This window comes from Treponema sp. OMZ 857 (genome assembly GCF_024181085.1).
Lineage (GTDB): Bacteria > Spirochaetota > Spirochaetia > Treponematales > Treponemataceae > Treponema.
Genome location: NZ_CP051147.1, coordinates 2595220 through 2652890 on the forward strand (window position 1 = coordinate 2595220; position 57671 = coordinate 2652890).

At 41.3% G+C, this 57671-nt stretch carries 67 protein-coding genes (2 of these 67 only partly in view); 11 read left to right on the forward strand and 56 right to left on the reverse strand.

What is annotated here, in order from left to right; all coding sequences use genetic code 11:
• The 5 genes in view from E4N66_RS11645 to E4N66_RS11665 are tightly spaced (at most 57 nt apart) and all read left to right on the forward strand, a layout consistent with a single transcriptional unit that may run on beyond the window.
• A protein-coding gene (locus tag E4N66_RS11645) for a type IV secretion system protein (protein ID WP_253728144.1) crosses the window boundary here: on the forward strand, window positions 1-954 show its final stretch. It extends 990 nt beyond the left edge of the window; 954 of the gene's 1944 nt are visible here — the last part of the coding sequence; its start codon lies beyond the left edge, outside the window; the stop codon is at window positions 952-954.
• 57 nt (window positions 955-1011) lie between these two features.
• Window positions 1012-1740 carry a VirB8 family type IV secretion system protein gene (locus E4N66_RS11650; protein ID WP_253728145.1) on the forward strand — a complete coding sequence of 243 codons (729 nt, stop codon included), beginning with the start codon at window positions 1012-1014 and terminating at the stop codon, window positions 1738-1740.
• A gap of 23 nt (window positions 1741-1763) precedes the next feature.
• The gene (locus tag E4N66_RS11655; protein ID WP_253728146.1) at window positions 1764-2786 is read left to right on the forward strand and encodes a TrbG/VirB9 family P-type conjugative transfer protein; all 1023 of its coding nucleotides are present in this window, start codon (window positions 1764-1766) and stop codon (window positions 2784-2786) included.
• A 20-nt stretch (window positions 2787-2806) separates the two neighbouring features.
• Window positions 2807-4450: a TraB/TrbI/VirB10 family type IV secretion system protein gene (locus tag E4N66_RS11660; RefSeq protein WP_253728147.1), complete on the forward strand. Its 1644-nt coding sequence runs from the start codon at window positions 2807-2809 to the stop codon at window positions 4448-4450.
• A 43-nt stretch (window positions 4451-4493) separates the two neighbouring features.
• Window positions 4494-10349, forward strand: coding sequence for an Ig-like domain-containing protein (locus tag E4N66_RS11665; protein ID WP_253728148.1), 5856 nt, complete (start codon window positions 4494-4496; stop codon window positions 10347-10349).
• 48 nt (window positions 10350-10397) lie between these two features.
• Here the strand turns inward: E4N66_RS11665 and E4N66_RS11670 are convergent, their stop codons facing one another.
• The 12 genes from E4N66_RS11670 to E4N66_RS11725 form a co-directional block, all read right to left on the reverse strand.
• Window positions 10398-10973, reverse strand: a complete 576-nt coding sequence (locus E4N66_RS11670) for a lipocalin-like domain-containing protein (RefSeq protein WP_253728149.1) — start codon at window positions 10971-10973, stop codon at window positions 10398-10400.
• A 205-nt stretch (window positions 10974-11178) separates the two neighbouring features.
• Window positions 11179-11682, reverse strand: coding sequence for a hypothetical protein (locus E4N66_RS11675; protein ID WP_253728150.1), 504 nt, complete (start codon window positions 11680-11682; stop codon window positions 11179-11181).
• Between the two features lie 206 nt (window positions 11683-11888).
• The gene (locus E4N66_RS11680; RefSeq protein ID WP_253728151.1) at window positions 11889-12431 is read right to left on the reverse strand and encodes a hypothetical protein; all 543 of its coding nucleotides are present in this window, start codon (window positions 12429-12431) and stop codon (window positions 11889-11891) included.
• A gap of 206 nt (window positions 12432-12637) precedes the next feature.
• Entirely contained in the window at window positions 12638-13168 is a 531-nt protein-coding gene (locus tag E4N66_RS11685) for a hypothetical protein (protein WP_253728152.1), read from the reverse strand.
• Window positions 13169-13336: 168 nt separating this feature from the next.
• On the reverse strand, window positions 13337-13762 hold the full coding sequence (locus tag E4N66_RS11690; protein WP_253728153.1) for a DUF2335 domain-containing protein: 426 nt from the start codon (window positions 13760-13762) through the stop codon (window positions 13337-13339).
• Window positions 13738-13950: a hypothetical protein gene (locus E4N66_RS11695; RefSeq protein WP_253728154.1), complete on the reverse strand. Its 213-nt coding sequence runs from the start codon at window positions 13948-13950 to the stop codon at window positions 13738-13740. The genes E4N66_RS11690 and E4N66_RS11695 overlap by 25 nt, the downstream gene beginning before the upstream one ends.
• Before the next feature lie 156 nt (window positions 13951-14106).
• Window positions 14107-14706, reverse strand: coding sequence for a ribbon-helix-helix domain-containing protein (locus E4N66_RS11700; RefSeq protein WP_253728155.1), 600 nt, complete (start codon window positions 14704-14706; stop codon window positions 14107-14109).
• Between the two features lie 21 nt (window positions 14707-14727).
• On the reverse strand, window positions 14728-14988 hold the full coding sequence (locus tag E4N66_RS11705) for a type II toxin-antitoxin system RelE family toxin (protein ID WP_044013453.1): 261 nt from the start codon (window positions 14986-14988) through the stop codon (window positions 14728-14730).
• Complete coding sequence (locus E4N66_RS11710; protein ID WP_044016929.1) at window positions 14985-15239, reverse strand: hypothetical protein; 255 nt, start codon at window positions 15237-15239, stop codon at window positions 14985-14987. The genes E4N66_RS11705 and E4N66_RS11710 overlap by 4 nt, the downstream gene beginning before the upstream one ends.
• 156 nt (window positions 15240-15395) lie before the next feature.
• A complete protein-coding gene (locus E4N66_RS11715) occupies window positions 15396-15596 on the reverse strand; it encodes a hypothetical protein (RefSeq protein ID WP_253728156.1) in 201 nt (66 codons plus the stop codon).
• 8 nt (window positions 15597-15604) lie between these two features.
• Window positions 15605-16312, reverse strand: a complete 708-nt coding sequence (locus E4N66_RS11720; protein ID WP_253728157.1) for a hypothetical protein — start codon at window positions 16310-16312, stop codon at window positions 15605-15607.
• Window positions 16296-16790: a hypothetical protein gene (locus E4N66_RS11725; RefSeq protein WP_253728159.1), complete on the reverse strand. Its 495-nt coding sequence runs from the start codon at window positions 16788-16790 to the stop codon at window positions 16296-16298. The genes E4N66_RS11720 and E4N66_RS11725 overlap by 17 nt, the downstream gene beginning before the upstream one ends.
• Window positions 16791-16832: 42 nt before the next feature.
• Between E4N66_RS11725 and E4N66_RS11730 the strand changes: the two genes are divergently transcribed.
• The 4 genes from E4N66_RS11730 (at window position 16833) to E4N66_RS11745 (ending at window position 28403) form a co-directional block, all read left to right on the forward strand.
• The gene (locus tag E4N66_RS11730; RefSeq protein ID WP_253728161.1) at window positions 16833-25343 is read left to right on the forward strand and encodes an LPD1 domain-containing protein; all 8511 of its coding nucleotides are present in this window, start codon (window positions 16833-16835) and stop codon (window positions 25341-25343) included.
• A 164-nt stretch (window positions 25344-25507) separates the two neighbouring features.
• Window positions 25508-26233, forward strand: a complete 726-nt coding sequence (locus E4N66_RS11735) for an ArdC family protein (protein ID WP_253672417.1) — start codon at window positions 25508-25510, stop codon at window positions 26231-26233.
• Window positions 26234-26317: 84 nt separating this feature from the next.
• Entirely contained in the window at window positions 26318-27328 is a 1011-nt protein-coding gene (locus tag E4N66_RS11740) for a hypothetical protein (RefSeq protein ID WP_253728163.1), read from the forward strand.
• 7 nt (window positions 27329-27335) lie between these two features.
• Complete coding sequence (locus E4N66_RS11745; RefSeq protein ID WP_253728165.1) at window positions 27336-28403, forward strand: JAB domain-containing protein; 1068 nt, start codon at window positions 27336-27338, stop codon at window positions 28401-28403.
• Between the two features lie 114 nt (window positions 28404-28517).
• Here the strand turns inward: E4N66_RS11745 and E4N66_RS11750 are convergent, their stop codons facing one another.
• From E4N66_RS11750 to E4N66_RS11865, 24 genes are all read right to left on the reverse strand, one after another.
• Window positions 28518-28820, reverse strand: a complete 303-nt coding sequence (locus E4N66_RS11750; protein WP_044013438.1) for a hypothetical protein — start codon at window positions 28818-28820, stop codon at window positions 28518-28520.
• Between the two features lie 192 nt (window positions 28821-29012).
• Window positions 29013-29330, reverse strand: coding sequence for a hypothetical protein (locus E4N66_RS11755; RefSeq protein ID WP_253728167.1), 318 nt, complete (start codon window positions 29328-29330; stop codon window positions 29013-29015).
• Window positions 29320-29523 (reverse strand): hypothetical protein, encoded by a 204-nt coding sequence (locus tag E4N66_RS11760; protein ID WP_253728168.1) that lies wholly within the window; start codon window positions 29521-29523, stop codon window positions 29320-29322. The genes E4N66_RS11755 and E4N66_RS11760 overlap by 11 nt, the downstream gene beginning before the upstream one ends.
• A 74-nt stretch (window positions 29524-29597) precedes the next feature.
• Entirely contained in the window at window positions 29598-30920 is a 1323-nt protein-coding gene (locus E4N66_RS11765; RefSeq protein ID WP_253728170.1) for a hypothetical protein, read from the reverse strand.
• 7 nt (window positions 30921-30927) lie between these two features.
• Entirely contained in the window at window positions 30928-31092 is a 165-nt protein-coding gene (locus tag E4N66_RS11770; RefSeq protein WP_253672404.1) for a hypothetical protein, read from the reverse strand.
• Window positions 31092-31292 (reverse strand): hypothetical protein, encoded by a 201-nt coding sequence (locus E4N66_RS11775; protein WP_253728171.1) that lies wholly within the window; start codon window positions 31290-31292, stop codon window positions 31092-31094. The genes E4N66_RS11770 and E4N66_RS11775 overlap by 1 nt, the downstream gene beginning before the upstream one ends.
• Window positions 31293-31310: 18 nt before the next feature.
• Window positions 31311-31652 (reverse strand): hypothetical protein, encoded by a 342-nt coding sequence (locus tag E4N66_RS11780; RefSeq protein ID WP_253728172.1) that lies wholly within the window; start codon window positions 31650-31652, stop codon window positions 31311-31313.
• A 196-nt stretch (window positions 31653-31848) separates the two neighbouring features.
• Window positions 31849-32103, reverse strand: coding sequence for a hypothetical protein (locus tag E4N66_RS11785; RefSeq protein ID WP_253672399.1), 255 nt, complete (start codon window positions 32101-32103; stop codon window positions 31849-31851).
• Window positions 32094-33017, reverse strand: a complete 924-nt coding sequence (locus E4N66_RS11790; protein ID WP_253728173.1) for an ATP-binding protein — start codon at window positions 33015-33017, stop codon at window positions 32094-32096. Before E4N66_RS11790 ends, E4N66_RS11785 begins: the two co-directional genes overlap by 10 nt.
• 21 nt (window positions 33018-33038) lie before the next feature.
• Window positions 33039-33350 carry a hypothetical protein gene (locus E4N66_RS11795; protein ID WP_253728174.1) on the reverse strand — a complete coding sequence of 104 codons (312 nt, stop codon included), beginning with the start codon at window positions 33348-33350 and terminating at the stop codon, window positions 33039-33041.
• Window positions 33351-34043, reverse strand: coding sequence for a hypothetical protein (locus E4N66_RS11800; protein WP_253728175.1), 693 nt, complete (start codon window positions 34041-34043; stop codon window positions 33351-33353).
• A 15-nt stretch (window positions 34044-34058) separates the two neighbouring features.
• Window positions 34059-34841, reverse strand: a complete 783-nt coding sequence (locus E4N66_RS11805; protein ID WP_253728176.1) for an ATP-binding protein — start codon at window positions 34839-34841, stop codon at window positions 34059-34061.
• A 9-nt stretch (window positions 34842-34850) separates the two neighbouring features.
• On the reverse strand, window positions 34851-35273 hold the full coding sequence (locus E4N66_RS11810; RefSeq protein ID WP_253728177.1) for a hypothetical protein: 423 nt from the start codon (window positions 35271-35273) through the stop codon (window positions 34851-34853).
• 14 nt (window positions 35274-35287) lie between these two features.
• On the reverse strand, window positions 35288-35599 hold the full coding sequence (locus E4N66_RS11815; RefSeq protein ID WP_253728179.1) for a hypothetical protein: 312 nt from the start codon (window positions 35597-35599) through the stop codon (window positions 35288-35290).
• On the reverse strand, window positions 35592-36470 hold the full coding sequence (locus E4N66_RS11820) for a ParB/RepB/Spo0J family partition protein (protein ID WP_253728180.1): 879 nt from the start codon (window positions 36468-36470) through the stop codon (window positions 35592-35594). The genes E4N66_RS11815 and E4N66_RS11820 overlap by 8 nt, the downstream gene beginning before the upstream one ends.
• A complete protein-coding gene (locus E4N66_RS11825; protein ID WP_253728182.1) occupies window positions 36458-36682 on the reverse strand; it encodes a hypothetical protein in 225 nt (74 codons plus the stop codon). The genes E4N66_RS11820 and E4N66_RS11825 overlap by 13 nt, the downstream gene beginning before the upstream one ends.
• Window positions 36679-37113, reverse strand: coding sequence for a hypothetical protein (locus E4N66_RS11830; RefSeq protein WP_253728184.1), 435 nt, complete (start codon window positions 37111-37113; stop codon window positions 36679-36681). The genes E4N66_RS11825 and E4N66_RS11830 overlap by 4 nt, the downstream gene beginning before the upstream one ends.
• A gap of 3 nt (window positions 37114-37116) precedes the next feature.
• Window positions 37117-37512: a hypothetical protein gene (locus E4N66_RS11835; protein WP_253728185.1), complete on the reverse strand. Its 396-nt coding sequence runs from the start codon at window positions 37510-37512 to the stop codon at window positions 37117-37119.
• Between the two features lie 45 nt (window positions 37513-37557).
• Window positions 37558-37770, reverse strand: a complete 213-nt coding sequence (locus E4N66_RS11840) for a hypothetical protein (protein WP_044013400.1) — start codon at window positions 37768-37770, stop codon at window positions 37558-37560.
• 230 nt (window positions 37771-38000) lie between these two features.
• Window positions 38001-38447: a hypothetical protein gene (locus tag E4N66_RS11845; protein WP_253672374.1), complete on the reverse strand. Its 447-nt coding sequence runs from the start codon at window positions 38445-38447 to the stop codon at window positions 38001-38003.
• An 11-nt stretch (window positions 38448-38458) separates the two neighbouring features.
• Window positions 38459-39226 (reverse strand): ParA family protein, encoded by a 768-nt coding sequence (locus E4N66_RS11850; protein WP_044013395.1) that lies wholly within the window; start codon window positions 39224-39226, stop codon window positions 38459-38461.
• A 598-nt stretch (window positions 39227-39824) separates the two neighbouring features.
• Window positions 39825-40565, reverse strand: coding sequence for an RluA family pseudouridine synthase (locus tag E4N66_RS11855; protein WP_253728186.1), 741 nt, complete (start codon window positions 40563-40565; stop codon window positions 39825-39827).
• Window positions 40565-41443 (reverse strand): hypothetical protein, encoded by an 879-nt coding sequence (locus E4N66_RS11860; protein ID WP_253728187.1) that lies wholly within the window; start codon window positions 41441-41443, stop codon window positions 40565-40567. Before E4N66_RS11860 ends, E4N66_RS11855 begins: the two co-directional genes overlap by 1 nt.
• Window positions 41444-41525: 82 nt before the next feature.
• Window positions 41526-41936, reverse strand: a complete 411-nt coding sequence (locus E4N66_RS11865; protein WP_044014112.1) for an EamA family transporter — start codon at window positions 41934-41936, stop codon at window positions 41526-41528.
• A 191-nt stretch (window positions 41937-42127) separates the two neighbouring features.
• Between E4N66_RS11865 and E4N66_RS11870 the strand changes: the two genes are divergently transcribed.
• On the forward strand, window positions 42128-42775 hold the full coding sequence (locus E4N66_RS11870) for a peroxiredoxin (protein ID WP_044014114.1): 648 nt from the start codon (window positions 42128-42130) through the stop codon (window positions 42773-42775).
• Between the two features lie 467 nt (window positions 42776-43242).
• On the opposite strand, the gene E4N66_RS11875 is transcribed toward E4N66_RS11870, so the two are convergent.
• The 20 genes from E4N66_RS11875 to E4N66_RS11970 form a co-directional block, all read right to left on the reverse strand.
• Complete coding sequence (locus tag E4N66_RS11875) at window positions 43243-44406, reverse strand: M20 family metallopeptidase (RefSeq protein ID WP_253728188.1); 1164 nt, start codon at window positions 44404-44406, stop codon at window positions 43243-43245.
• A gap of 89 nt (window positions 44407-44495) precedes the next feature.
• Window positions 44496-44915 (reverse strand): hypothetical protein, encoded by a 420-nt coding sequence (locus tag E4N66_RS11880; protein WP_253728189.1) that lies wholly within the window; start codon window positions 44913-44915, stop codon window positions 44496-44498.
• A 109-nt stretch (window positions 44916-45024) separates the two neighbouring features.
• A complete protein-coding gene (locus E4N66_RS11885; RefSeq protein ID WP_253728190.1) occupies window positions 45025-45321 on the reverse strand; it encodes a HigA family addiction module antitoxin in 297 nt (98 codons plus the stop codon).
• 9 nt (window positions 45322-45330) lie between these two features.
• A complete protein-coding gene (locus E4N66_RS11890; protein WP_044014123.1) occupies window positions 45331-45612 on the reverse strand; it encodes a type II toxin-antitoxin system RelE/ParE family toxin in 282 nt (93 codons plus the stop codon).
• 183 nt (window positions 45613-45795) lie between these two features.
• Window positions 45796-46272 carry a hypothetical protein gene (locus E4N66_RS11895; protein ID WP_253728192.1) on the reverse strand — a complete coding sequence of 159 codons (477 nt, stop codon included), beginning with the start codon at window positions 46270-46272 and terminating at the stop codon, window positions 45796-45798.
• A gap of 3 nt (window positions 46273-46275) precedes the next feature.
• Window positions 46276-46632, reverse strand: coding sequence for a hypothetical protein (locus E4N66_RS11900; RefSeq protein ID WP_253728193.1), 357 nt, complete (start codon window positions 46630-46632; stop codon window positions 46276-46278).
• 51 nt (window positions 46633-46683) lie between these two features.
• Window positions 46684-47433 (reverse strand): TraX family protein, encoded by a 750-nt coding sequence (locus E4N66_RS11905; RefSeq protein ID WP_253728195.1) that lies wholly within the window; start codon window positions 47431-47433, stop codon window positions 46684-46686.
• A gap of 58 nt (window positions 47434-47491) precedes the next feature.
• Window positions 47492-48193 (reverse strand): hypothetical protein, encoded by a 702-nt coding sequence (locus tag E4N66_RS11910; RefSeq protein WP_253728197.1) that lies wholly within the window; start codon window positions 48191-48193, stop codon window positions 47492-47494.
• Window positions 48194-48509: 316 nt separating this feature from the next.
• A complete protein-coding gene (locus E4N66_RS11915; RefSeq protein WP_253673556.1) occupies window positions 48510-49010 on the reverse strand; it encodes a hypothetical protein in 501 nt (166 codons plus the stop codon).
• Window positions 49011-49164: 154 nt separating this feature from the next.
• Window positions 49165-49623, reverse strand: a complete 459-nt coding sequence (locus tag E4N66_RS11920) for a hypothetical protein (RefSeq protein WP_253673555.1) — start codon at window positions 49621-49623, stop codon at window positions 49165-49167.
• 158 nt (window positions 49624-49781) lie between these two features.
• Window positions 49782-49931 carry a hypothetical protein gene (locus E4N66_RS11925; protein ID WP_253728198.1) on the reverse strand — a complete coding sequence of 50 codons (150 nt, stop codon included), beginning with the start codon at window positions 49929-49931 and terminating at the stop codon, window positions 49782-49784.
• Between the two features lie 240 nt (window positions 49932-50171).
• A complete protein-coding gene (locus tag E4N66_RS11930) occupies window positions 50172-50483 on the reverse strand; it encodes a hypothetical protein (protein ID WP_253728199.1) in 312 nt (103 codons plus the stop codon).
• 128 nt (window positions 50484-50611) lie between these two features.
• Entirely contained in the window at window positions 50612-51271 is a 660-nt protein-coding gene (locus E4N66_RS11935; RefSeq protein WP_253673549.1) for a hypothetical protein, read from the reverse strand.
• A complete protein-coding gene (locus E4N66_RS11940) occupies window positions 51261-51617 on the reverse strand; it encodes a HepT-like ribonuclease domain-containing protein (RefSeq protein ID WP_253673547.1) in 357 nt (118 codons plus the stop codon). The genes E4N66_RS11935 and E4N66_RS11940 overlap by 11 nt, the downstream gene beginning before the upstream one ends.
• Window positions 51601-51909 carry a nucleotidyltransferase family protein gene (locus tag E4N66_RS11945; protein WP_010697523.1) on the reverse strand — a complete coding sequence of 103 codons (309 nt, stop codon included), beginning with the start codon at window positions 51907-51909 and terminating at the stop codon, window positions 51601-51603. The genes E4N66_RS11940 and E4N66_RS11945 overlap by 17 nt, the downstream gene beginning before the upstream one ends.
• Window positions 51910-52053: 144 nt before the next feature.
• Complete coding sequence (locus E4N66_RS11950; RefSeq protein ID WP_253728201.1) at window positions 52054-52350, reverse strand: Txe/YoeB family addiction module toxin; 297 nt, start codon at window positions 52348-52350, stop codon at window positions 52054-52056.
• The gene (locus E4N66_RS11955) at window positions 52351-52602 is read right to left on the reverse strand and encodes a type II toxin-antitoxin system Phd/YefM family antitoxin (protein ID WP_253728203.1); all 252 of its coding nucleotides are present in this window, start codon (window positions 52600-52602) and stop codon (window positions 52351-52353) included.
• A gap of 89 nt (window positions 52603-52691) precedes the next feature.
• Entirely contained in the window at window positions 52692-53057 is a 366-nt protein-coding gene (locus E4N66_RS11960) for a hypothetical protein (RefSeq protein WP_253728204.1), read from the reverse strand.
• Between the two features lie 313 nt (window positions 53058-53370).
• Window positions 53371-55428 (reverse strand): polyphosphate kinase 1, encoded by a 2058-nt coding sequence (ppk1, locus tag E4N66_RS11965; RefSeq protein WP_253728205.1) that lies wholly within the window; start codon window positions 55426-55428, stop codon window positions 53371-53373.
• A 36-nt stretch (window positions 55429-55464) separates the two neighbouring features.
• On the reverse strand, window positions 55465-56895 hold the full coding sequence (locus tag E4N66_RS11970) for an MGH1-like glycoside hydrolase domain-containing protein (protein WP_253728206.1): 1431 nt from the start codon (window positions 56893-56895) through the stop codon (window positions 55465-55467).
• Window positions 56896-57157: 262 nt separating this feature from the next.
• Here E4N66_RS11970 and E4N66_RS11975 point away from each other — a divergent pair, with 262 nt between their 5' ends.
• On the forward strand, window positions 57158-57671 hold the 5' portion of the coding sequence (locus tag E4N66_RS11975) for an asparaginase domain-containing protein (RefSeq protein WP_253728207.1). Its footprint extends 1871 nt past the window's final position; the window shows 514 of its 2385 coding nt (coding positions 1-514); its start codon is at window positions 57158-57160; the stop codon falls past the right edge of the window.

Genomic DNA, 57671 nt, shown 5'->3' on the forward strand with positions numbered 1-57671 from the left:
AAGAGTTTTGCTCAAAAAATTATTCCCGCTCTCACCGGTTTTGCCATTAAGCTTTTAGTGATGACGTTGTGTATTTTCTTTGTCTTTTATCAGTACCTCTACCTTGCAGGAACGCAGATGGGAGAGACAAGCCCGCTTGATTGGACGGTTTTTGCCTACATCGCCTTTATGATCATTATCAGCTGGGTGTTAACGCAAAATGCGCCGCAGATTGCAATGACACTTCTAACGGGAAACCCGCAGCTTTCGATGGGAGAGTTTATGCAGGCCCTTGGAACAGGCGCGGCGCTCGGAGGAGCTGCGGTAACAGCTGCTGCCGTTACCGGTAAGGGAGCGCAGATTATGAAGCAAGGAGGCGCAGCTCTTATCGGGGGGACAGCGAATACAGTTGTCTCAGGAGCGGGAATACTGACAGAAGCGAAAGCGGCAAAACAGGCGGCCGTACAAGATTTACGCGCGAAAGGGTATAGCGCCGATGAAGCGGCAGCTGTTGGTAATAGGGCTTATAGGGCATCAGTTGGAAACCATATTAAAACCGGCTTTAAGAGTATGGCTCATCGGCTCTCTCATGCCGAAGGTTCTGCAGGCGGTAATGGCGGAGGAGGCGCAGGAGGCGGCTCTCGCTTTGTAAACCGCTATAGCGGTAAAGACGGAAGCGGTATGGATGCCGTAAAGCAGCCTGACGCTAATCACAGCTCGTTTAAATATGCAAAAAATCCTGAGACAGGGGCGTCGCTTACCGCAGCCGAATTTTTAGCGGAACGGCGAAATGCCGGTGCGGCTCAAGGATCTGCAATGAGTGCAGCGTATGCACCGAAAAACACACCGCCGCCTCCACCGCAACAAAATACCAAAAGCACCATCACGTTACCGCAAGCCCGTGAACAAAGAGGGCTTCCTGAATCTTCACGCGAAGCGTTACCTGAACCGAAGCCGCGCCTTCCGGCTCCGTAATAGAGGATTATAAAGAGAAAAAATTTTTTCTTAAGGAGAATAAAAAGGAATACTACTATGGGAAGTAAATTTTATTTACCGAAAGGGTTTAATACCACACCATTTAACCGGAACATTAATAAAAAGGGTGTTGAAGTTGGCTTGCGTCATTACGATGAACTTATCGGCGCAGAAAATGAACACAATATTGCATGGCGTTTCGTAGCGCTTTGCTCAATACTTGCCTTCTTTCTTTCTGTCGGCGTTAATTTTTATGCCATTACGAGACCTGCAACGGTACCGCTTGTGATTACCGTCTCTGAAACCGGAGAAGCAAAGTATGTCGGAGACATTTCACACCTGTCGTACGGAAACATCAAAGTTCCTGAAGTCGCCATTAGACGGCAGCTTGAAGACTTTATCACCTACACAGGAACGCTTTCAACTGACGGCGCGGTTATAAAAGCGAACATTGCACACTGCTACGCGATGTTAAACGAAACGGCTGCCAGTAAATACTCAAATCTCTTACGAGACAAGCATCCGTTTGAGCTTTTCGGAAAGGCAAAGAAAAATATCCTGCTTGAAAGCACCTTAAAGCTTTCTCCGCAAACCTATCAAATCGATTATATCCAAAACACTACCACCCTTGCAGGGCAAATTACCTCACGCATCCGCTACCGTGCTGTTATCAGTATGGCGTGTATGCAGCCGCCTGAAGGAAAAGAAAAAACGAACCCGCTCGGTATTTATATTACCGATTTTGACATTACCGAAGTCAACGTGCTTCAAAGCTCAAAAGAGTAATTTTTTTGCATAAGGAGTTTATTATGTATAAAAAGTATTGTATTTCAGTTTTTTTTATTGCTGCCCTCATGGCAACGAGCTGTATGACAACCCGTTTGGTCAATGAACCGATTCCGGCAGAACGGACAATCGAAGGAAATGCCAAGACGCGTGAAGAGGAAGAAAAAGCAATCGAACGCGAAGATGAAAAGCATTTGGTTGAACTTCTTGAAAAAGAAGTTGATGTTGCAAAAACGGTTGTCTATGTTGAAAAGCCCGTGTACCGGCCGGCTGAAGCAAAAAATGATCCGCTTGCACGGGAAAATGTTCAAAAAGGACTTCCTGCAGCAAAGGCGGCTCTCGATGGCGCCTTACGGATGCCTGAAAAATATTCAGGTGCAAAGATGCTCTATGATTATGATGAGCGCTTCGTTTATGAAATTTACTGTAAGCCCTACCATATCACCGATATTGAACTTGAACCGGGCGAGGAGGTATGGGAAGCGCCTTTTGTTTCCGAGCCGGACGTGTGGCAAATAGGCGCGGGAGTGAGTAAAAAAGGCGGAGTTGATGTTCAGCACTTTTTTTTAAAGCCGTCATATTCAAAGCTTGCAAGTAACATGATTATTATCACGAACCGCCGGATCTATCATCTCCAGTTGAGAAGCTATAAGGATGATTACATGGCGATGGTACAGTGGAATTATCCGCCTTCCATGCCATACGTTATGGCAAAATCTGAAAATGCGGTTAATTCCGTTAAAAGCGTTTTAAGTGGTACTTCTCCTGAATTTTTATCTTTCGATTATAAAATCAAGTATTCACCATTTAAAAAGCCCGCCTTTATCCCTATTCGTATCTACGATGACGGAGCAAAAACGTATATCGAAGTAGACGACGAGGTGCTGCACGGACAGCTGCCCGCCCTTTTTGCTGAAGACAAAAACATTATCAATTATCGCGTAAAGGGTAATCTTTTTATTATCGACCAGCTCATTACCAAAGCAACGCTCCGTCTTAATAAAGAGAAAGTCATCATTGAAAAGCTCAAAAGCAAAAGTAAATAATGCAGGGAGAAATGAAGTATATGAGTGATATATTCGGCTTTGACGACGTTCTTGAAGGAGCAGAAAACGATACCGGCAATGAGTTTACCGGAGGAGCGTCGGTTACGAACGATGAGCTGTCAGGAGAACCGGCAGGTGATAATGAAAAGAGCTCACCGTACGGCGAACAGACAAATGGCGATGAAATTATTGCGGACTTTTTTGGAGATGAAGAAAATGCCGCTTCATCCGATTACGAACGAGCAGGTGAAATCCCAGTAAGCGATTCTGATGAAAGCGGTAACGATGCGCAAGGTGCATTCGATACGCAAAATCCAGTACCGGAAGCAGCTGCTGAAATGCAAGAAGCATCGAGCGAGGCTGTCCATGCAGATGAAAAATACTCCGCGCAACAGGCTCTCTCAAGCGGTAAAAGTGCGTTAAAACTGAACCGCCAATTGATCTTTACTGTTATGGGTATTTTATTTCTCGCTGTTTTCTCTATCTTTATCTTTTTCACTTCATTTCGGAAAAAACCGGAAGAAAAGAAAACCATTGCAAAAGCATCAGAACGCTATGTCCCGGACTTTCCGCTCTCTCAAGGAAATGAAAAAGAGGGAGAGAAAAACACCGCCCTTTCTGAAACCCTTGCAAAAGAAGATCCTCCCGATAACACGAGTCCCTATTATTACGAGGAGCCTGTTGCCTCTTCCGAACAAAATACTTATACCTATCAAGGTGCGGTAGGAGGTGGAGCTTCGCGATCAAAAAGACCTGATACGCGCAATAACGCAATTCAAAAACCAATCCAAGGGATTAAAGGTTTAACCCCCACCGGAAGAACAGCACAGAGTGCTGCACAAGGCTCCTATCAAAGTGGCACAGATTCCGCAATAGCTGTTTCTCAAACAAACCCGTATGCACAATTCGGACTGCCTGCAAAAGAAGATTTAATGAAGCAAATCCTTTCTCAGCAAGGCTTACGAGGAGGCTTTATCAATAGTTATGATTCTCAGAATAACCAAAGCGGCAAGGAAAACTTTTATACGAGCGGAAAAGGAACAAGCGATGCGGGACAATTCCTTTCTGCCTTTTCAATTTTTCAAGGTACGATTATTCCTGCGGTTCTTATTACCGGCATTAACACCGATTTACCCGGAGACATCATTGCACGGGTAACGAGTAACGTATATTCTTCGCAAACCGGTCAATTTTTGCTCATCCCGCAAGGAACACTTCTTTTTGCCTCCTATAATTCGTCTGTTTCATACGCGCAAAACAGAGTACAGATTGCATGGAAAACACTCATTCGACCTGACGGGTTTATGATGGAACTAGGCAATATGCAAGGAGCCGATGCACAAGGCTATGCGGGAGTACGCGGAAAGGTTGACCATCATATATGGGCATTTTTAGGCGGTATGCTTTTAACAACCGCGGTCGGACTCGGAGAGACGGCTCGTAAAGTCGAACAGTTACCAAAAAATTCATACCTTAATAGTGCGACTAATAGCGCCTATGATGCAACAAAGCGGCTCGCTGATAAAATTATCGATCGTGCCCTTGATATTCAGCCAACCATTGTTATCGCTCCCGGTGAGAGTGTGAATGTTTTAACGAACGCAAACCTCGCGCTCCCACCGGTTGCCCCTCCGGCGGTCACTCGCCGCTATATTCGGCATTAATATACATCATATATTAATGTTATAACATTATAATAAGGAGAAAATGATGAAACACCGCATCACCCCACTTTGGAAAGCGCTTTCACTGCTCATTGCCCTACAGCTCAGCGCTTGTTCGCTCTTTATGAAGCCCGACACATCGAAAGGAAGTGGTATCGAGCTCAATCAACTCGAATGGGAAAAACCCATACTACAAATGAAAGCAGGCGGCATGGAACACGTAAAGCTCACCGCCTCACCACGGGAAAAACAGCGTAATGCCAACATTACGTTCGAGTATGATGAAAAGATTATTAAAGTGATAACGAATAACTATGGCGTCGTTATCGAAGCGCTGAAAGCCGGCCGTACCGTGCTGACTGCCCGAAACGGTTCTTTAAGTACCAACCTTGTTATTACCGTTGACGGATATGCAGAAGGATATACCCGTCCGCCATACATTTATTCGCAAGCAAAAGTATTAACTTTAAGACCTTTTGTCCAAGAGCGCATTTCTGTTTCCCTTTACGCAGGGCAACCGGAAGACGGAAATCAATTCAGTTGGACGAGTGAAAATCCGTCTGTCGCTGAAGTTATTCCGAACGGTCAATTTGCCCTCATCGAGACAAAAGGAGAAGGAAATACCCGTATTAAGGTAACACACCCGAAGGCTGAACACCCTTATACGATCCTTGTCTATGTCTTTGCCGATAACCAAAAACCAACCTTTATTACGACGCAAGAAAATGTCGTTACCCTTCAAAAAGATAAGGGAGAGCGTACGATTACCGTCGACCTTGAAAATCCGCAAGGAACGGCTAACCTTGCAAGCTATAGTTGGAAGCTTATCACCAAAGACGGTAAAAATCCGTGCGTCAAAGTCGAAACGAACGGCAATAAAGCTGTTCTTACGCCACTCGAAGAGGGAAGTTCCCTTCTACAGGTTTCTCACCCACAGAGCGCTTACCCGCTTGAAATCCTCGTTCGCACCGTCGAAATCGTTAAAAACGTACATATCGAATTGACGAAAAAATATGTCGAGCTTTCAGGAACGGCGACAGAGACAATTACCGCGACATTAAAAGGGTTACCGGCAGATGCTTCTTCCTATGATACCAATGCGTTCGTATGGAATATCGAAGAAAATACCTGCCTTGAATCCGTCGCTCATGCCGACCAGCTCTATCTTTCGGGAAAGGCAAACGGTATCGTCCGCATCTCCGTCTCACATCCGAAAGCGCAATATCCGCGAGAACTGTTTGTTTCCGTTATTAATCAACAAGCCGACGCCCTTGATGCCTCACGCTATATTACTACCACTCAAAACTTTATTCGTACCAAAGTTGGCGCTGCCGCTATTCCGGTTGATATTCAACTTTTTGGCGGCGAAGAAGGGGATGAGCGGGATTTCCTCTGGACGGTTTCAGGAAAAGACGTTGAAGGAAACAAGGCTGATATTATTAAGCTTGAAACACCGACCGGTACCAGTATCTCCCGTGCAGCAGCTCCTACGTATGCGTTTGGTAAAGCACTGATCACACCGTTGAAGGAAGGCACGGCAACGATTTCCCTTACCCATAAGAAAGTAAAGTACCCGACCGATATTATCGTAAAAGTACTTCCTTCTTATGCCGTTCTTGAAGATCCCCTCTATTTTACCGGCTCTTCTCTTGAAACACTGATAAACGGTGCGGAAAAAGATATTTCCGTCCGTCTGATGGGAACTGTGAAAAAAGAAAGTGATAACGAGAAAATTAGCTGGAAGTCAAGTAACGATACAACTCTTTCCGTAACCGGCAGCGGAGAACAGGCGCACATTAAAGCTACGGCGAGCGGAAATACCGTTTCCTTTATTACCGTAAGCCACCCGAAGGCCGAAGAAAATAAAAAAATTACCGTCCTTTCGGCTGATTCAGAACAAGACCTTCAAAATATGAAAGTCCTTTATGCTGATAAATATTCCTACGGCCTAAGAGCAAAGGCGGAGGCGGAAGCGTTTATCTCGTATTACGGATTATCGGAAAGTGAAATCGAATCCCTCGTCTGGACAATACAGGATAACGGCATTATATCCCTCGAAAACCCGACCAATGAACAAACGCACAAAGTGCAGCATACGATGGCAAAGTTGCGCGGCTTAAAAGCGGGGTCAACAACCATTACGGTGAGTGTTAAAAATATCCCGATCATTAAGCCGGTAAAACTCACCGTTACCGTTTACCCTGAAAATGCCGACCTTTCCGTACAAGGGCAAGCGCCCTATCTTACGACTGACCAAAATGTATTGGTGCTTTCAAAAGCCGGACAAACCGGCGCTCTACAGGTGCGAGCCATCGCGCTGAGTGAAATCAAACAGCAGGCGATTACATGGACACTCGAAAAGCCCGGCATCATCGCGCTCGCTCCGAACGGCGCATCAGCCCATGTAACGGCCTTACAGGAAGGAGAAACGAAAGTAACGGTCGCTCACCCTGATAGCCAAAATGCACTTACCCTCTTTGTCAAAGTCGGTAGTGAATACATTCACAATAACCCTAAAACGGCTTTTATTTCGCTCAGTGCCGATACGGTACCGCTCGTAAAGGATGCAAAACCGGCAACCTTAAAGGCAAGTCTCACTAATGCAGGAGGCGCTCAAGGCGGCTTTTCTTTTACGATCGATCATACTGAAATCGCCTCTCTTTCAAGTACCGACGAAGGCGTTTGCGTTATAACGCCGGTAAAAGCAGGACAGGCGCAGATCGAGGTAAAAAATAAACACTGCTCCCTTTCCCGTAAAGTTCTGGTTCTTGTCGCAAACTCTCCGGAAGAGCTGAAAGGACTGACCTATCTTACGACCAATACGAATGTCGTAACCGTTTACAAAGGGCAAAATAGAAATGTCTCTGCTGCAGTCCGCAATAGTGACGCTCCAATTCTTGACGGCTTCCGTTGGGAAAGTGCCGATAAGGGAATTGCAACTGTCGAGCAAAGTTCCGGCGCTAATGCCGTTATCCACGGCAATGAAATCGGTACCACCCGTCTTACGGTGTCGAATACCCACTGTATCTATCCGCTTGAAATTATCGTCCAATGCGTCGATCCTATCCTTGCAAAGAATCATCCGTATATCGACACTCCGGCAAACATTGTTCCGTTGACTGTACGGGCAAACAATGTGCCCGGCGGATGGCAAACCATTACCGCTTCCCTTGAAGGAGGAATTGAAGCGGATAATCAGAATTTCAGTTGGGCAATCGAAGATTCCTCTATTGCCCAGATGTATGGACAAGGCTCCTTATGTAAGGTGCGCGCACTCCTTGCAGGTTCGACCCGCATTGTGATTCGCCACCCAAAAGCGGAAGAGCCGTGTTACGTTCTCCTTCTCTGTGATGCAGCCCCTCAAACGAATTGTTCAATCTCCGTCCGTGAATCGATTATCACGATGAAACCGTCGGAAGGAGATAAAACGATTACGGCAACCCTCATCAACGGTACCCTTGAAGATAAATATGCCTTTAAATGGTGGGCAGATACCTACGATGTCATTAGCCTTAATTATTCGGCAAATATTGCCAGTATCCGCCCCATCGGTGAAGGGGAAACAACCATCCATATCACCCATCCGAAAGCACCTTATGAACAGGAAATTAAGGTGCGCGTCAGCGAATATACCGAATTCGCCTTTGCTGCCGACTTTATTACCCTTACCGAAGGAAAGACTCAGTTCCTTTCGATGAAAGTCCCGTCTTCTTCGATAAAAACGCATATCGAGTATATCAGTGAAAAACCGACGCTCTGTATGGTAACCGGTACGAATAAGACTGCGCAGCTGAGTGCCTTAAAACAAGGTTCTACAAAAGTAAAGGCACGCCTTATCGCTACTAAAACCGGCGCCGTACAGGCAGAAGCCGAAATTCTGGTAACGATTGAAAAAGCCGACCCCGATATGGTCTATATCACCGCCTCTAAAACTGTCTATATGATTGAACAAGGAGCGACGCAAACCATTACGGCGAATATTCAAGGGAAAAATATTACCCCTGTTGACGTGCAGAATTTAAAGTGGAAAAGCTCTGAGCCTTCCATTGTCAAGCTTGCCGCCGCTTCTTTTACCGGCATTTCCATGGGGCCGGAAACGGTCTTACAGGCGGTCGGAGAAGGAGAATGCACCGTTACCGTCAGCCACGAAAAAGCGCAGTCGGATTTAGTCTTAAAAATAATCGTTCCTGGAAAGGATAAACAAGAGATTACCTTAAATAAAACCTATATTCGCCTCGAGACAGGTTCTCAGACTGAAGTAAAGGCGAATATTCCGGGGGGTAAACCAAACGACTATAAGATGATTGAATGGTCAATTGCAAAGTATAATGGAGAAACAATTGCAAATGTGCTTGGCAAGGGGCAATCCGTTGCCGTCTATGCGGTAAAACCCGGTAAGTCCGCTTTACGTGCGACACTTCCGAACGGCAGCGTCGCAGAGTGCGAAATCCTCGTCGAAGCAAGTAGAGACTTACAGTTTTCGACGCAAAGCATCCGCGTTGCTCCCGGCGCGACGCAGACTTTTACCTATCAAGTTTCTCCTTCCGATGTCGCCGTCGAATGGCGCACCTCTTCGGATGATGCCTTCTCTTACTCCGTCGATACCGTTAAAAAGGAAGTGGCGGTTACCGGCCGTAATGAAGGAAACGGGATACTCACCGGTGTTACCCAATACGGCAATAAGGCGTCCATCCGCATCGTCTGTGCATGGGATTATGCCTTGACCCTCGGAAAGTCTGCAATTATAAGCGAGCCGGAAATTAACCCCGCACGCCCGGAGGACTTCGTTATCCCCTATACCGTTAATCCGAAAGACGCCGACTTAGAAATCAATTGCGACACCGATATCGCAGGTTTCATCGTCGATAAAGAGAAAAAGAAAATCTTTATCACCCCGAAAAAAGAAGGGGAGACAAGTCTTACCGTTACTGCAAAAAATCCGCATAAAGATGACTATACCTTTGCTACCCGTAGCTGCATGATAAAACTGCGCTACGCGAAGGTAAACCTAATTGCGGAAAAAATTACGCAAACCGGTTCCTTCAGCCGCTTTGATAAAGGCATAAACCGCATTACTATCGGAGACGGGGAAGACTTTACCTTCCGCCTCGCTGCCGATAAAGAGCGTGCAGACCTTGCCGTCACCAATGCAACCTTTACAGCAGCGAATGGTACTGAGATAACCCTCAAAGAAGACTCTTCCGGTAATGCAGATATGTACACGCTTTCGCACCCGACCGATTACCTTGAGTATCGCTATCTTATTGATAAAGATGTACGGTGTATGATAAATATGATTTACTATACATCTCGCTACGATTCATATCATGAAGTTGACACAGAAGTTCAACATGATGATTGGAAAGAGTGTTCAAATATCGGCTGGCGAGAATTTAGTACCCAATACCAGGGGGCGATGCCAGGGACAACAGGACGTATAGGAATGGCCTTTTATGGCATAAACAACGGATATGAAATAAAATTAGATCCTCGAAAAGAGATAGATCGTTTTAATAACGAATACTTCTTCAAGCAACGTGAGGATTCAAGACTCGCTGACCTTGTAAAATTCGAGACAACTCCGTGCACCCCGTATTATGTTCTTGAAGCGGAGTTTAAACGCAACGGCTTATGGTATAAGCCGGCAATTCAATATGAAAATACAGTTGTAAGATATCTTGGTGGCGCGCTCTGGAACACTGGATATCGTCATGTTTCGTATGATGACCATCCTGAAAAAAACCTGCATAATTTTGCACGTTCTCCGGTTGTCTCAAAGGAGGTAAAAGCCAATAATTTTGTAGGAAACCTTACTATCACCTATACACACCTCGGAAAAACCGGAAGCCAAAAAATACCAGTTTATCTTGAACAGAGAGACTGTACGAAAGATCAATAAAAAATAAAAAAGGCTGCCTGTCATCATAACAGGCAGCCTTTTTAGGCGTTATTTACTAAAAATGTTCAATAATCCGCTTGATTGCGTGAGGGTGTATATTGGTCTTACCCCAGACGCACTTCTTTGATGGGGTGTATCAACCGATTTTAATACCAATGTTCCTCCGTTATACGAAATAAGATATACATTCTCACACGGTGTTCCGTCACTGTATTGAGTTGTACATACCAACTGCCCTTTTGAAATTGAATAAGTTCCCTTTTCTCCCCGCGAATATGTATCATTTGTTGTTAGATTAACTTCCATTCCTTTTAGACTGTATGTTCCATCCTTTCTAAAGGTGAAAGAAATATCTTTCGCTGCCAATTCCTTACTGATATACATACCATCTTTATACTCAGCCTTACCTTCGGCAACAGCTTCCTGAGCGTATGTAAAGGTCTCGTGTTCAGTCCCCCGAGTATTTATATCCGGAAGGTAATAAAAGATACCACTACCGGTAAAAACCGCTTCATCTTCTTGGGGCAAGGTCTGACCTTTACCACCGGACGTTATACCCATCCCACAAGAGAGTGCAGCACAGACAAAAGCAACAAGTGCTATTAATTTCATTCCTTTTTTCATACAACAACTACTCCTTCATTGTTTGTTGTGTTTATACTAACGGGCACCGTTTTGCCCGTGCCCAGTGTATTCTGATTTTATCATCAATTCCTGTGGTTGATACCGTCAGAAGTGTTACGCCGTCAAATATCCCAATCACTTTTTCTCTATGTTCGCCATACATCTCTGAATTTGTCAACGATATGTTACCCCTATTTCCTTGAAATTAATTAAAAGAGGGGATTGAAAGTGCAGGCAATTTCAATGGGAAAAAGGAAGGTTTACGTCTACCTGACAGGACAAACGTTACATACCCATACCCTGTTGTCATACTATCTACTATTTTTTGTTTTAAAATAAGCGTCATCCCGTCATATGAATATTTCATATCAAGTAATCCGAAAGATGCTGTAGCTTCTGAAATGTTATAGGTACCAATGCCTTCACCCATATCAACCCATAACTTTTTATTAATATTATATATTTCGCAATTTAATATACACGAGCCATCTTTCTTAAAAACTACTCGAACATTTCGAATCGCATCAGATAATTTTGTTTCTTTGCCAGTCGCTTTATCATAAGAGAATGTAATACCGCTACCAGTAAATACCGCCTCATCTTCTTTAGGCAAGGTCTGACCTTTACCACCGGATGTTATACCTTGCCCACAAGAGAGGGCAGCACAGACAAAAGCGGCAACTGCTATTAATTTCATTCCTTTTTTCATACAACAACTACTCCTTCATTTTTTTGTTGTGTTTATACTAACGGGCACCTGTTTTGCCGTGCCCAGTGTATTCTGATTTTATCATCAATTCCTGTGGTTGATACCGTCAGAAGTGTTACGCCGTCAAATATCCCAATCACTTTTTCTCTATGTTCACCATACATCTCTGAATTTGTCAACGATATGTTACCCCTATTTTCTTGAAATTAATTAAAAGAGGGGATTGAAAGCGCAGTTTTTTTTAACGGGATAAAAGATGCACGAGTTTTACTTGAAAGGATGTGAATTCGCCCTGCTTTTTTGCCTGCTGCTTCCGGATGCCCTAATTTTTGTGCCATATATTTATCAAGAACAGTCTTTTCTTCGTGTTTTAAAATCAGCGTCGTTCCGTCATAGGAATACTTACACCCTTCTAAAATATCTACCGTATCTTCTGAAAAAGTATATGGAACTGGAGTAGTATCCTCGATTTTAGTCCATCCTGTAGGAGGAATATACCATACTTCTCCCGTCATTGTATAAGTGCCATCTTTGTTAAAAACTAGTCGGAAATTACGTGTCCAATCGTGTAATTTATACTCTTTACCGGTTTCTTCATCGTACCAATATCCATAACCGCTACCGGTAAATACCGCCTCATCTTCTTTAGGCAAGGTCTGACCTTTACCGCCGGACGTTATACCCATTCCGCAAGAGAGGGCGGCACATACCAAAGCGGTAAGTGCTATTAACTTCATTCCTTTTTTCATACAACAACTACTCCTTCATTTTTTTGTTGTGTTTATACTAACGGGCACCTGTTTTGCCGTGCCCAGTGTATTCTGATTTTATCATCAATTCCTGTGGTTGATACCGTCAGAAGTGTTACGCCGTCAAATATCCCAATCACTTTTTCTCTATGTTCACCATACATCTCTGAGTTTGTCAACGATATGTTACCCCTATTTTCTTGAAATTAATTAAAAGAGGGGATTGAAAGCGCAGTTTTTTTTAACGGGATAAAAGATGCACGAGTTTTACTTGAAAGGATAACAATTAAACCTCCTGATTTTCCAGTTGCTTCAGGATAGCCAAAAAATTCAGCAAGGGATTTGGGAATATTTCCGTTTGGGGTAGTCTTTAAAATGAGTGTACGACCGTCATATGAATACTTATAATTGTGCTCAAAAATAGTCATTGTATCATCGGAGATCGCATATTTATAGCTGGCTTTGGGGGTATCAGACCATTTCGTATTAAGATAATATATTTGGCCAGTAGTTGTATAAGTTCCATCTTTCTTAAAAATCACTCGTAGATTACGTAGCCAATCATATAGTTTTTTTTCTTTACCAGCCGCATCAGTACACCAATATGCAAAACCTTGCCCAGTAAATATCACTTCGTCCTCCTTGGATGGAGGTGTTTCTTGGCAATATCCATCAGTAAGTACAAGAGTAGTAAATATAAACATCGCAACTGCTATTAATTTCATTCCTTTTTTCATACAACAACTACTCCTTCATTTTTTTGTTGTTTATTCCATACTCGATAGCCATTCGGTTATCGTTTGTTATACAAAATAAAGTATGCGCTACCGGCACACAAAATGCAACAAGAAAAACGCTATCTTCACATAGCAATCGCATTAATCTACCTCTATCACATTCATTGATCATTCGTTCTTCTGCTCTTTTTTATTACTTTCTTTGCCATAAATAAAAACCCCAATCAGTGAAGCTACTGCCCCTATGAGCACAGAAAGTCCAATAATACTTTTTCCCAAAAAAAGTAACCCAAGTCCGCCACATATGGCAATAACACCCAGCAGAAAAGCAAAAATTTGACCTTGATGAGTTCTTTGAACTGCACCGGTAATAACTGTTTTTTCTATTACCATACGATGTTCTTGTTGCTTTTCATAAGCAGCTAAGAATCTTTCTGTAATACCGGGTTGTATTGCCTCATACGCTGCCAATTCTTCAGCCGGAGGAAGAATTGATGCACGTGCCTGAAATTGTATAATAGATTCATGGTGTTTATACGATACATCAGGAGTATTTTTTGTTTTAGGAATTAGCGAGCTGTGTTTTTTTGACATTGATTCATTATTCCTGCAAAAGCAATTGCGGCATCTGCCCGTAAAGCATCCATATCGGCTTCCAGTGTCTTTTGATCATTGGGATATGATAGGACAATATCGTCATATGGAGTATATACACCGAATAAATCGATAATACTTGCAATGCCGTCTACCACCGATGGCTTTGATAATAAAAGTTTTGTCATTGAATAGTACTCCAAAAGAATTTTTTGATTGAATGCTCAAGCGAGCCGACAACCTGACCTTCCATAGGTAGCTCTTTTCATCATTTACTACCTCCCTTGTTATACATAAAATATGTTAGTGTATTAAGCAGTTTTTTGCAAGCAGATAACAAATTGTTACTTTTCTCGTTTTTCATAGATAAACCAGAGGTCTGGGTCAATCCAGTGCCGTAAGGCGCGTATCATAGAATACGAAGGAAAGCTAAAAGCCTTCCTGGTCTTCAAGTTATAGAGCTGATCATAATTAATACCGTTTTCAGCACACCATGAGTAAGTAAGCGGCTCTAAGTGATTATGCCCTGCTGAATGTTCCCTCACTATTCGGAAATCATCCGGGCCGGTAAAGTGTTTTTGCTCAGGCTTTGCTTCTGCCGTCGAGGTTACCCACCAAGAAGGCGGAATAACATTCCGTAAGCGAAACATCGTCTCGTAGGTCGGTTTTGTCATACCGGTGATATTTCTAAAGAAAGAGATGTACTCAAGTCCATTCTCAAGCGCAAAGGAGCGGATACTCCTCCCGCTATTTTTTACAAATTGAACTGCATACAGTTCGCTTTTATCTTCAGCGGGTTTGGTTGCTTCTGCAACAGGTTCTTGTGTAAGGTACTGCATCAAGGCCGCTTCGATAATCTTCGATTGCGAAACGCCGGTCTCTTGTTCTTTCTTAAGCAGTTTATCATAGAGATTTTTCTTTATATTTGCGCTTATTTGTTGCATCGTAGTGTTCCTTCAAACATGCTACTCATCGTAAACCTCTTTGCGATGACCTACTTCAACAACAGTAATTACAAGCTCTTTATCAACAATTCTGCAAAGAAGCCGATAATCGCCCACCCGATACCGCCAGAAGCCTAAGAGGTTTCCTACAAGCATTTTTCCACTAGCTCGTGGATCGCTCATACCTTCCAGCTTCAAAATAAATTTTTGTATTTGCTTCTGAATAGGCGTATCAAGCTTCAAAAAAAACTTTTTCGCCTTATCAGAAAAAACAACTTTCATAACCCAGCCTCAGCAAAAACATCTTCCGAAGAAAAAGACTTTTTACCAGACTTTTCATAATCAGCCCAAGCAGCGACAGCAGCTTCATAATCTGCCTTATCTTCAAGGCATTCATTCAGGAACAACTCCGCCGCCTTGTTCATAAACCAACTTCGAGAGCAACCACGATAATCACAAAAATCATTGATTTTCTGAAACATATCGGGCTTAAAACTCACGCTCATACTCTTAGCTTTAGCCAAAACTGCCATAAATACCCCCAAATAACACCCCTTACGGGGCTATCATCTGATACTAAAAATAGTACTTGTTTAATAATTTTATTAAAAATATTAGAATTATTCATATTTGTCAAGCAGTATGGGGTAAAACAACAACCGAGAAAGGCTTCAAAGGACTAAAATTTTCTAAAACAGCATCGATTGTATTGTATGAATGGCTTTTGCGATCAAGAAAGGAATATTGTAATAACAGAAGATGGCTAAAACCGCCAGCATACTCAGCTTGAGCGCGAACATAAGGAAGCGTAACAGCCGCGATCGTCGCCGGTATGATTGGCGCGGAATAATGATAATATACGGCTCATCATCGTCAAAAAAACGCATCATTGGTTTCCTTACAGGCTGCTGTGTACCGCATGCTTATGGGGACTATCAGTTAAGCAGTCGACATAATGTGCAAGACGCATCACATAATGAATATCAAGTGGCTCTTTTATACGAACAGCAATATACAGCCGCCCATCTTTTTTAAAAAAGCGTACCGGAGACAGTTGTAAGAAGGATATTAAAGATGGAGCTGTAAAGGTAAGACGCAAGGCCATCGGATCTCGGATATTCATTTTGCCTTCCTGTCCGCAAGAAAGGAGTAGACCATGTTCGGCAATGTTTTCAATGATGCAATCATATTCATAGCCGTCTATCAAAACCGTTTGATACAGCTGTTTAAGACCGAGCATTTTCCAATACGTAACTCCTACTGGAAGCCGTCTTTCGCCTCGTTTATCTGCTGTTTCAAAGCGGCTTTGAAGAAATGCAAGTTTATATGCTAATTCTAACGGTAAGGTATGAGCGAAGACTGCTGTGTAATGCCGCCTTTTACCGCGAACACCGGTTAATTGTACCGGTACCGATAAACGTTCTCCTCGATAGGTAATAAGCAGTTTATCATGTCCCTGTCTCGGGGACAATTCCGTAATACAGTAAAGCTGCCATGCTTCTTGAAAGAAAAAAACCGGAATACACGAATGAGGTGCTCCAGCCTCCTCAATTACAATCTTTTCAATCCCTAAATAGCTTAATACCTGTTTATCGACATGAATCACAGGGGACACTCCTTTTTTCTTGTTCGGCATACCAATAGCCGTATTTTTCTAACAACGTGATAAGCGTTCTTTTACCCATCTTTTTTTGATCGAGGAGCAGCCCCAACTCTCGATAAAAAAGTGCATCAAACCCAAAATACGCACCATAAGTAAGGTTATCTAAAAGAAATAACATCCGCTTTAATACATCAATACGCCTTCCGGTCGCGGTGTATAAAACGGTTACCGCAGGCCTTACCAAAGGAAGTATCCGTTTACATCCGGTTTCTTTCCCATAAATAATGTATGCACGGCGCGTGGAAGGGAAGGTGTAAAAAAGAATGACGGGACTTTTATCATCAAAGGTAAAGACGGTCGCATCCGGAAGCGTTTCAACATGGGCGGCTCCTCCGTGTGCGAATAGAGACAGTCCCTTTTTTTCAGATGGAATAGATACGGTAATCATACTATATAAGATAATGTATTGTAGTAATAACATCAATACGATATACTAAGAGTATAATATTGTAGGAGGAATTGTATGCAAGGATTCTTGCCTCCGGCGCCTGAAGTGCGCGTTTTAACTCAAATTACCGAATCATTTAATCTTTCAAAAGATGAAGCGGAAACCGCTTTGTTACTCCTGAAAGCCCGTGCCAAAACCCTCGATATGTCATTCGATGAGTACCTTTCAACGTACCATCCGAAAGGTTTTGTCGTTTCCGATACGAGCCTTCCGGATGATGTAAAAGGCTATACAGCCTTTTTATCAGGTGATGCCCGTGCCCTTATCGGGGCAGGGAAAAATGCGGACTTTTTCACCTTTGTCCATGAAGCCGCTCATGTCTTTAGGCGGCAGTTAACCGGAACGCTTAAAGAAAAGGCAGAGAAAGTCTTTAAGGTAGAAGAAAGTACATGGACTGAAGCGCAGGAAGAAGCGTTTGCTTTCGGGCTTGAACAGTATATCCGCTTACGCCTTGCGGCTTCCGAAGACCACCACCTCGTCTTTGAAAAAGGAGCGGCCTTCGTACAGCGCGTTTATAACGGTCTTGACCGAATTATTCCGCTTAATCCCGAAATGATCCGGGTATACGATGAGCTTTTTACAGCCGAACGGTTTATGTTTAATCAACAGCGCTTTGATGAAGCAGTCGATGCCATCAGTACTCAAAAAGATGCATCGCAGTTTGCTGAAAGTCATCTATACCTCGGTATGACGCCGCCTATCTATCAAGAACTTGGCTTTGAACGTTTACCGGTGATGATAACTGCTCGTCATATTCAAAATATTATGCAGCCGGAAAAAGAAGGAAGCGCTCCCAATTACCACGGACTTACGCCTGAGATGATAAAACAAATTCCGGATGCGTTAAAAAAGCCGCTTCTTGTTATGCAATCGCAACGGAGCGATAGTAAAGAAGATATTATTGCGGTTGTGTCACTAAAAGATAGTGAAGGCCGCCCGATCATTATCCCGCTATCACCGAATAAAAAAGGTTTTTTCAATGGTATTGAAGTCGATATAAATCTTGCAAAAACAATATACGGAAAAGATCGCTTTACCACTTTTTTACAAAAGGCAGTACAAGAACAAAGAATTTTATATATAAATGAAAAAAGCCGAGAATTAGCAATCCCGGAGCTCCAATTGCTCCGCAACTACCATTCTCAGCTTCTGTATGAAAATATAGCAGCATATCATGATTCTGTCAAGCAAAAAAATCCCGGCATTCCGCTTCTGTATCAAAAAACAGCGTATTATGCAGGGCAGCAGGGGGCATTTGATTTTTTAAATGATCCGGTAAAGCAGGATGCTGTAGCAATGTCTCACAGTCCTCATCATACCGTTTCGCATATCGATATCGCAGCGGATAAAAAAGAGGCAGACGGTAGTGCGAATGCGAATACCCTAAAAATAGTCAATAATACCGCACTCAAGCGCGTGCAGCTCTTTTTTCCGGACAAGCCATCTGATGACGTCAGAAGCGATTTAAAAGCGCATGGCTGGAGATGGTCGCCGCGCAATTTTTGCTGGCAGCGGCTCAATACCGAAAACGGCCTTGCCGACGCCGCCAGAATTCAAAAAACATGGTATCCGGAAAAAGACGAGAAACAAGCACCGAATATAAAGCCGGAAAACGTACCGCCGGTTTCTACAGAAAAGCAAGAGTTGCCTCTTACCCCTGAAAGAAAAGAGATAGTTCTTACCCGGAAAGACTTTGCTAATGCCCAAAAGGTTATTCCACCTTTGCAGTACCGCACAACGGTCGCTTTCGCACGGCAGTCAGAAGATGCAGAATTCTTTAAGGAAATTATTAAAACCGTTTCCGAAACAGTTGAAACAGATCGCGCTACCTCTGACAAAAGACGAGGGGGAAAACAAGGACATCCGATTCTTTTGCGCTATTTTCATCCCTCCGGTACTGAATACTACGTGTCTGACATTGATAAAACAAACGGAGAAGTCTATGGCTTTGGTATTTTAAACGGCGACCTTGAAAACGCCGAATGGGGATACAATAACCTTGACCAATTACGTTCGGTGCCGAACATGGAGCTTGACTACCATGTCCCCGAAGGGATGACCATTGAGCGGCAGCTGCATAAAACGTATCCTTCTTACTTCCCTGAACCGGAAGATGAGATTGAAAACAGCGGAAAAGACCTCAAAAAAGAAGTAAACCAGATGCCGCAACCGATAGTAGCGCCGCTCGCTTCTAGCGAAAAACACGCGACAGCGCTTACACACAAAGAAGCGTATCCGCCGGTACAAGAAGTCGATCAGCTTCAAGCGGCTCAAGGCTCATGGAATATTTTTTACCCGCCACACCGCCACCGGTGGAATAAGGGGCCTTATATCGAAATCTATCATATTGACGATTTTAAACAAGGAGCCATAGGAACAGCCAAAAACGGAAAGTCAAAAAATGATTTTGGCGCATTACTGGAAGGTCTCGACGATGTGGTATTCAAGGCGGATCGTTGCGGAGAAGAAAAAACTGAACGTTTTTTGGAGCAATTTAAAAGCTACGGCTTTCACCCACAAAAGCAGTATACCAATAAAAGAGGACAAAGGCAGTTTATCCTCATGATCCGTGATGGCTCAAAATCGGGCAACGTCGAAATGATCCCAGAACGGAAAGATAAGCAGTTACAGTATACCGTCTTAACGAAAGACGATGACGGTACGATACTTGAAAGGAAAACTTTGAGTGGGGTCCCGCTCTTTAATGTACACTTCTATATGGAAGAGAAACGACAACAGCTCAAAAGGGAGAAAGAATATGGATGGAACCTTGATAGCGGAATACCGGACGGACAGGGGAACTGTCATACGGAAATGGGAGATGCCGGACGGACAGAAGATACAGGAAGAAATACCGGCATGGATGACGGAGCGTTTGAGCGCAGAAGAGAAAACGCTGACAGAGCGAATAGCGTACCGCATTACGCCGGAGAAGTTCGGCCGCATTCTCAAGACGATGAGCAGAGAGGAAGCGCTGTTGTGGACGGTGCAGATGAACCGCAAAATGGGAAGGCCTCTCACCGAGGAACACCTAATATCGGCTCTGATCAACCTCGAAATGGATCTGTAAATGCAGAAGGTGGCGACCAGCCAACTGTCGGGGCGGTAAAACGTATCAGGGAACAGTGCCTGACGCTCTTAAACGAAAAGAGCGTCGATGAACTGACGGCCGAAGATAAAAAAGTTCTTGCCCGGTATGAAGGGGGCGGCGGAACGGGAGAGACAGAGCGGAGTGCCAGCGAAGTCTTATATGCCTTTTACACGCCGAAAGCCGTTTGCGATACACTGTGGCGTCTTGTCGATGCGTATGCTCCTGATGTAAAAACCGTTCTTGAGCCGGCAGGGGGAACGGGGCGTTTTTTAGAAGGGCGAGAGCACAATGACTGTACGCTTATCGAACTGGATGAGACGGCAAGCCGTATTGCCCGACTTTTGCACCCTACAGCCGAGGTAAAAACACAAGCGTTTCAAGAACTCTTTTTTAAAGACGGTGTTATTCACAATGCGCAGTATACGGGAAAAAAGTTTGACCTTGTAATCGGCAACCCGCCATACGGCCTGTATAGCGGCTTTTATAAAGGAAAGGGCGAAGGAACTACTCACAGCCGCTACGAGCAATATTTTCTTGATCGCGCCCTCGATGTGGTAAAAGACGGCGGACTTGTTGCGTTTGTCCTTCCTTCTTCTTTTTTACAGAGTGCCCAAACGGAAGGGAAGCGCCTTATTGCTGCAAAAGGAACGCTCATCGATGCGTGGCGACTCCCTTCCGGCGTTTTCCCAACAACCGATGTTGGTGTTGACCTCGTTATCGTCAAAAAAGAAAGAGGATATGAAAAAGATTTTTCACTCGATTCTTTTTTTGCCCGACACCCTGACCATATTCTCGGAGAAGAAAAAGAAGGAGTCAATCGCTTCGGACAAGAACAAATCACGATAGCCCCGTTTGCAGGAGAATCGCTTGAGGCAACTCTTGCGCGTATTATGCCTGAAAGCATTCTGAAACCGGAAAAAGAAGAACTCCATCAAAAGGTCGCGGAAACAGATGCAGCGAACAAAGTGGGAGCCGTTAGCGGCAATAAAGAACCTATTGGAAGTACTAAAAACTGGTTTGAAGATTACTACAAAAACTCTGTAGGCGGTATGGTACTCCAATCAGTAAAGGACGGCAATGTCCATATCATCGATCTTACCGGAAAAAATAAGCGAGTATCAATAGCACAAGAAGAACAAACTAATACCGTTTCCGCTGAAAACGAAAATATCAAATCCGGTACTGCTTCACGGATGAACGGAAGCATACCGGCAGATGAGGGCATAAGCAGCACATCTATAAAATCAACGCAAAAGCAAACCCTAAAACGGCAACCGGTACCGAATAATGATGAGATGAAACGGCATGAAGGTAAGCTCCTGTCCGCTTCTGAGTTTGCTGCTAAGTACGGTAAAACGCTCGATGAGCGGGAAGCGCCGCTTTGGAAAGCGACTGACTATGAAGGGAAAATTGAAAACGCATCGCTAACGGCTGAACAATGCACCTTTATTGCCCAGCACCCCGATTATATCAAAATCACTGAAACGGCATGGATGCACACGGTCAATTTTACCAAAGGTAATATTTATGAAAAGCTTGAGGTGCTTGAAAAAAATAAAGAGTCGATTGGCGAAGTGCTGTACCAAAAGCAAAAAGAGATGCTTGAACACGCATTACCGCCAGAAGTACCGTATGAAAAACTGACCATTCCCGTTCATTCAAATCTTGCCCATGAGTTTATCGTTGCTCGTGATGACAATGGAGTTCCGTATAACCTGAGAGAAGGTTTTATAAAATGGGCAACCGGTGAGCAGTTCCTTTTTGAAGCGGGACTGCCGCTTTCACACCCCTCACGAGTGACGCTCACCGATGAATCGCCGATACGGCCGGAAGATTTACCGCCTAAAATTCGGTGGTATGATATTATCTCATATATTGATCGGGATCCGGTGCGAGCACATCAAGAGTATACGCCTCAAAAAAAGAAGGCGGCACAGCTTGAAGCTAACAGAACGCGTACTCTTCGGCGCGAAACAGCTGAACGGCTTTTTAATCGCTATATCCAAGAAGGGGTACCTGAAGGAAAACGCCGTGAGCTTTTAACGCTGTGGAACCGCCGCTTTAACGGGTATCGTGCTGCCGATTATGCTAAGCTGCCGCTTTTTGTTTCGGGTATGAGCGAGAAGAAAGACGGGGAAGTCTTTACCCTCTATGAGCAGCAAATAAAAGGGATTTCATTTTTAACCGACAAAGGAAACGGTCTTCTTGCCTATGATGTCGGCGTCGGTAAAACTGCTTGCGGTATTGTTGCAACCGTCAATCAAATCCAAGCAGAAAGAGCTCATCGTCCCCTTATTTGCGTTCCAAAAGCGGTGTATTCAAAGTGGCTCCATGATATAAAAGAACTGTTCCCGACTATCCCGATAAACGACCTTGGAAACTTTAGTGAGGAAAAGCTCAAACCCTTTTTGGTCGGTGAACACGGACTTACCCTCGAAAAGGGCAGTATCTCCTTATGTACCCATGAAGCATTACAAGCGGTAACCTTTAAAAAACAGACGCTTGAAGGGGACTTAACTGTCGATTTACTCGATGCTCGCAGTACCGTAAGTGGTAACGCATGGGATAATGCACAAGAGAAAGAGAAGATACAAAAAATATTAGGAGAAGCCTCTTCCGTAAAAAATAAGTACGTCTATTGGGAAGATACCGGATTTGACCACATCACCGTCGATGAAGCGCACCGGTTTAAAAACCTTTTTACTATGCCGCGGCCCCAGTATGATGATGGGGCAAAGCGGCAAGCCAATGAATTTGAAGGCATCGGAAGCGGCACGCCTTCAATGCGGGCACAAAAGCTTTTTGCCATTACCCAGCTTATCCAAAAGGAAAATAACGGCAGAAACGTCTTTCTCTTAACGGCGACGCCCTTTACGAATTCGCCGACGGAAATCTATTCAATGCTTTCATATGTCGGGCGGGAAAAACTAAAAAATATGCATCTGTATAATCTCGGCTCCTTCATGACCGAGTTTGCCGAAACGCATACCGAATGGGCGGTAAAACCGAATGGAGAAATACAGCCGAAACAGGTGATGAAAAACTTCCGCAATGTGCAGAGCCTTCAAAATCTTTTGACGGAATATATTGATAAAGTCGGCGCAGAAGAAGCAGGCGTTATCCGGCCGATAAAACGCGTTCATGCGATTGAGCTTGAAGCGACGGAACTCCAGAAAAAAATTATCGATGTAGAAACAAAGCGCCTCAGTACGATTTCAAAAGATGATCCGGGCGGAGCGCTTGTCGCGATGAATAATATGCGCATGGCGCTTTTATCCCCGGCACTCGTAAAAGCAAGCGATTATGATTTTGCGCTGCCTCCCATGACTGAACTCGTTGAAAGCTCTCCGAAATTAACTTTTGTCTGTAATGCCATCGCGGCTTCTTATAAAAAAGTTCCTGCAGGCGGGCAGGTAATGTATATGCCGCGCGGGGTACAAGAAGCGGAAGAAGTAAAACGGTATCTTATTGCGCATGGAGTTCCGGAAAAAGCAATCGGCATTATCAATTCCGGAACATCAAGTAAGAAAAAAGATGAGATGACCGAACAGTTCAATGATAAAACAGCTCCATTAAAAATCATTATCGGAAGCGAGACTATCAGCGAAGGAATCGATTTAAACGGCAATTCTTTTGCCCTCTATAACTGTATGCTCGGTTGGAATCCGACTGAAAGTACGCAAGTTGAAGGGCGTATCTGGCGGCAGGGAAATGAGCAAGGTCATGTCCACATCACCTATCCTCTTATCACCGACTCCATCGATTCGCTGATGTATCAAAAGCATGATGAAAAGTCATCCCGCATCAATGCCTTGTGGAGCTATAAAGGGGATACGCTTGACGTGCAGGATATTCGCCCCGAAGAATTAAAACTTGACCTTATCAAAGACCCTGAAAAAAAAGCAGCGTTTATCATAAGCCGAAAGAAAGCTGCATTGGAAGGAGATCGGGCAGTCATTGACCTCAAATTGAGTACCATCGATTCGATTATCGAAAAAAAGCATGCCATAGCTATCAACCTTGCTGCAGCCGAAAGATGTGATGCCAAAGGAGAAGTACGCTTTTATAAGACAAAACTACAGCTACTTGAAAAAAAAGAAGCTGCGTGCGGCATCGACAGTGAGCACAGCGCCGCTATGCGGATTGCCGAACTCAATGAAGAAAAAAGAAAACTTACTGAACGCATCGATTCAATCGAAAAGGAAAAACCGCGTCTGATTGCCGAGGCGAAGAAAGCGCAAGCTGCGGAACACTCTCTTGCAGGCTCTCTCGTTGATATTACCGAAAACTATGTACAAAATCTCTTAAACGACTTAAAACCGATGGCAGAGGTAAGAAAAGAAATTGAGCTGGACAGGAAACACAACACGCTTTCTACAAAAGAAGTAGTTGAAAATATGCCGAATGAAAAAGTTCTCTCGCATAAGAATGTCGAGATACCGCTTGAAGTGGTTAACAAAACGCAATCGGTACAGCCGATTATTGCACCGCTTCGCTCATCTTCCGGTAGCACGATCGCGTCGGTTACGCAAACCGTATCCGGACAAAGCAAGACAAAAACCGCACAGAGTGCCAATAAACATGATATGTCATTCGAGCGTGCAGTCCCTTCGTGTTATGCACGGATCGGTGGCAGAACGCTTTCTGTACAGTCTCTTGCACAATTGCAAACACACTTTTCTTTTCGAACCGTTGCGGGCAATAATACTTCAACTTTACAACCGCACGAGATTACCGCTGTCGCCCATGCGTTCGCCGATATGGCTGATGTCTTACACCTACCTGATACACAGATCGGAGTTTTTTCAACACTCGCCCTTTCACTCGCCGGAACACAACAGAAAAGAAGCGGCACCCATTACGATCGGAATAAACAAACACTCTCCTTAATGCATGGAAAATCAGGCGGCCTTTTAGCTGAAAAATGGTTTTCTGCCTTCGACAACCTCCTTTATAGTGCCGCAACCGGTCAAAAAAAGGATGTGTGTCTCACTGAGATTCCGCAAGGAAAAGGAAAAATCAATCAAGCGTTTCAAAACCTTATCACAGCTATTACGGAAAAAGAGGATAAAACCCCATCCGATTATCTCCGTCATGCCCAGCTGCTTGACGGAAAAGAGGCGGCTCATCCGTATTGGGCACGGAAGCAGAATTTAGCAGCACGTGCATTTTCTGCGTATGTTTCTGACAAGCTTGAAAGCTTAGGGAGAAAAAATACGCTTTTATGTTTTAAGCCGGATAACACCTTTTATAAAACACATACTCCGGCGCAAGGAGTACCAAAGCCGTATCCTGAAGGGGCAGAGCGTGCCCGCATCAATAAAGCGTTCGATGCACTGTTTGACGCGCAGCGGCAATTCCTCTACGCGAAAGAACACCGACCACTTGTCGCACAGACGGTAAAACCACAACCTACTTTTACCTTTGAGCGATAGATTTTCATCTACTGTATATTGATGTTATAACATTTATATTGTATACTGCTGGTAGAAAAGATGTTAATTGATAAGCGGCACCGGAAACCAGTTGCCGCGTAAAAGATGCTTTTCATACGTTTTATTCTTGTACGGTGATAATGATGAATACTCAAGAAGAAAAAATGACCAATCAAACAGATGACCGTAAAACAGGCGTTACTTTCAAACCCATTACGGAACTACAAACCGAGCATATGCTCGATCTTTTGGAAAAAAGAAATCTTCCCTTCCTTCCGGATGAAAACGGATTCTGCGATACCCGCGCTGTTCGTAATGCCCTGACCGGTTATGAGTTTACCGGTATCAATCAAATCCTTGCAAAAGCGTATTTGCATGAAAAAGGTTTAGACGGACACAATATTTTGACCTTTGATCAAGCCAATAAGTGCGGCGCCGGTATCAAAAAGGATGCCAAAGCCTTTCTGCTTTCTTTTCAAGATATGGATAAGCGTGATGAAAATGGAAAGGCAAAGGTGGTTATCAATCACTACTTTGCCGATTCCCACGTAAAGCGGCCGGAGAAATTGCCATCACTTTGGAAAATATCGATCTATACAAAAGATAGTATCGAACCGCGCTTTTCAAATCCATCAAAATATCTTGGGGCTTATCTTCTTAGCATACACTATGGTATTGGGTTTACCCCGCCTTCTGAACTTGCAGCAGAATTTTCTCAGAAATTTAAAGAAGCACTCCAAGCTTCCCCCTCCAATTTATTTAAAATCGGACGGGATGCACACAGATGGATGAAAGAAGATGTTTCACAAACAGCTGAACGAGCTGAACGAGCTGAACGAGCTGAACGAGCAGCGCCGACTCACAGCGCATCTTCTTCTTTCTCTCGATAACCGTATACCGCACAAGTACATCTCAGGGAGACCGCTCAAAACAAACGTTGCGAGTACTCCCTTTAATAAGGAGCAAATGCTACTATGCCTTCTTTTTTTGACACCTCAACACCTATCAATAAAAATGCCTATCGTTCAACCGTATACCTCGGCGAGAAAGATGAAGTCCTCGATCAATGGACATCAAGCGATACTGCCCGTCACGGAAGCCCTGAAGAGTTTTATACCGACCAAGTCAATAAACTCCTTTCCGTTTGCGTGAGCGAACATAATGTTCCATTTTTCAGGCAGGGAGATAAACCGGTGCCGAACAATCTTTTAAACGGTACGGTAATGAAAGATATCAATAAAGCTGCCGCTGAACTGCATGCGACAGCGACCGGTTGTAAGAAAACCGACTATATCTTCGGTCATGAAGCACGTTCTTTAGGACTTACCCTTGACGTAAGCAAAAACACGACGCCGCTTTTAGTCTGTAACGACACAAAATTTGCTTCCCGCAGCCCGCTTTTAAACGAAATACGAGTTGCCGGAGAAGGAACAAAGACAGGCTTTCAGTATATGTATAATGTTGAACAATTTGACGATCGCAGCCGGAAGCTTTTACACAAAATATTGCCTGAGCGGAAAACGTTTGAAAGTGAACAAGTACAAAGCCATGCTCAATCTCAAAAGAACTTTCTCGATAATACCCGTAACCCTGCTATCAAAGAAGCGATGCGTCTTGAAAACGAAAAGCGGAAAGATGAACTTTCCACTGTAGGACTTTTAAATGTCTACAAAGCCATACAAACGCATAATATTGTACAGCAACATGGATCGTATGACCTCGTAGGCGGCGTTCCTTCTTTTGACGCTGATGCCCGTATGAGTGCACTTTTTTCTATGGAAGTGCAAAATGCTTTAAAGAAAATTGATAAAGGAACACTTCCAAAACAAGCGCTTCTTTACAGTATGTATCAAGGGCAAGATTTTTCAAACCGCGCGGTAATGCCTCAATTCTCCTATGAAACGAAACATCAAATGGATGAAAAGCTCAAAAAAGAGAAAAATATTCACCTCTCCGCTGCTCCATCCGTCTCTATAAGCCGATAAGCAAAGTATGACTCTTTCTCGCTATGTAAAACAGCACCGGCATCCTTTCGATTTCCCCGACTACCTCGTCGAAAAACCGATTGACATTACTGCTGATGGAACCCTTTCTGAAAAAGGGCTCCATCAGGCCTATCACCTTTTATACCGCTACCGCAGTAAAAAGGTAGAAACGTTCCGCCATATCATCGTCGATGCATCCGGTACTATCCGAGATCAAATCGCCATCACCAATAAAAGCCTTATCTCCGCTTCTTTTTCAGCAGAGAATAAAGATGCAAATACCAAACAAAACCACTACTGGAATGCTATTAAATCCTATTTAAAAGAGCATAATTATTCGCTCCTTATCGCACATAATCACCCGACAGGACAAATTGTCCCTTCTACACGCGATGAAACATTAACCGCCCAAATCGAACTTGAGCTTTCTTCTCTCGGTGGCACTTCCCGCTTTTTAGGGCATATTATTCTCGATCACGGCAATTTTGCTTTTTATAAACCGGGTAAGGGCTGGCAGTATTCCGCAGATCCCGAGACTCGTAAAATACACGATCCGCTCATGCATCCTAAAAAAAATAATAGCATTATTCCCTTTATGATAAGCGGAGATGATACGCATAAAATGATGTGGATATTAAATGACATTGACGCAAAATCGCACTGGAAAACGGAAGGAAAAACACCCTTTTTTGCTCTTGATCAGCGATATGTCATCGCAGGTATTTACTTTTTTAATAACCGTGACATTATTGCAGCCGCTCAGTCGCCTGAACAATGGAACCGGTTTTTTATCGATTTTCATAAAAAGGCAGCCTTACTCGGCGCCGATTCTTTTTTCCCGGTTAACCGAAGCGATGATGAAAAATTAGAAAAGGCATTGCTGTTTATGGCAGAAAAAAAGATTTTCCTCGACGGCTACAATAAAAACTATTGCTTTTCCGATAAAGACCCTGACCTCGCTTCTCATTACATCGATCCCCTCTATTCGCCGACTGTCATTGCATCTTCAAAAGACTTTAAAGAATTTGCACGGCAAAAGAAATTAAAACGAGTGAGTACATATATCGAACGATAACACACTTTCATTTACCACAAGCTCCACAGTCAAAAGGCGGCTCCGGGATGTTTTGGGCATCCCTTCACCCGCCTTTTTCGTGTGGATTTGTGGAAAATGAAAGCGGCAAGTCCCTTACTTTTCTTCGACTGAAACGAGCCGAACACTGCCGTCGGCATTTTTTTCATACTTTTCAGTTCGCTTAAAGCCGTTCGTACTGATTTCTTTCAAAACTCCTTCCTCCCAGTACTCGATATGTCCCGGCCCCTCAATTGCCGGATACGCCTCATTTCCGTGTAATAACCCATTTTTTAAGCGACAGATGTATCCTTCAACGAGCATATGTTCTCCGTTAATTGGAGTCGGATCATCCCCTTTCGTAAAAACCGCTTTCCCCTTTAACGCATGCGGAAGAATACTTGATGTTTTCTCATTCATATTGATCTCCTCTTTTATCGGTATCATTTGTACCATAGTTCTTTGTGTTTAATTTACTCAACGATCTATGCATTTTTTGCTGATGCTTCATTGAATTCCATTCGTAGGTAAGATACAGTGTGCCAATACAGAATATTACTATGAACGCAATACAAAAAAGAGCGCAGAGTTCACCTGCTGCTTTGATGACAATCATTCCTCTTCTTTGTACACGCTCAACAGCTTGCCCCCCTCCCAATATTCTTGCACACCGGTTGCAAGATCATAGAGTGCCGGTAATCCTTTCCGGTGTAAAAGTCCTTTTTGGCGATATTCGACATAACCGATTGCAGTTTCTATTGCCGGCTGCGTCCCTCCGTCCAAATAGCCATTCTCGTCAAAGCGGAATATCGTTCCGTCGGCGCTTATCATATCGTCGGTAAAAATATGCCCGCGGCGGTCGGTAATCTTCTTTCCGCTTAACGCTAAAAATTTGCATATCGTTTTTAGTTCATTCTTTTCAGCTGTCATACAGACACTCCTCATCATAGTATTGCTCGAACTGCTCAATTTCTGTTTTCTGACACTGACATTTTTTCTGAATTCCTTGCGTAATACATACTAAAATTCGCTCAGTTTCAGGAGAAATATCGCAATTCTGATTTTTTAAATCTTTTCTGATGTCGTACAACTGCTCCGGCCGCACATCTATCAACACTTTCATAAGTTTCACACCTCCTTAAAAATTTTTTCTCAGAGCCGTTTTACAAGACTCTTGTTAAAGCAAGTATACAACGCTTAAAATACAACCCCGCTCAATAAATCCTGTTCATCACAAGACTTTTCAAGACGACTGTGTTTAAAAAGTTCCGGTAACGCTTCCTCGCTAAAATCTTGTTGAGGGGGTGGAGAACGTGCCGTATCTTGAAGCTCAAATGCAGCCATTTCGAAATGATCAGGTAAAAACCGTGAAATAATTTTTTCACTGCAAAAACCGCTAAAGGGTAATCGGCTTTTCCACCACGTTTTACCGCTTTTTTGCAGTGCCAACACCTGCACATAGTTTTTACACGCGGTAAGAATATCGGCATCAAGCGGAATTGTCCGCTCGTGCAGCTTAGTAAGCCCATATTTAAAATCGCGTTGTAAAAATACCAGAAACTGATCGGCTTTGTTTATTCCTGCCTCTACAAACAGCGCATAAATCTCTTCTGCCAGTTTTGTAACAGACGGATTTATTGCTTTTTGATAGGCGATCTTTTCTTCCTCCTCCTTTTTTTTTCGTATCTGTGATTTTTCTTCATCTCCGTCTAAGCTTGATCGTACTTCAAGGGAAGGAGAAGAAGTAATCGTTGAAGGTAATTGATGCAGGTAATCGATGTTATTAGTAGATTCGGACAATTTGTCCGGATGGATTCGGTCATTTTGTCCGGATGGATTCGGACAATTTGTCCGGATGGATTCGGACAATTTGTCCGGATGGAACCGGTCATTTTGTCCGGATGGACTTTTATCAACTCCTCTGGATGACGGCAGAGTGTTTTGTACGCCCTCATCCTTATTTGAATGCGGCATAATACAATTATCTATCACACCTTTTTCAGAAGGCGAGCGGTGTTGCTCTTCTTGTTCAACCGGCGTAGACTCATATACCGCCTCGTCTTGTGTGTTGTCACAAGATACGACAGCGTCTTGATTTTCATCGCTATCATGTACACCATGATCCTGTGATTCCTCTTGCTTTTTTCCGGTATAGAGCATAAGAAGACTGTCGATTACTTTTACCGTCACTCGCCAATGACATACCGGTATTCCATTCCTGTGCAGAATCTTCATTTCGATATAGCCTTTTGCAACAAGGTAGTCTTTAAGCCTTCTAAGCTTTCGCTCTTTGATAAAAAGCTCTTTTTCCCATTCTGCATACGTTTTATATATCCAGCCATTTTCAAGGTACGATTTATCAGACCAGTAAATAATTTGGCTTAAAAAGACTGCTGCCTCATAATCATAATCGCACAAAACGAGGTATTCTTTTTGAATACTTACTACGTTCCCTTGCCCTGAAAAGGCAGCGAGTAGTACAAAAACATCTTTTTTATCTACATATTTTTTATCATTCATACTCATATTATCCGTGATTGATTAAACTGGTAATATGTCCACGTCCTAAAAGCGGCCGGTCGGATCGAGTACTGCGTACGTATCCCTTTTTCTTTTGCGGCTCAAGAAGCGGTTTTTGCGCATCCTCGCGTTTTACTTGTACTTCTTGGCGGATATTTTCAGTAGTAGTCATTATTCATCCTTTAGGAATTCAAGCATCGTTTCCCGCATAACGCTCACCGGAATATAATTTCGCTCAGCGACATCCGTAATGATGGCATCAAATATTCCTTTTAAACCTGTTAAAAGCACCTCGTTTGTGCCGCTTGCAGATAAATACGCTTCATCGGAGCTTTCGTCTAGTAGCCAGCTAATATGTGCCCGCTCTTTCATATAGTTATTCCTCCTTCTTTAATCCTTGAGCGTTTGAAATTCCACCCATGCAATGACGTATGGATTATTCCTCTTACGTTCCCATGTGTCTGAGATAATCATTCCTCGCTCTCCTTTAGAAGCAAAATAAAACAGGTACTCTTTATCTTCTTGAGGAGGGGTATCTCCGTCTTTCAAAAAGTGCCAACCGTATTCATTAAGGCAACTTTGATAACCGGCTTCAAAAGCATCACACAGTTTGTCTTGTGCGTAAAAAGCAATCTTAGCCCATTGCTTCGGATCGACGTTTTCAGTATCCGGTTCAATAGGTTTATTACTGTCATAATGCTCATCTGCCCATTCTTCAAAAGTAAAAGCCATTTGTTATTCCTCCTCAATTTTTTGCTATCGGGTTAAACCCAATATGCTCCGCAAGTACCTCGATATTGCCATTTGTCATATTCTGTTTCAGGTGTCCGACAATTTGTATGCTTATGCAAATTGCACCGTTGACAGGATGGGAAAAGATTGTCCTTTACATCTTCTCCAGCTATCGCAGGTTTTTCATCTAAACCTCTCAATGATCAAGAGTGTCTATTTTCCATTCATACGGAATATGTTTTGCAAACATATCGCAGGAAGAACCGACAAAGATAAAATTCCCTGTTCCTAAGTCTGTTTTTAATTCTTTTTCGTCAAAGTGCAACGGCGGCTGTTTGCCCCAGCGTTTCATATAACAGTAGCTGCATCCGTGTGGGCATTCACCCTTAATTGTGTTCCATGTGTGTGTGATAAAGTTATACATATTTCCGATCGATTTATTTAACGGCATGTGATATCCCCTTCTAAACTCTGGTATAACTTATCACCCAGAAGCTGAATAATTTTTGTTACTACTTGTCTTTGTGATAAATCGTCATTATCAATACATTCTGCTATATCACTATCAGTAATATAGCTTTCTGCTTGTATCGCCTTAACATAGAATTGTGCAAATGCTCTATTATCATCTAATGATAATCGCTCTATTTTTTGTTTAACAGAAAAACGATTAAGCACAGCATCATCAATAATATCAATCCTATTAGTGGCTGCAATCAAAATAATATTATTTGGCAGCATATCAAATTCCTGCATTAAGGTTATGGTAACTCTTGAAAACTCTTTTTCTGCTCCATTAGCACAACAACGGCTTTCTGCTATACAATCTACTTCATCAAGCATAAAGACACACTCATGCTTTTTTACATAATTAAATATATTTGCAATATTTCTCCCAGTATTCCCTAAAAGAGAATCTATGATGCTTGAAAAATTAAGATAAAATAACGGTAGATTAAGCTTATGTGCTACATAGCGAGCGAATTCTGTCTTTCCTGTGCCGCTTTCTCCATAAAGAATTGTTGCATTGCGGTAATGAATACGCATAGAAGCCATCATCTCTGCAACCGTCTTCATTTTCATAATTGATTGTAAAACGGAATCAATCCATCTTTGTTGGGTGTAATACCGTTCAGGAATAAAGTTTTCAGGTGAATAACAGATTACCTTACCCTCAATATTTGTCGGAAGTCTTACGGACTGCTCTGTAAGTTTCTTTTTCATCTGTGCAACAAAATCGGTATTTGCCGCTTTCGTATCATCATCTAAACAGTTTGTTATGCATCTTTTCACTGAATATGATAAGTAGTCATTTTCAGTTACAAGTGTTTCTAACAGTGCTTTTGTATTTTTATTTAATGGCATTATTTATCTTCCTCTTTTGTCTTATTTGAATTGTGTTCTCCACAGCTCTATTTTACGACGCAGTTTTTTTTCTTTTTTAAGATAAACTCTCCAATCAAGATTTATTCCGCAAATTGGGCAGCATTTAAATTCTCTAGCTCCATCTGCTAAATTAGCGCGCACTCCAGTAGCCCTGCAGACAGGACAAGATGCTTTAATCTCTGTATATTGTCGTTCATCATTGGGAATTTCTCCATATCCATAATAGTGAAGAATAGGCTTTACTTTGAGTTTTCTTTCACAAACATATTTAGCATTATTGTCAATAATCATTAAATCAGTCTTTATTTTCATTTACTCCTCCACCAATTCCCCGCAGGGGCTGTCGTCGTCGGCAAAAACATAATATCGAAGTATATCATTAAGGGAATACCAAGAATTCAGTATATTTATTTGCTCATCACTTTTTAAGAATACAATACTCAATATGTTATTCCTTTTATCTTTAACCCACCTGCCGTGTGCCTTTATCGCCACCATTGCCTTTTCAACGCTCTGGAACGGCTCGTACATACGATCGGGGGGCGAAGAGATAAGGTAGGCGTAACGATACTTAACACAGTAACGATACTTATAATTATAATAAGCTACAAACCGTACCCCCCTAATACCATTGTGCAGTCCAATGAATGTGTCCGCGTAAATGGCATCACTAGTTTGTACTATCTTTTTCAAAGCTCTTGTTGTGTTCGCAAAAAAACACTTGCTTCCTATCTTTAATTCTTCTGCATTAAGTGCAGAAAATACACGGGATTTGTCAAATTCTATAATGCTAGCACGGGTTTTTAAAAATACGAAATCATCTATTTTTGATTTTAACCACTCGACGATATTATCAACGATATTATCAATTTTCTCATCTATTTTATTTGCTATTTCTTCTCTTATATCTTCTGTTGCATCGTAACATTCCGTACCTATAATTGTTACGAAACTAAGAATTACACTTATCATTACTATAGCAATAAAAATCAGTATAACTATCATTTATTCCCTCCATTATCAATTTACTTTTCGCAACTTTGGGCGGTAGCTTTCCCAGTTACAAAGGACAACTTCACCGACTTCATCAATACGATCTTTGAGTGCATGTTTGCCACTCTGATCGATACGGCTGCAGAGGGTTTCAAGATCGATATTACCGCAAAGAACGAGTGGCAACATATCGTTATACCTTTTGCGCAATATGATATTGAGCCAATTGATGCGACCGGCTGTTGGGTTTACTTTGTCCACTTCATCAATAACTAACATTGGGGCGGATGCATATTTAGAAATTACTTTCTTCATCCCCTCTCCAGATCTTTTTTGTGCATCCTGCATATCGATAGCGATATCATCGAACTCACGAAATATTCCACCGGTCATTTTTAAGACCGCATGAGCGAGGTGTGTTTTTCCGGTACCATTCTCTCCGAGTAATAACAACCACGTGTTTCTCGGTTCTTTTGCAAACTTCAAAACACGATTAAATGCAGCTGTCTTTTTTTCGGTTAACTCAAAATTTTTGAATCCCGCATTCCGATACTTCTCCGGAAGACCGTCAATTCTATTAAAGATTTTTTTGAGCTTCTCATGTTCTTGCTTTTCCTTTTTTTCTGCTTCTTCCTGCTCTTTCCAGCATACCGGACACAAGCCCTTTTCACCGGAAGAAGTATCAAGAATAGTTTGATATGTACCGTGTTTTTCACAAAATGCTTCAGAGCGCTTGTATTTATCAGGAAAAAGACGCATAAGGAACGCTTCACGAGAATCATCCTGATAGACCGGTGTTTTTGTTTCCATAATCAGTTCCTATCGTTTAAAAACCTTTTCAAGTTCCGGTATAAAAAAATCGTCGCAGCCTTTTTTTGCCTGTTCACACTTTTCCTTCCATTTCAGCTTTTTGCAGAGAGAACAATCATGTGAAGCGATAATATCTTGTATCAATATTGCACGTTCATCGATATTGTCTTGTTTTGGATTTTCGAGAATCCATTCCGTGACCAATGTTTTTTCATACGCTGCCAGTTTCGGTGCAGCCCATGTAGTAAGTCTTTTTTTACATGATGGGCAGAGTGGTATTTTGGTGTACCGATGGACGTCATATTCAGTAGTATATATATCGCGCCCCATTCGACCCTTAATTTTTTTGCCGCATTTTTGACAATGGATTTCATCCACTTTATTGAGATCTATTTCTCGTATCTGTTCGTTTATAAGATCAACTTCAAGCATACATTGTATCCTCTTTAATCCTTGATACCATCAATGCGTTTTTTAAACTCATACATACATCGCGGATACTCTTTCCGGGTTCGATTTAAATAGCGCATAATATTGACTGCAAGTTCCGTTGCTTCCTGTTCTTTTTGTTGTGTAAGCAGCGAACAAACCATAACCATTTCTTCAAGACACACCAGTTTTGCCGTGTTCATCCAGACCGTTAATTCTGTTTTCTCTTGCGGATTAAAAGTGGTGCATCCCGATGTAAAGGTCAGCTCATGATTACCGACCCCAATAAATACTTTTTCATCTTTTATAATCGGGGCTATCTCATACATGAGATTCACCTCCCTTACTTTCAGGCTTAGTCGGTAACGCCGAAAGCGGTATCCAGTACAGGCCGGTTAAAAATGTATGGAGAGTTTCAAATTGTCCAATATCGTGCTGATATATTCCTTCGTGAATATATCCGCTGCTTTGTTCATTCGATGAACTTGCAATAAACAATACCGGTGTATTTTCTTCAGGTTTCTGTTCTGTTATCGATATCCATTGTTGCACCGGTGTTTTTTTAGTGGAGTCGTTCTTTTTGCGTATCTGTTTCATTGTGTCGCTATAGGCAGCATGGATACTCATTGTTCCCGACTCAACCGCTGCCTTTATTTCAGGGCTCGCTTTATTCTGTATGGTACGAGCTTTCTCAACCTTTGATCGTGATATACCGATTTTCTGTGCGGTTATTTCCGCTGATTTTCCTTGTTGTCGAGGCTCATTATCATCAGTTGTTCGTCCGCGGCTCTTTAAACTATCCAGTGTTTGCAGAGTTTTATAAATCTCTGCATCGGACAAATTACGTCGGTCGGTTTGAAGTAAAATGGCATATTCCAATGCTTCTTCCATACTATTAAAGTGATGGTAAAAAACAGGAACCTCACGTAATCCTGCTTTAATAGCCGCAAGCCGCCGATGATGCCCATCAACTAAAAGCATTCTTTCTTTCCATACATGAAGAGGTTGACTTTTGTCATAGCCTTTCTTTTGCATCGATCCACTGATTCGGCTAACCATCACCTCATTAACCGGAAATAAATCCTTAAAATGAGTATCAAGCTGTATATCATCAATCGATACAAGAACTGATAATTCTGCGGCTCCCGAATTGGCGATTGATGCCTTTGCTAAATTACTTAATGCGGTTAGTGTTGCCATTGATCTCCTCCTCCAATAATTCTCATTTGTGTTTTAAGAGCTGATGAAAGTGTTTTTCGGTAATGCTTTTTTATCACGACACCATTGACAATAACGTATATTTGATGTGTGTATGCTCGAGTCGGGGTGTTCATCACAATCGATTCGATAAAATCGGTATGCCGTAGTATATGCTTCCGGTTCTGCTCGTATGACGGGTAATAGATTTTCATAATGGTTCTCCTTCCATAATAATACCCCCGAACAATATTAGACTCAGTACGCAAGAAAGAGCAAAAAAATACGGCAGTATGGAACGCCTCCCTTTTTCTAGAACCTTACATTCAGCCTCACTTGAGGTTATTTCTGTATCAGGAAATAAATCAGGATATTTGTTTGTATCAACTTTTGCTAATCCCAAAAACGACAGGTTTACTATCTTATTATGCTTAATAATATCTTCCGCTATCTGTTTCCTATCTTTATCGTTTAGTTCAGAAACAGTTTTACACTTCTCCTCGATAGAATATTTATTTATGAAGCAGAGGCCTGTAAAATTACCCCATACTATGATAAATACAGCTAGTCTGATGAGAATACTGCGCGGTGTTTTTGTAAAACGAGATAAAACAACCATAACTAGTAGCGTAAAAAAGAAAAACATTGTTCAAACTCCTTTTATTAAACTTTTTATTTTTTTTAGGAACACATCCTCAAGCCGTTGGATCTCTATTTCCGCAGCCTCACAGGCTATCGCTTCTTTCAAATCAGGATATTCTTCCGTATCAATTTTGTATAATTCAAAATAAAAGATGTTTGACATATTATTATGTTGAACAATTTCTTTTGCTAACTCTCTTTTATTTTTATCATTTAGTTCGTAAGCTATCTTACACTTCTTCTCGAAGGAGTCTTTATCAAAGGAATGCATACAGAGTCCTGTAATCCATGTGAGAAGTCCTAAAATTATTCCGATAAACATTCGTTTATATGGATCCTCTATAAATGCAAAAAACATCAAGAATGCAACAGCCATAATTACCAGTACCAAATAACCAATCATTTTCAAACTCCTTTTATTAAACTTTTTATTTAGCCTCAGTTGAGGCTATTTTACGGAACGCATCCTCAAGCCGTTCGATGTCTTTTTCTGAAACAGCATTCCTTCTTTCCATACATGAAGAGGCTGACTTTTGTCATAGCCTTTCTTTTGTATCGATTCACTGATTCGGCTAACCATCTCCTCATTAACCGGAAATAAATCCTTAAAATGAGTATCAAGCTGTATTTGTTTTGTTCTATCTTGATTTATAGTAAGCATATTACTTCACTCCTTTTGCAGCTATTTTTATTGACAAAAAATAGAAATCATCAAATAGAAAACCAACAAAATCATATTTATTATGATGAGAAATCTTAGTACAACGACAAATAACGATACAAGACGAGAAAATTTCACAGAATAACTTAGGTCATTGCAATATATAAAATGCATGATAAACAAGAGCAATAATGCCCCAAATACAAATAGAATAAGATAAAAATACTGCATTATTTGCCACCTTTATGATTTTTTAATCGATTGATATGCTCAAGCAGAAAAAGGCAATGACTGGTACTGCGTTCCTGTTGTTTACTGCCGACCATAAAACTATAGCCGGTCGGAATAAGTTCAATGTCTTTAAGCACACTCCCGTCATAGTTAAAATAGGTTTGTTTGATAGGATAATATTCCTTGCCATATGAAAATTCTTTTACAAGAAAAACCATTGCAGTCGCCATATTACAATTTTCGCGAATAGTAATAGTATCCTCTTTATCATCGCCTACGGTTACATAAACAGGGTATGCTTCTTTATTTGCAACAATCTTTTCAAGAAGTTTTTTTGCTCGCTTTGAAATCGGTTTAAGAAAAATACCCGCTAACTGTTGTTCTCGTTTCCGTGCCTCCATACTGACAGCTATACGGTTAAGAGCCTTTTCAATTGTTTCTTTCATATTTCGACCTTTTAAAACTTTTCGGGACGAATCTCTTCTTCCAACAGTATTGAACATAGCTCGCATACCGCCTTGTGGAGCTTTTCCGTTTGCCCTTTGTTGCAAAGGGCTTCATTGGTATCCGCAAATTTCCGCATATTGCGGGTAAAAGGAAATCTTACCGGTAGAAGTTTTTTTCCTAAGATGTCATGCTGCGAAAATAACAGGTGATATTGGTTCTGGAGACTTTCAGGATTCCCGTCGTATCGGCTTTCATAGCCGTTGAAGAATAAGAACCATTTATCAAAGCTTTCCGTCTCTAAACGGAGCTTTTGACTTAAGAATATGGACGTATTGAAGTTAAATTGATCGTAATTTATCGGGGTGATAATATAATCTGCTGCGTTTATTGCATTAAGTACAATATTATCGTATGTCGGCGCCGTGTCGATAAACACGGCATCATACCGATTGTTAAGACTTGTCATTAGTCTTTTTAATATGCTCGTCGACATCGCTCTAAGATCGACGAGACGTAAGCTTGACGGAATAATATCGATATTTTCATTCTTTGTAGTAATGATGAAATCGGAAAGATTATCGCTTTGCAATGCGTAGGCGATATTTTTTTGCCCACTCTCATTACTATTTTGTAAAAAATAGAATGAGACCGAATTGTTTATGTCCATGTCTATGACAAGGACTTTTTTACCGGCAGCCGCGCAGCATTCCGCAGCGGTTATCGTTGTCGAAGATTTGCCGGTGCCTCCTTTGAGGCTTGCAAATGTGTACACCTTCATCTTTTGCTCCTGTGTGTGTAGGGTTGGGTTAGTCGATAGGATAAAAAAACGCCCTCAAAGGCCGTTTTCTCTTTGAGGGCGTCCCGGAATGATAGTCTTTAAGAGAGAGCTATTATCCCTATTAACCAACGACTAACCGTCATTGATAAAAATAAATACATGGAAAAACGGCAAAGCCATATACTTATTTTTCACTACAATGGAGCGAATCGAGCCTTTAGACCGCCGAAACAGGTTCTAAAGAGCGCTATCCGCGCTTTGTGTGTAAAAATAGCTTTGTCAATTTTTGCTACAATGAAGGTATGCTCTTTTTCGTGATTGTTATAAATACTGTTTTGATAATGACTTGCCTGTTTTTATCATGTTTCGTGCACGCACAAAACTCGCCTTCAACTGTTGTACACGGATGCACAACAGTTGAAGATGGTTCAAATGGTCTCACAACCTCATTTTTTCTGCGATTTTTTATCTTCTCTGCCTGATGCATTTGTCCTGTTGCCGAAAAAATGTGCGAAATTCTATTCAAAATTTCGCACAAAGGGAATACTCCTGTTTGAAATAGTATCGATGCGATTACACTGATAACTGTAACACTCTCCTATAGCTTTTGAAGCTGATGCACCGTACTCTTAAAATCCTTAGCGTATTCTGCAGTAAAGGAGAAAGGCTCGCTCGTTTGCGGATGATGCCCTTCAAGCTGATAGGCATGAAGCGCAAGCCGCCGGATAAGCGGCTGCTCCGTATACACATCACCGTGCCACCGTTGTTTGAGCTCGGAAAGGAGTACCGGCTTACCGCTGCCGTACAGCGAATCGCAGACAATCGGGTAACCGGCGGCTGCAAGGTGTACCCTAATCTGATGCGTCCTACCGGTAACGGGACGCGCCTCAAGTAGGGAGAATTGCCGGAATGTTTCCAGCACCGTAAAATGCGTTATCGCTTCCTTGCCGCGCCGTTTATCTACAACAGTACGGTGCAGCGCATCTCCGTCGGCGCGCAGCGGCAGGTCAACGGTAAATTGTTCTTCCGATACCCGCCCGTGAATCAGCAGTCGGTATGTTTTCTTTATCTCCCTCTCTTGAAATGCGGTATTCAACGCACGGTGCGCTTCCGCATTGAGGGCATAGAGCAAGATGCCGGAAGTGTCTTTATCAATCCGGTGTACGGCATAGAGTTTTTGACACAACGGCGCAATCTGCGGCAGCTCTTTTTGAATGAGCAAGTCGAGCCGCGGAGCTTCAATATCCCAACGGTCGGCAGCGACTAAAAGACCGGCGGCTTTATTCACCGCAATCATATCCTCATCGGCATAAATCAGCGTAAAGGGCGTTTTTTTCATCAAGCATTCCTCAATTTTAAAAATCGGATTAATTCTGCGTAGCTTTCACAATCGGGTAAAATGGAAGGTGTGCCATATTCGGGAGAGATTAATACGTGAGCATCAAGCGCCTGCAAAAAAAGTGCAGGGTATTCGGCTTCGGGGATATGAGGGAAGAGGTACCAACCTTTTTGTGTCCACACGCCGGGAATGAGGCGCTCCGCTTCGGCTTTCCGGTTGAGTGCCGCCTGACGTTTCTTTACTATTGTATGGCTCACTCTTGCGCTACGTCCTGCCGCTCCTGAGCGTTGTCCGTCTTCCATTCGGAATTCATCCATTTTATGTTTCAGGTCAAAAAAAGCTCGTGCAAGGCTATACGCAAGCGGTGGGAACAGCACATCGGAAGGCGGTAAGCGTTCTTCAAACCGGCTGCCGGCAGCGATAATGCCGCACGGTACCGGATAGGCGGGCGTTACCAGCATGATGCCATCGGCTATCGGCTCTTGAGAATCGGAAGCGAGAGCAAGGTCTAAAAACGGCCGCCATACCGGCAGCGGCTGTGCCGTACCGTTTTGACCGGCTTGCAGCACAGAACCGGCTATCCGCTCCGCCTTATCCTGCGTTTCATACCAGCGGATAACGGGATAATCCGGCAGCAGGGCTTCCAACGCACGCCGTAGTTGAACATCAGCCTTGGTCGGCAAAAAGCCAATGAGTCCCTTATCCAAAAATTGCTTACAAACCAGATTTGCCTGCCCCGTTCTTCTGCCTAAAATTGCTTTTCCGCCGTCAAGCCAGAGGTCAAGCAGCCGGACATTCTTTTCCGTGTATAAATAGTAACCGCGGGCGCGCCGGACATTTCCGTACCGCTTGCGGATTTCAGTATAAATATCGATCATTTGAAAGCTATCATCGCATAACGGCAAAAAAACTACAAGAGAATAAGTCAATCGAACAAAATTTTATGCAAAAGATAGATACTTATAAAAACAGCAGAGTGCCTGCAGTGATGAGTACGCTGCCGAGGGCTGTTTTTATCGTCAGTTTTTCATGCAGAATAAGGCACGACAAAATCAACGTAAGCACAACGCTCAGCTTATCGATCGGAGCAACGCGCGACACTTCACCGATCTGTATCGCCTTAAAATAGCACAGCCATGACGCACCCGTTGCAAGCCCTGAAAGAATAAGGAACACCCAATTAGCGGATGTTAAATCCTTTATGCCTTTGATATTCCCGTTTGCAAAAATAATACCCCACGCCAGCGCGAGCACGACAACGGTTCTTATTGCCGTCGCGAGCGTTGAGTCGATGTTCTTCATACCATATTTTGCAAAAATCGACGTAAAAGCGGCAAACACCGCGGAAAGAAATGCTAATAATTTCCACATAGGTTCAGTATATACTGAAATACATTCAATAACATAGGATACTATAGAAAAAAGCAGCGGTAGTGCGGAAATCCATTTACAAAAAGGAAGTACAAGAGATCCGATGGAAACAAAAAGATATGAAGTGCTTGCTTTTTTTTAAAAACTATGATATATTAAGAATCATTACTAAGATTTTAAGGAGATACTTTATGGACGAAAGAATTAACATGCCGCTTTTAGGCGATGCATTTCCCACTTTGCAAGTACAAACTACACAAGGACCAATGACATTGCCGGCAGACCTAAAAGGTTCGTGGTTTATCGTATTCAGCCATCCGGCTGATTTCACTCCCGTATGCACAACCGAGTTTGTCGGCTTTCAGGAACTCATGCCCGAATTTGATAAACTCGGTGTAAAATTGGTTGGTCTTTCCGTTGACCAGGTATTCAGTCACATGAAGTGGATTGAATGGATGAAGGACAAGCTCAACGTGCAGATTACATTCCCTGTTATTGCTGCAAACGATTCGATTGCGAATTCACTCGGACTTTTGCATCCCGGTAAAGGCACTAACACGGTTCGTGCGGTATTCATTGTCGATCCCGAAGGAAAACTCCGGTTGGTACTGTATTATCCACAGGAAATCGGTAGAAACATGGATGAAATCTTACGCTCGGTAAAAGCATTACAGATTTCCGACAAGCAAAACGTTGCGTTGCCCGCTAACTGGCCGAATAACGGTTTGATTAAAGATCACGCAATTGTACCGCCGCCTTCAAACGTAAAAGACGCCGAAAAACGGCTTAAGGAATACGAAGGTTTTGACTGGTGGTTCTGCCACAAAGCGTTAAAGTAGTTAATACTGTAAAACAACGAATCACGCACAGTTGCCTGTAACGGATAACCGTACAGTGCTAAAAACATTGAACGAGCCCTCTAAAAACTCAAGTTTTTAGAGGGTTTTTAATTGCCATTCAATCACTAATCCTATTCCCGCAGGCACGAAAACACAGATGTGCCGTATATTTTTAAGCCAACATTTTTGAAAAGAGACGATGCAGATGCTAGGAGCCTAGCGAATTCCAACCGGAGGCCTGTTAAAAAGCGTCCTTCCGTGTACGCTTTTTAACGACAAGTTTTTCTTTCGAAAAACTTGCTGCTGCATGGAACCACCGCCGTCCGTGGCGGTACTGATACGTTGAGGTCTTCAGTAGCGGCACGGATGCCGCTCGTATTATTCAGAAGCGATGTTTCGTTCCACCGAAACTCGCAGCCAAAAGTGTACAAGGATGTACACTTTTGGCGTAGATGCGCCGTATATTTTCAAAAAATAAGCATCATTGACAGATACAGCCGTGCTGCCTGATAAAGTTGAGAAAGTTTAATATGTTCGTTTTCGCGGTGGACAACGGCAAGATCGCCCGGGCCGATGATAACGGGAGCAAGCCCCTGCTTTACCAATACGCTGCCGTCGGTAGAGCCTGCAAAGATATCCGGAATATACGGGAGACCGACGGCTTCCAGCGCCGTTTTACACCGCTGCACCAACGGATCGCTTTCTGCTGTAGTCCACGAAGGCCGCTTATCGACAACGGTATACGACACCTGGGCAGTAGGAACTTCTTGGTGCAATCCGGCAATCAATTCATCCAGCTGCGCCCATACCGCATCGATGGGATGCCCGACGGCAAGTCTCGCATCCACGGTAAAGACACAGGTGTCGGGAACTACCTGCGGTTCCACGCCTGCCTGTATTGCCAGCGTCCGCCAAAAAGACTCCCCGCTCTCCGCCGAAGAATAGCCCGTTAACGCCGTATGCTTAATCTTTTCTATTAAATTAATAGCCGTGTAAATCGCATTATCGCCTGCGCCGGACTGTGAACCGTGAGCGGTTTTACCCCGTACGCAGACATCCGCCCATGTTCTGCCTTTCCCTTTTATACACAACTTTAAATCGGTCGGTTCGCACACCACCAGCGAACGGGCTCCGTCAAACAACGGAGAGTATAAAAGCTTCTTTGAGCCTTTCATGTAGTTTTCTTCGTCGATTGTCGCGGCAAAGATGATATCTGTCGGCGGAATGATGCCATGCCGCTGTAAAACAGCCATTGCATAGAGCGCAGCCGTCAGTCCGCTTTTCATATCGCTGCTGCCGCGGCCGTACAAAACACCATCCCGTATTTCAGCACCGAATGGGTCAAAATTCCATCGTCTTCGCTCTTCGTCGGAAACCGGTACGACGTCCATGTGTCCGGTAAAGATGATGCTATTTTCACGGGTTTTTCCACGCACCCGAGCGACAATATCACAGCGGTTTCCTTCAACTGGAATACGCTCATATTCAATCTTATTCGCTTGTAAAAAATCTTCTATATATTGCACCATCGGCGCTTCGTTCCCCGGCGGATTGATGCTGGGAATTTTTACAGCGCCTGCAAAAAATGTGCAAAGTTCATCATCATCGATATAATCAAAATAGTTTTGCATTGGTACTATCCTTTATCCTTTAAAAACCACTAAGTTTTTAGAGCCCCCAAAATGTGATTACAGTAAGCTTGACTTGCTGAAGAAATATTCTATTTTGCTTCAATTTTAAATACCTCGATATTTGGAAAATCTTTTACATCATAATACGGTGCTTCATTTTCCCATAATTGATGAAATCTTAATATAATATGATCGTTAAAATCACAGTCCAAATAGACATAGAAATTTTTATTTGGAAAACTTGCTTTTAAATTTTCAATGAGATTTTTCGTAATTAATTTTGCAGAAGTTATGGCTGTATGTTGAACACGTTTTTTAACTTTACCGCAAATATGAATATGATTTTCATATGCCTCTAATTGTGTTTTATCAGATACTTTATCTAATGAATTTATCGTTGAATCTTGAGTTTTTAAAAATATATATTCATTATCTTCAGAATCTATTGCTGTATAAAATTTCGGGAAGAGAATATCTTGTAATTCGATAATAGCCTTAAAACCATTCATATCTTTTCATAAAACCTCGCATCTTAGTGTAGTATCGCCATAACATTGTTTTAAACCGCAACAAGCTTGTCTGTATTGTCGGCTTTGAAAATAATGTTATGGCATATTATTATGCATAAACGTAGGCTTTTATTTCCTCTAATTGTGGAGCAAGCTCTAACTTTGCATTTCTTATATCAATATCATCCTGCAAAGCCATAAAATAACCATCTGAAACTCCAAAAAATTTTGCAAATCGTAAAGATGTGTCTACAGTAATTCTTCTGCGATTATGAAGAATATCTTGAATGCGAGATGTAGGAACCTTAATTTCCTGTGCTACTTTATATGCGGAGAGTCCAAGAGGAATCAAGAATTCTTCTTTTAAGATTTCACCCATTGTCGGTGTTTCGATATACTCTGCCATAGTTTTCTCCTAGTGGTAATCCACAATTTCTACATTATAAAAGTGTCCATCTTTTTCTGTAAAACAGACACGCCACTGATCATTTATACGGATAGAGTGCTGTCCTTTTCTGTCTCCTACAAGTTGTTCAAGATGATTATTTGGAGGCACCCGCAAATCTTCAAGACACTTTGCATTATCTATTAACATAAGTTTACGCAAAGCAACTTTCTGAATTGTATTCGGAAGCCGTCTTGAAAACTCCTGTTTATAAACATGCTCTGTTTCTTTATCCGCAAAAGTCTTTATCATAAGTATATTATACACACAGAACGTGTATATGTCAAACAGGCTTTTTTAAGCGGCGTAAAGCCGCGTTTTACTGCTACTTTGCTTAGCCCTAAAGTTCAATTTCATTTTAGGAAGCAAGCTTGAGTTGCTTTCTAAAACATTCTCTCTTATTACCTTAATATTTTATTAAAGAATTGGAAATTTCTATTTTTTTCCATTTAGTTTTCCAAATATAGAATTTACATATTTGTAATCAAAGAAATCTGAATGTATTTTTATTTTTTCTTTTCCATGATGGTTTGATATTTTCCATATACGAACAGGACGACATCCCCATTTAGGATAACAACTTCCCATTTTTATTTTTGTATCTGTTGTTATTTCAATTTTTGAATGAAAGAAGAAATAATTCTGATATTCAACAATATTTCCAAATATTACTATTTTTTTTCCTAAAGGTAAAAAGAAAAGAGACAGGCCTAAAATAAAAAGCAACAAAAGAAAAAACGTCCCAATGATTAAATATGGCCAGTCAGGTAAAAACATTATTTCTTTTAATACTGCAGTAATTTTTATGATGAGATAAGAAAATCCACTAAGAAAAAATAAACCTAAACAAATAGAACCAATACAAACAAAACTTTTCAATTTTGGATAAATAATGACTTTTGTAATTCTCATTTATTACACCTGTATAGTTGTAACAATAATACATAGAAAAATTGCAATTACATATAAGATGTTTTTATATCTATTTATACGGATATATTCACCGTATTCAAAATACTCTTTTTTGCTGGTTTTCTCGTATTGCAAATTTAGTCTTTCTAGAGCCGCCCCAAGCGAGTAAGACCTTCGTAAGCCGTATTCTTCGCCATAAAATTCTTTATACCCAATAAAGGCCATAGTTTCTGTATCGCCTTCCAAACGACAAAAATCAATGAAAGCTTTATATTGATTATTCCATGCAACCAAACTCCGAATAAGTATAACAAAAAAGTATACTGCACATAACCCACTAAAAATTTTTAATACAATCATTTTTCTCCCAGCGACGAAAGCCGCGTACTACCGCTACCTTGTTCCTTTATTCTAACTTCCAATCATAACTCCAACATTCCCATTTACAATTATCCTGATGATTCCACAGACAACAAGATGAATCGGATAATAAAAATAAAAGAAATATTTCAGTCTTTTGAAAGCACCTCTTTGTCCGTTATAATTTTTGAGTAAAGGAATTGTTAATACCACGCCCATTTGAATGATTCCGTATATTGGATTGATAAAAACTGCATAAACTATTGCATAAACTGCAATCCACAAAAGCATCATAAGCATTTGTTTTTTGAAATCATCACGATTCGATCCAAAATACAAAATCACCAGAAAAGCAGGACTGGACCAGTCTGACGGAAATGCCAATGCAGCAAGTATAAAAATCAATACAGTTTTCTGCCACTGCTTTAATTTTTCAGAATCAGAAATTGATAAGCCTAGAACTCCGAGAAACAATGGCCATATTATGCTTGTTTGATTGAAGCAGCTTGTTTTAAAAGGTATGAATGGAATTCCAAATGCAAAATTATATGCAAAATGTCCTATTACAGAAAAGATAAAAAGCCTTAAAAGATATTTTTTTAGATTATGTGCATAATGATATCCTTCCGCCGCCATATACCAGAAAATTGGAGCAGCAAGTCTCCCGAGGATATGTAGTAAAATTATCCACCAGTCTGTTTGATAATTCGGATAAAGTACCCACAATACATGATCTAATGTCATGGAAAGCACAGCGATTATTTTTAATTTATTACCTGTCAATTTTTTCCTTTTTTTCAAAGCTACGCTTCTATTATTATAATCGTAAAGACACATACTACCACTACCGTGCTTCGCCCTAAAGTTCACATTTTATTTCAATTTCGATAACGGTTTTGAATTCCTCTTCTTGTCTTCCTTCTATGTTTAGATTACCCTCAATATAAAATTTATATTTCCGCTTTCCTATTTTTTTAACTTCAGTGATGTGTATCCAAGCAGCATAAATCTGTTTATCTGCTAATTCTTTTATACAATCAATTGTTTTTATTTCAGTTCCATCAGAATAATGGTAAAAGGCAATCTTTTTCATCATAGAGTCTGGATCAATTAAAATATTCCCTTCGACATCTTCAAATGGATAGTATGAGTTTACTACTCTGACGATGGAAAGATCTTCGTAGCTTCTGTATTCAAATCTTATTCCTCCTCCAGAAGTACCCCAAACTTTAATCAAGTAATTCTTTGTCCATTTTACATCATCACATGCCCATCCAGGCTCACACTCAGCTATTATTTTCTTTGTTTCCAGATTATATAATGTCATAAGGAAGGCTTTAGCCTTATCAGGTCTATGATAAACAAGCATTTTTTTATTGTCAGGAGAAATGTAGAAATCTTTAATTAGTTCCCAGTTCTTAAAATTTGTAATCTGATTATTGCTTTCATCATATATTTGCTTATTATATGGTTTTCCATCGATTCTAAATTTTATTTCTTGCGCAAAAACCGAAAAAGATATGACAATCAATGTTGAAAATACCAAAAATACTTTTTTCATTTTCTTCCTAAAAAGCAACCCAACGGACAGTCCATCTAACTACCGCCTAACCTGCATTGCCGCAAAGGTAATGATAGGTTGAAGCGGGTGTTATGTGTCAAATCAATTATAATTATAGTCATAATATAATTCAACAATATTCATTAAATTCTCTATCCTTTTTTGATAAATCCATTTACTTATATTCCGGCTTGCTTCTACGCCAAACTGATTTTTAACAAATTCAATCATGCTATTTTTGTAAGACTGCCACAAAAATTCTGTTTTTTTAATATCTGCTAAAGTAATTGTAAACTTCGGACATTCAATTCGACTATCACCCTATATCTTCATCGTTATAAAACAAATCATATTTTTTACAGAATTTCTTTGAATCTAATGCCGGAAGTTCTGCGCATTTAGCAAGAAAATCAAGTGTATCAATAGCATGCTTATTGTTTTCCAAGCCTGTTTTTTTTAAATATTTTTTATAAACGTTTAACGCTTCTTTGGGGTTAGCTCTTCTAAAAGTTTCTGCACGGTAAACAGTTCTATCAAGGAAATAGTCCATTGCTTTCTCGTGTCCATTAACAGCTGCATTCCGTAAATATTTATAGGAAGCTTCCGGAGTATTTATATAGCGGTAAAATAATTCAAAGTCAGCATTAAAATTCCCCTTTTTTGAAAGTATCAAAAACATTTGCAGAGCCTGCTCTTCATTGCCGGACTCGTATACGTCAATGGCCTTTTCAACAGTTATTTGATTTTGCTGTACTGATTGTGAATAGCATGATGCTGCAATTATAACTAAAAATATTATAAAAACTTTCCTTTCCATTTTTTATTCCAAGCGCCCCAGAGGGCGTCAACCTAACATTCGCTTAACCTGCATTTGCGGCTTGACCGCAAAATCCGTTTTGAAGTTTTGTTATGTGATGTTTAAAAATGGACATACCGTTTTCGTCAAATAATATAGATCAATGGAATATACATTACAGCAAATCCTCATATCTCATATGTCCGCCATAAGGATTTTCGTAAACAATTTTACTAATACAATCGCTCTTATCAAAAATAAAGAACATATCTATTCCATTATCGTGATAGTCACCAGAACAGCGGTAACGTCCGTCAGAATTAACGTAAAGGTCATTCCCTAAAATTTTAAAAAGAGCTTCTTTCTTCATTCCGACTTTTATACCATATAGAAGTTCAAAGTACCTTGTATCAATCTCAAATTCTCTGTGATTAAAATATATCTGACCATTATACTTTTCGTATTCTGTTATTATAGAATCAAATCTTTTTATAAGCATATTGATTCTTGCATACTCCAAAGTATACGAATAACTATCTGTCCGTTTGATTGTTATTTCTTTTCTATTACCAAACTCTTTCTGATACACGCATTTAAAACTATCATCTGACTGGTTATATGAGAATAATGTCATATACACTTCTCCGTCTAACGGATGCTGGTATTTTACTTTAAAATCTAATTCTGTAATCCAATATGCATTTATCCAAACATTTTCATTTTCTGAAATACATGCCCAATAATCTAAAATACCATCAACAAATTTACCAGATCCTGAATATGAGTAAATGTTTATAATTGAATTTTTATCTTTTTTCCCACTATTTCAGCATCAAGGCCGGGATATCTTCTTAATCGTACTCCATTATCAATTACCAATCCTTGTCTACTTTGGGCAAATCCGCTGAAACTCAAAAACAAAAAAAGGATAGCTTTTTTCATTTTTTTACCCCTCATTTATTTTCTGCGCCCCAGTGCGGGCGTCCACCTAACATTGTTTTAAACTGCAAACGGGCACAGTCCCGTTTGTCGGCTTTGAAGTGCATGTTATGTGATTATTCTACAATTTTTCTACGGTTATTTGCTGTATAAACTGTTTTTGCCGTTCCATTTAGCAAAAATTACAAGACCATTTCACAAATTATTCTGAAAATCCCAATTCCATACAATCACATAAAATAATTAGGACCAACCTGCTGACAGCAATATCAGCGGAGCACCCAGAAGGATTCCTAAAATATTGAACACTTTTTTCTCGTTCCTTTTGATATTTCCAATCAAGCCAATAATACTGAATACTAAACCGGTCAGAATGACTTCGCACGCAAGTATAAGAAATGTCAATGCCGTACCTCCAAAGGAACCGCTGAGAACAGTTTGTAAAGAAATATTAGAAGGATCTGGATTTCCAACCAGCTTGCTTCCAACGGTACTGATGATTGCACCATTAATAAGCAGAATGTCACCTACTAAAGTTAAAATAAAACCTTTCATAAAAATCTCCATTTTTTTGAAAACTTGTTTGGGATTTTACTTATCAACGATAAGCGCCCAGTGGGCATCCGTCTAACTACCGCTTAACCTGACATTGCCTCAAAGGCAATGTCAGGTTGAAGCGGGTGTTAGATGTTTTCATCTATTTTATTGGCTTTTAAAACTGCATGTATCATATCATCATTTTTATACTGCTCGCCTAATTCTTTTATATTCTCAATAAATTTTTTACTATCTTCAATATATTCATAAAAAGAATACACCTCAATATTTCCTTTTGCATAACAATAAAATATTTCATTATATTTTTTACACAATTTGAAAAATAACTTATAGTTTTTTGTTTTAATTAAATAATATAATAAATGCATTACAGGATGTATAATAGTATCCATTACCATATACCGCCATAATTCAAATGAAAAACCTATTGGCAAATCTTTTCTTTGTAAATCCGCTTCTGTATACAACAGCACAATATTTTTATATTCATTCAGTTCAAAGATTAGTTTCTTCTGTAATTCTATAATATGCCTATTCTTATTTTTTATATAATTTTGTTTATTGAATATATCGATATTACTTATTTCTTGAAAATCTTGGTTATGTACAATAGCGTTTAGTTTATTTTTTGAAAACATAATCCATTCAAAAAGATGCGCAATGACATCTTTATAATTCCAATCATTGTAATTACTGACAAGTCGTTCACTTTTGTAACTACTTATAAAATCAACAATATCTATTTCTATTTTATTGATTTCTGTTATTATTTCTTTAATTGTCATTTTTCTTTTTTTCTGTATCCATGATTTTTATCAGCTGGTTCTTAAATTGAGGAATAATGTTTTTTGCAACATCCCACACAATTTCATAATCAACGGAAAAATAACCATGAATGAGTTTATCTCTCATACCGGCAATATTTCTCCATGGAACTTCTTTATATTTAATGATTATATCATTTGAAATGTTTTTAACGGCTTCTCCAATAATTTCAATACTCCGTGCAAATGCCCGTTGCGTTTTTTCATCTTTTAGAAACGCCTCTTTTGTCATAGTACCTGTTTCAGATTCCAAAAAAATGATTTCATCAAAAATATGATTATACAAATCTTCATTGGATCGATACATATTCAACCTCATTGAGTATTCTCTGACCAATATACGGACTTAAACTTTCTATAGTTAATAAATCTATTTTTGTATTCAAATTATCTTCCAAGTAATAAACTAAATTTATAAAGTTATTATAGTTTTTTTTATTAGCATGAAATTCTACTAATATATCAATATCGCTATTTTTATTTTGTTGATTATGTATATAAGAACCAAAAAGACCTATTTTTTTTACGCCATAGGACTGGAGAATGTTTTTATTATATTCTAAGAAATTAAAAATTTCTTTTTTTTCTTTAGGTTTCATAGCTCTATTATACTTTTTTTTAATATTAAATCTAGCTTTATACCTAAAAATTCAGCTCGTGCAGTAGCACGAGTCCACCTAACATTGTTTTAAACCGCAAACGGGCTCGGTCCCGTTTGTCGGCTTTGAAAACGGTGTTATGTGTTATTTCAAATTATCATAGTGTGACCACATTCTAATAATTTTTACTGTGCCCTCATATTCAATAGTATCTTCTACCATTTTTCCAACATAAACTTGATAGACAAATCTATGCTGAATATTTAATCTTCTGGAAAAAAGACCTGACAGATTTCCTACCAAAGCTTCATATGGTGGTGGATTTTGAAAAGGATATTTCCTAACAATTTCTATCAGTTCTTTGGCTTTACCATCCAGTTTTGCTGATTTCAAATTCTGTATATCCTTTATAGCTTGTTTTTCATATACAATTTTGTACATTTACCACTCTATATCTTTTTCTGAAACACATTCGCTTAATGGAGTTTCAATTCCACTTTTAAGAGAATCATACATTCCTGGAATCGAGTTTAAATATAAAGTCTCCTGAATCGCATTCCAATCATCTTCGCCAATTAATACAGCATTTTTTCCTTTACTATTTGTAAGAGTAATTGGTTCTGAATTAGAATTTACATTTGCAATAAGCTGAAAAAGCTTTGCCCTTGCTTGAGTTACGTTCATCGCATGCATATAACACCTCTATCATTAGTATAATGTACACTATTACGTACGTCAACATGTTTTTTATCTATTCTTTAATGTTAGAAACCGAAGTTTCATTAAAATTCAAAGGAATATATCTTTGATGAAATATAATTTCCACTATCATCGAATTTAATTGATAAATAGGTAAAAGGCATTCCAAGGGTAAAAATAGATCCTTGCTTTAAGAAATATGACAATTCATTATCTTTAGTGTATTCCATTTCAACGGCTGCAGTTCCAAGTAACTCTAAAACTTTTTCCTTATTTAGCCTTTTCTTTTCTAATATTTGAATTAAATCATCAGACATTTCAAATCTATGACTTACTTTATCCCATTTATTTTTATCAAATTTAGGTTTCCTATTTGATATATAAAAGATGCACAATAAGGTAATAAAAAATACAATTACTGATAAAACAATTTTATTCTTTTTTTCCATAATTCAATAGATAATTAAACGCCGCCACTGGCGTTGTACACATAACACCTTTTAGACCTTTCCTCATAATATCATAAAAACTACGCGCTTTCAATCTAAGCTCGCGCCTCTCCAAGCAGCTACATCTTTCTACCATAATATCTGCCGGAACACATCATCAACAGCCAGATTAGGCCTATCTTCACTAAATGATATAACGACAAATCACATTCGGTCGATAGGGCTTTGAACGCCGAGGCCACCGCGGTTGAGGACGTGCGTGTAAATCATAGGGTTGAAACATCGCTGTGAGCAAAAAGCTCTCTAAAATAATTCAATTGGCGGCTTGCTGTTCAAAAAAGCGATGGAAGGCTTCTTGTGCCCGAACCGGCGGCTGCCCCTGCTGCAAAGTTTTACGGTGCCAACTGCCATCCGGCTGCATTTCAAAGGCCTTTACGTTATCCGCAAAGTACACGCTAAAAAAATAATCCAGCAGTAACTGATTCTGCTTATCCAAAACAGGAAACAGCAGCTCTACCCGCCGCTCAAGATTGCGGGGCATCCAGTCCGCGCTGGAAAGATACCATTCAGGATTACCGCCGTTTTCAAAATAGAATATCCGGCTATGCTCCAAATAGCGGTCGATAATACTAACAACGCGGACATTGTCGCTGATGCCCCGCTGCCCGGGAATGAGCATACAGATACCCCGCACGTTTAAATCGATACGGACACCCGCCTGCGAAGCCTTGTATATGGCGGCAATCAGTTCGGGATGCGAAAGGCTATTCATCTTCGCGACGATACGGGCGGGCTTATGCTGCCGTGCAAAGTCGATTTCCCGCTCGATATGTTCCAGCAGAGTACGTTTGAGCGCTTCGGGTGCAGTAATGATATAGTGCGGATTTTCCGGCGTATATTTACCGCATAGACGCAAAAAGATTATCTGCGCATCGGCAATCATCCGCGGATTAACCGTAAACAACGATATGTCCGCATAAAGCCTCGCGGTGGTGTCATTATAATTGCCGGTAGACAGGTGCACATAGCCCTGCTCACCGTGCGCCTCACGCCGCATAATCAACAGAAGTTTTGCGTGAACCTTCAAATGCGGCAGGTCGTACACCACCCGCACGCCGTGCTTTTGCAGCCGTTTTACCCAGCCGAGATTCCGCTCTTCATCAAAGCGCGCTTTTAATTCCACAAATACCGTAACCTGTTTTCCCTGCTTTGCAGCATCCACCAACGCGCGTACAACGGGCGAGCTTTTACTCGTACGGTACAAGGTCATACGGATGGACGTTACGGCAGGGTCTCCTGCGGCATCCGATAAGAGCCTAATAACCGGTTTATATGATTGATACGGCACATGCAGCAGAATATCACCGGCTTTGATACTATCCCACAGCGTACCGTCAGAGGGAAAGGCAGGATGAGCAAAATGCTTCCATTTTTCATTCCTCAGCCGCTTAAACCCGTCTATTTCCGTGATTTTTGCAAAAGAGGAAAGACCGATGGGCGCTTCGCTTAAATAGACATCCTTTTCGTCCAGCTGAAACAGCTCGCTCATCCGTGCAATAAAAGCCGGTGATTCATGCGTACTCGTCATCCGCACGACAAATGAGTATCGGCGTCTGATAAGAACTTCTTCCAACGCTTCGATAAAACCGTCATCGGAGGAATCGTCAACCGTCATACTGGCAGAGCGGTTAATCTTAAAAATTCCCGTTCCGGTAATCCGGCAGCCGGAAAAAAACGCACCGCCGAAATACCGAATCAGCTCATCGATTAGTACAAATTCCACTTTTTTTACCGGCGCTACCCCGCCGTCCGGTGATAAAAAGACAAAACGCGGAACTTCGGGCACCGGTATAATTGCCAGCCGGTCTTGTTTGCCTGCATCATCCGAAAGCAAAAACCCAATATGCAGCCGCACATTGGCGACACTGTCTGCAAGAGCTTGTTCATCATCGGATAGCTGCGGTTTAATAATAGGATAAAGGTGCCGGTAAAAATAATCTTCTAAAAAATGCTGCTGTGCTTTGGAACATTCTTCCGGTTTGCGGTAAATAAGCCCTTGTGTTTTAAGCTGAGGAAGGATTTCGGTATTTAACACCGCTTCTTGAATATCAAACAGCCGCCGTGTTTTCTGAACAATACCCTTTAGCAGTGTTTCCGGCGACAAACCACCCGACTCATCGGAGGGATGTCCGCTTTTGTAAAGCTCCTGCAAACCGGCGACCCGTACCATAAAAAACTCATCAAAGTTTGAAGATACAATGCCGATAAACTTGAGCCGTTCCAAAAGCGGCACCGCAGAGGAGCACGCCTCTGCCAAAACCCGCTCGTTAAAATCGATCCATGAAAGCTCTCGATTAAGATAGTCCATCATAGTGAAGGTCTCGCCAAACCTTACAGGCAGCTCCGCTTACAGTTTATCGATGAGCATCGAACACTTACCGGAAGGTATCGGAAGCGTTTTCTTTTTTTGTCCGAGGATATTGATGGTAAAGTAATAGAGCTTTTCGCTTTCCATGTGGATTTCCCAGCCCCGCTGCGTTTTTGACGACAGGATGGTAACGAGGTTCCGTTTCAAGCTCAAGTTTTCGATTCCCATCACCTCGAGGTTCGGAATAATCCAATCGACGGTTTTCCGCGGGAAGCTGATAGAAAGTCCGATCACATTTTCAATCATCAATGTGATGGTCGAGAGCGCTGCCGAAAAAAGATATTGCTTACGCGGGAAATTTTCATGCCCGGGCCACTGCGCGGGACCTTCTTTTTGCGGCAAATACGCTTCCCACAACGCGCCTTTTTTGCTGTTACCATCGGGAGCAAGTCCGTCAAGCACGTAATAGATATGCCGGATAGCACATTCCCGCGCAAGTTCCCATCGCTCATATTTTTCCAAGCCTTTAATGACGATAAAGTTCAAATGCGGGAATACACTGCCCAGCGCTCCCATACCGCGTTCATTATACGCAGGGTCATCAAGCGACAAACTGGGAATAGGATGATCGGAACCGAATGTTTTGGGATTGAGCAAGTGTGCGGAAAGCTGCTCGGCTTTATCCTCATTAGGAATTTCAGCAAGCAGAGGCCAAAAACCGGCGATTGTCTTCTGCGGTAATTGCCGTTCATCCGCATCGATATCGTGATAAAAACCCGTTTCGGCATTCCACATAAGGGCATTGATACGGGTTTTCAGGGTAAAATAAACCCGCTTATATTGAAAACTCAATTCCTTGTCGTTAAGGATATCGCCCAACACCGACATATACAGCGCATTAACCGCAACCGCCGCATTAAAATCCACCAGATACGCAGCTTTCTCACGCGGGGTATTGTACATCTCTACGGCTGCGAGCGGTACGGTATACAACCCGTTCGGCTGCTTAAAAGAGGTATCCAGCCACTTCATGTAGCGGGTTAATACCGGCATAACATCCTTCACCCGTTTTTTATTCGCCGTCTTGTGGAACATATTGTATTCCGCCCATGCAAAAAGCGGCATACCGACACCTTCGGGATTATCGCTTGAAAATACCGGCTCACCGGTTTCCACATTATACTTAGATCGAATTGCGCCGGACTCTTCCTGATGGGCATAAAAAAAGTCTAAACCTTGATTCGCATTATAGTTCCTGTTCGAGTAAACAAAAAAGAACGATGAAAAGATGGTTTCAGACTGGTTTAAAAACCATCCGTTGTTATCGGGATAGAGAAAGAAACTTTCGGTTGCTCCTTTTTCCGTTTTTATATTGAATAAAAAATCCTGAATGAACGACCATGTCCTATCATAAATATCAACAAAATCCTGATCATAAAAATGAACTTTTGGAAAATCGCGTTTGTTCACCACTGCTCCTCAACAATTCACCGCTTTTATTCGTATTCTTTTTGCACAGTTTTAACTGTAACCGTTTAAATAGTGCCGTCCTGTTAAACACTGAGAAAAATCATAAAAATAATTAAGCGAATCTTTCGCGTATATAGTATATCATATTTTTTCGCATAGTTGTATAATTTTTTCAGTTTTTTGTATATTCTGATGAGGATCTTTTAAACTCATCAATTTTTTAGAGATATCTGATTTCATTCCAGTGTTGCAGGAGGAACGCTTGTACCAATCATTTGTTTTTCTTGAAATCCGCATTTTAATCTTATCGGATGAAAAAGCGTTTTGCTCATGCAAAGCAGGCTCCGCTGCCGGAAGTTGCCCTATTTGTACACGCACACCGGGATATCCGCCGCTTTTAAAAGAACGCATTGCCCGCGATGCATACCGGCTTGCTCAAAGCCTCGGCTGTACACTTATCCAAAAAGCTCAATATGAATACCCTTCGGGTATGCCCGCCCTTCCGCCCGAATATCAGCTCTGCGGCGCTTCGGTAAAAATTGCGGAAAAAGGCGTGCTCGATATCGAATTTCACAAACACAAAAAGCAGATTGATATTTTGGAAATACGCATCGAAGAAGATGCGGGACGCCTTATGCATGCCGACGGCAAGGCTTTTATGGATTATAGTTCTGCCGGAATGCCGAGCATTAGGATACGCACCGGTAACAATCTTGAATTAGGTGAAGAAGCGGAGATGTTTTTAACCGAACTGAATAACCGGCTGCGATACATCG

Coding starts and splice junctions, on each gene's coding strand:
- E4N66_RS11790 (WP_253728173.1), bottom strand. CDS start 33,017: ATGCCATTAAATAAAAATACAAAAGCACTGTTAGAAACACTTGTAACT.
- E4N66_RS11805 (WP_253728176.1), bottom strand. CDS start 34,841: ATGGAAACAAAAACACCGGTCTATCAGGATGATTCTCGTGAAGCGTTC.
- E4N66_RS11740 (WP_253728163.1), top strand. CDS start 26,318: ATGCCTTCTTTTTTTGACACCTCAACACCTATCAATAAAAATGCCTAT.
- E4N66_RS11840 (WP_044013400.1), bottom strand. CDS start 37,770: ATGCTTACTATAAATCAAGATAGAACAAAACAAATACAGCTTGATACT.
- E4N66_RS11895 (WP_253728192.1), bottom strand. CDS start 46,272: ATGAGAATTACAAAAGTCATTATTTATCCAAAATTGAAAAGTTTTGTT.
- E4N66_RS11755 (WP_253728167.1), bottom strand. CDS start 29,330: ATGACAGCTGAAAAGAATGAACTAAAAACGATATGCAAATTTTTAGCG.
- E4N66_RS11865 (WP_044014112.1), bottom strand. CDS start 41,936: ATGTGGAAATTATTAGCATTTCTTTCCGCGGTGTTTGCCGCTTTTACG.
- E4N66_RS11890 (WP_044014123.1), bottom strand. CDS start 45,612: ATGATAAAGACTTTTGCGGATAAAGAAACAGAGCATGTTTATAAACAG.
- E4N66_RS11925 (WP_253728198.1), bottom strand. CDS start 49,931: ATGAAAAAAGCTATCCTTTTTTTGTTTTTGAGTTTCAGCGGATTTGCC.
- E4N66_RS11820 (WP_253728180.1), bottom strand. CDS start 36,470: ATGGCAACACTAACCGCATTAAGTAATTTAGCAAAGGCATCAATCGCC.
- E4N66_RS11910 (WP_253728197.1), bottom strand. CDS start 48,193: ATGAAAAAAGTATTTTTGGTATTTTCAACATTGATTGTCATATCTTTT.
- E4N66_RS11795 (WP_253728174.1), bottom strand. CDS start 33,350: ATGAAAATAAAGACTGATTTAATGATTATTGACAATAATGCTAAATAT.
- E4N66_RS11685 (WP_253728152.1), bottom strand. CDS start 13,168: ATGAAAAAAGGAATGAAATTAATAGCAGTTGCGATGTTTATATTTACT.
- E4N66_RS11835 (WP_253728185.1), bottom strand. CDS start 37,512: ATGATTGGTTATTTGGTACTGGTAATTATGGCTGTTGCATTCTTGATG.
- E4N66_RS11860 (WP_253728187.1), bottom strand. CDS start 41,443: ATGATCGATATTTATACTGAAATCCGCAAGCGGTACGGAAATGTCCGG.
- E4N66_RS11715 (WP_253728156.1), bottom strand. CDS start 15,596: ATGATGCGTTTTTTTGACGATGATGAGCCGTATATTATCATTATTCCG.
- E4N66_RS11825 (WP_253728182.1), bottom strand. CDS start 36,682: ATGAAAATCTATTACCCGTCATACGAGCAGAACCGGAAGCATATACTA.
- E4N66_RS11770 (WP_253672404.1), bottom strand. CDS start 31,092: ATGACTACTACTGAAAATATCCGCCAAGAAGTACAAGTAAAACGCGAG.
- E4N66_RS11915 (WP_253673556.1), bottom strand. CDS start 49,010: ATGGAAAGGAAAGTTTTTATAATATTTTTAGTTATAATTGCAGCATCA.
- E4N66_RS11710 (WP_044016929.1), bottom strand. CDS start 15,239: ATGGCAGTTTTGGCTAAAGCTAAGAGTATGAGCGTGAGTTTTAAGCCC.
- E4N66_RS11875 (WP_253728188.1), bottom strand. CDS start 44,406: ATGCAAAACTATTTTGATTATATCGATGATGATGAACTTTGCACATTT.
- E4N66_RS11775 (WP_253728171.1), bottom strand. CDS start 31,292: ATGAAAGAGCGGGCACATATTAGCTGGCTACTAGACGAAAGCTCCGAT.
- E4N66_RS11785 (WP_253672399.1), bottom strand. CDS start 32,103: ATGCCGTTAAATAAATCGATCGGAAATATGTATAACTTTATCACACAC.
- E4N66_RS11845 (WP_253672374.1), bottom strand. CDS start 38,447: ATGAAAGAAACAATTGAAAAGGCTCTTAACCGTATAGCTGTCAGTATG.
- E4N66_RS11960 (WP_253728204.1), bottom strand. CDS start 53,057: ATGGAAAAAAAGAATAAAATTGTTTTATCAGTAATTGTATTTTTTATT.
- ppk1 (WP_253728205.1), bottom strand. CDS start 55,428: ATGATGGACTATCTTAATCGAGAGCTTTCATGGATCGATTTTAACGAG.
- E4N66_RS11760 (WP_253728168.1), bottom strand. CDS start 29,523: ATGAAAGTGTTGATAGATGTGCGGCCGGAGCAGTTGTACGACATCAGA.
- E4N66_RS11745 (WP_253728165.1), top strand. CDS start 27,336: ATGACTCTTTCTCGCTATGTAAAACAGCACCGGCATCCTTTCGATTTC.
- E4N66_RS11955 (WP_253728203.1), bottom strand. CDS start 52,602: ATGCATGCGATGAACGTAACTCAAGCAAGGGCAAAGCTTTTTCAGCTT.
- E4N66_RS11765 (WP_253728170.1), bottom strand. CDS start 30,920: ATGAATGATAAAAAATATGTAGATAAAAAAGATGTTTTTGTACTACTC.
- E4N66_RS11680 (WP_253728151.1), bottom strand. CDS start 12,431: ATGAAAAAAGGAATGAAGTTAATAGCACTTACCGCTTTGGTATGTGCC.
- E4N66_RS11705 (WP_044013453.1), bottom strand. CDS start 14,988: ATGAAAGTTGTTTTTTCTGATAAGGCGAAAAAGTTTTTTTTGAAGCTT.
- E4N66_RS11920 (WP_253673555.1), bottom strand. CDS start 49,623: ATGACATTATTCTCATATAACCAGTCAGATGATAGTTTTAAATGCGTG.
- E4N66_RS11735 (WP_253672417.1), top strand. CDS start 25,508: ATGACCAATCAAACAGATGACCGTAAAACAGGCGTTACTTTCAAACCC.
- E4N66_RS11815 (WP_253728179.1), bottom strand. CDS start 35,599: ATGTATGAGATAGCCCCGATTATAAAAGATGAAAAAGTATTTATTGGG.
- E4N66_RS11665 (WP_253728148.1), top strand. CDS start 4,494: ATGATGAAACACCGCATCACCCCACTTTGGAAAGCGCTTTCACTGCTC.
- E4N66_RS11730 (WP_253728161.1), top strand. CDS start 16,833: ATGCAAGGATTCTTGCCTCCGGCGCCTGAAGTGCGCGTTTTAACTCAA.
- E4N66_RS11670 (WP_253728149.1), bottom strand. CDS start 10,973: ATGAAAAAAGGAATGAAATTAATAGCACTTGTTGCTTTTGTCTGTGCT.
- E4N66_RS11695 (WP_253728154.1), bottom strand. CDS start 13,950: ATGACAAAACTTTTATTATCAAAGCCATCGGTGGTAGACGGCATTGCA.
- E4N66_RS11650 (WP_253728145.1), top strand. CDS start 1,012: ATGGGAAGTAAATTTTATTTACCGAAAGGGTTTAATACCACACCATTT.
- E4N66_RS11885 (WP_253728190.1), bottom strand. CDS start 45,321: ATGGCAGAGTATATCGAAACACCGACAATGGGTGAAATCTTAAAAGAA.
- E4N66_RS11830 (WP_253728184.1), bottom strand. CDS start 37,113: ATGTTTTTCTTTTTTACGCTACTAGTTATGGTTGTTTTATCTCGTTTT.
- E4N66_RS11945 (WP_010697523.1), bottom strand. CDS start 51,909: ATGAAACCTAAAGAAAAAAAAGAAATTTTTAATTTCTTAGAATATAAT.
- E4N66_RS11880 (WP_253728189.1), bottom strand. CDS start 44,915: ATGAATGGTTTTAAGGCTATTATCGAATTACAAGATATTCTCTTCCCG.
- E4N66_RS11660 (WP_253728147.1), top strand. CDS start 2,807: ATGAGTGATATATTCGGCTTTGACGACGTTCTTGAAGGAGCAGAAAAC.
- E4N66_RS11950 (WP_253728201.1), bottom strand. CDS start 52,350: ATGTACAAAATTGTATATGAAAAACAAGCTATAAAGGATATACAGAAT.
- E4N66_RS11800 (WP_253728175.1), bottom strand. CDS start 34,043: ATGATAGTTATACTGATTTTTATTGCTATAGTAATGATAAGTGTAATT.
- E4N66_RS11700 (WP_253728155.1), bottom strand. CDS start 14,706: ATGCAACAAATAAGCGCAAATATAAAGAAAAATCTCTATGATAAACTG.
- E4N66_RS11655 (WP_253728146.1), top strand. CDS start 1,764: ATGTATAAAAAGTATTGTATTTCAGTTTTTTTTATTGCTGCCCTCATG.
- E4N66_RS11935 (WP_253673549.1), bottom strand. CDS start 51,271: ATGACAATTAAAGAAATAATAACAGAAATCAATAAAATAGAAATAGAT.
- E4N66_RS11690 (WP_253728153.1), bottom strand. CDS start 13,762: ATGTCAAAAAAACACAGCTCGCTAATTCCTAAAACAAAAAATACTCCT.
- E4N66_RS11870 (WP_044014114.1), top strand. CDS start 42,128: ATGGACGAAAGAATTAACATGCCGCTTTTAGGCGATGCATTTCCCACT.
- E4N66_RS11940 (WP_253673547.1), bottom strand. CDS start 51,617: ATGTATCGATCCAATGAAGATTTGTATAATCATATTTTTGATGAAATC.
- E4N66_RS11850 (WP_044013395.1), bottom strand. CDS start 39,226: ATGAAGGTGTACACATTTGCAAGCCTCAAAGGAGGCACCGGCAAATCT.
- E4N66_RS11780 (WP_253728172.1), bottom strand. CDS start 31,652: ATGGCTTTTACTTTTGAAGAATGGGCAGATGAGCATTATGACAGTAAT.
- E4N66_RS11900 (WP_253728193.1), bottom strand. CDS start 46,632: ATGATTGTATTAAAAATTTTTAGTGGGTTATGTGCAGTATACTTTTTT.
- E4N66_RS11750 (WP_044013438.1), bottom strand. CDS start 28,820: ATGAATGAGAAAACATCAAGTATTCTTCCGCATGCGTTAAAGGGGAAA.
- E4N66_RS11930 (WP_253728199.1), bottom strand. CDS start 50,483: ATGAAAGGTTTTATTTTAACTTTAGTAGGTGACATTCTGCTTATTAAT.
- E4N66_RS11855 (WP_253728186.1), bottom strand. CDS start 40,565: ATGAAAAAAACGCCCTTTACGCTGATTTATGCCGATGAGGATATGATT.
- E4N66_RS11675 (WP_253728150.1), bottom strand. CDS start 11,682: ATGAAAAAAGGAATGAAATTAATAGCAGTTGCCGCTTTTGTCTGTGCT.
- E4N66_RS11810 (WP_253728177.1), bottom strand. CDS start 35,273: ATGCTTGAAGTTGATCTTATAAACGAACAGATACGAGAAATAGATCTC.
- E4N66_RS11725 (WP_253728159.1), bottom strand. CDS start 16,790: ATGTTATTACTACAATACATTATCTTATATAGTATGATTACCGTATCT.